The organism is Flavobacterium soli DSM 19725, from assembly GCF_000422705.1.
Taxonomy (GTDB): domain Bacteria; phylum Bacteroidota; class Bacteroidia; order Flavobacteriales; family Flavobacteriaceae; genus Flavobacterium; species Flavobacterium soli.
Genome location: NZ_KE383907.1, coordinates 300670 through 358340 on the forward strand (window position 1 = coordinate 300670; position 57671 = coordinate 358340).

Annotated in this window: 51 protein-coding genes (2 of these 51 only partly in view); 15 read left to right on the plus strand and 36 right to left on the minus strand. The window is 38.2% G+C overall.

Annotated elements, in window-relative coordinates; genetic code table 11:
• From G508_RS0116920 to G508_RS0116945, 5 genes are all read right to left on the minus strand, one after another.
• Positions 1-153 carry the beginning of an exonuclease domain-containing protein gene (locus G508_RS0116920; RefSeq protein WP_026706419.1) on the minus strand. It extends 1209 nt beyond the left edge of the window, so the window shows 153 of its 1362 coding nt (coding positions 1-153); its start codon is at positions 151-153; the stop codon falls past the left edge of the window.
• Between the two features lie 73 nt (positions 154-226).
• Complete coding sequence (locus tag G508_RS0116925) at positions 227-880, minus strand: YggS family pyridoxal phosphate-dependent enzyme (RefSeq protein WP_026706420.1); 654 nt, start codon at positions 878-880, stop codon at positions 227-229.
• Between the two features lie 107 nt (positions 881-987).
• Complete coding sequence (locus G508_RS0116930; RefSeq protein ID WP_026706421.1) at positions 988-2205, minus strand: DUF1015 domain-containing protein; 1218 nt, start codon at positions 2203-2205, stop codon at positions 988-990.
• A gap of 324 nt (positions 2206-2529) precedes the next feature.
• Positions 2530-3417 (minus strand): 3-hydroxybutyryl-CoA dehydrogenase, encoded by an 888-nt coding sequence (locus G508_RS0116940; protein WP_026706422.1) that lies wholly within the window; start codon positions 3415-3417, stop codon positions 2530-2532.
• A gap of 21 nt (positions 3418-3438) precedes the next feature.
• Entirely contained in the window at positions 3439-4404 is a 966-nt protein-coding gene (locus G508_RS0116945; RefSeq protein WP_026706423.1) for a Gfo/Idh/MocA family protein, read from the minus strand.
• 184 nt (positions 4405-4588) lie between these two features.
• Between G508_RS0116945 and G508_RS0116950 the strand changes: the two genes are divergently transcribed.
• From G508_RS0116950 to G508_RS0116960, 3 genes are read left to right on the plus strand one after another with little or no spacing between them, the layout of a single operon-like run.
• Complete coding sequence (locus tag G508_RS0116950) at positions 4589-5230, plus strand: protein-L-isoaspartate(D-aspartate) O-methyltransferase (RefSeq protein WP_026706424.1); 642 nt, start codon at positions 4589-4591, stop codon at positions 5228-5230.
• A gap of 42 nt (positions 5231-5272) precedes the next feature.
• Positions 5273-9022 carry a transglutaminase domain-containing protein gene (locus G508_RS0116955; RefSeq protein ID WP_157486085.1) on the plus strand — a complete coding sequence of 1250 codons (3750 nt, stop codon included), beginning with the start codon at positions 5273-5275 and terminating at the stop codon, positions 9020-9022.
• 28 nt (positions 9023-9050) lie between these two features.
• Positions 9051-10301: a T9SS type A sorting domain-containing protein gene (locus G508_RS0116960; RefSeq protein ID WP_245569887.1), complete on the plus strand. Its 1251-nt coding sequence runs from the start codon at positions 9051-9053 to the stop codon at positions 10299-10301.
• On the opposite strand, the gene G508_RS0116965 is transcribed toward G508_RS0116960, so the two are convergent.
• Complete coding sequence (locus G508_RS0116965; protein WP_026706427.1) at positions 10298-10795, minus strand: metallophosphoesterase family protein; 498 nt, start codon at positions 10793-10795, stop codon at positions 10298-10300. The two genes, G508_RS0116960 and G508_RS0116965, sit on opposite strands and share 4 nt — an antisense overlap.
• Positions 10796-11218: 423 nt before the next feature.
• Here G508_RS0116965 and G508_RS0116970 point away from each other — a divergent pair, with 423 nt between their 5' ends.
• From G508_RS0116970 to G508_RS0116990, 6 genes are all read left to right on the plus strand, one after another.
• Entirely contained in the window at positions 11219-12058 is an 840-nt protein-coding gene (locus tag G508_RS0116970) for an RteC domain-containing protein (protein ID WP_026706428.1), read from the plus strand.
• A 262-nt stretch (positions 12059-12320) separates the two neighbouring features.
• Positions 12321-12674, plus strand: a complete 354-nt coding sequence (locus G508_RS0116975; RefSeq protein ID WP_026706429.1) for a helix-turn-helix domain-containing protein — start codon at positions 12321-12323, stop codon at positions 12672-12674.
• A gap of 23 nt (positions 12675-12697) precedes the next feature.
• Positions 12698-12991: a helix-turn-helix domain-containing protein gene (locus G508_RS19890; RefSeq protein ID WP_084626014.1), complete on the plus strand. Its 294-nt coding sequence runs from the start codon at positions 12698-12700 to the stop codon at positions 12989-12991.
• 97 nt (positions 12992-13088) lie between these two features.
• Positions 13089-14549 (plus strand): DUF3945 domain-containing protein, encoded by a 1461-nt coding sequence (locus tag G508_RS0116980; RefSeq protein WP_026706430.1) that lies wholly within the window; start codon positions 13089-13091, stop codon positions 14547-14549.
• 6 nt (positions 14550-14555) lie between these two features.
• Positions 14556-16640: a type IA DNA topoisomerase gene (locus G508_RS0116985; protein WP_026706431.1), complete on the plus strand. Its 2085-nt coding sequence runs from the start codon at positions 14556-14558 to the stop codon at positions 16638-16640.
• Complete coding sequence (locus G508_RS0116990) at positions 16640-17518, plus strand: ORF6N domain-containing protein (protein ID WP_026706432.1); 879 nt, start codon at positions 16640-16642, stop codon at positions 17516-17518. The genes G508_RS0116985 and G508_RS0116990 overlap by 1 nt, the downstream gene beginning before the upstream one ends.
• A gap of 44 nt (positions 17519-17562) precedes the next feature.
• Here the strand turns inward: G508_RS0116990 and G508_RS0116995 are convergent, their stop codons facing one another.
• The 8 genes from G508_RS0116995 to G508_RS0117035 all read right to left on the minus strand — a co-directional run bounded on the left by G508_RS0116995 (position 17563) and on the right by G508_RS0117035 (position 26495).
• A complete protein-coding gene (locus G508_RS0116995; protein ID WP_026706433.1) occupies positions 17563-19833 on the minus strand; it encodes a multicopper oxidase family protein in 2271 nt (756 codons plus the stop codon).
• Between the two features lie 22 nt (positions 19834-19855).
• Positions 19856-20305, minus strand: coding sequence for a heme-binding domain-containing protein (locus G508_RS0117000; protein ID WP_026706434.1), 450 nt, complete (start codon positions 20303-20305; stop codon positions 19856-19858).
• A 1-nt stretch (position 20306) separates the two neighbouring features.
• Positions 20307-20969 carry a DUF3347 domain-containing protein gene (locus G508_RS0117005; protein ID WP_026706435.1) on the minus strand — a complete coding sequence of 221 codons (663 nt, stop codon included), beginning with the start codon at positions 20967-20969 and terminating at the stop codon, positions 20307-20309.
• A 39-nt stretch (positions 20970-21008) separates the two neighbouring features.
• Positions 21009-21530, minus strand: coding sequence for a DUF305 domain-containing protein (locus G508_RS0117010; protein WP_026706436.1), 522 nt, complete (start codon positions 21528-21530; stop codon positions 21009-21011).
• Between the two features lie 11 nt (positions 21531-21541).
• Positions 21542-22426, minus strand: a complete 885-nt coding sequence (locus G508_RS0117015; protein WP_026706437.1) for a DUF3347 domain-containing protein — start codon at positions 22424-22426, stop codon at positions 21542-21544.
• Between the two features lie 680 nt (positions 22427-23106).
• Positions 23107-23331, minus strand: a complete 225-nt coding sequence (locus G508_RS0117025; protein WP_026706439.1) for a heavy-metal-associated domain-containing protein — start codon at positions 23329-23331, stop codon at positions 23107-23109.
• Between the two features lie 101 nt (positions 23332-23432).
• Entirely contained in the window at positions 23433-25847 is a 2415-nt protein-coding gene (locus G508_RS0117030) for a heavy metal translocating P-type ATPase (protein WP_026706440.1), read from the minus strand.
• Between the two features lie 84 nt (positions 25848-25931).
• Positions 25932-26495: a helix-turn-helix domain-containing protein gene (locus G508_RS0117035; RefSeq protein ID WP_026706441.1), complete on the minus strand. Its 564-nt coding sequence runs from the start codon at positions 26493-26495 to the stop codon at positions 25932-25934.
• A gap of 164 nt (positions 26496-26659) precedes the next feature.
• Between G508_RS0117035 and G508_RS0117040 the strand changes: the two genes are divergently transcribed.
• Positions 26660-27097 (plus strand): DUF1896 domain-containing protein, encoded by a 438-nt coding sequence (locus G508_RS0117040; RefSeq protein WP_026706442.1) that lies wholly within the window; start codon positions 26660-26662, stop codon positions 27095-27097.
• Positions 27084-32465, plus strand: coding sequence for an N-6 DNA methylase (locus G508_RS0117045; protein WP_026706443.1), 5382 nt, complete (start codon positions 27084-27086; stop codon positions 32463-32465). The genes G508_RS0117040 and G508_RS0117045 overlap by 14 nt, the downstream gene beginning before the upstream one ends.
• Positions 32466-32477: 12 nt before the next feature.
• Here G508_RS0117045 and G508_RS0117050 read toward each other — a convergent pair whose 3' ends face one another.
• The 12 genes from G508_RS0117050 to G508_RS0117100 form a co-directional block, all read right to left on the minus strand.
• Positions 32478-33305: an RteC domain-containing protein gene (locus G508_RS0117050; RefSeq protein WP_026706444.1), complete on the minus strand. Its 828-nt coding sequence runs from the start codon at positions 33303-33305 to the stop codon at positions 32478-32480.
• Between the two features lie 69 nt (positions 33306-33374).
• The gene (locus tag G508_RS0117055; protein ID WP_245569888.1) at positions 33375-33932 is read right to left on the minus strand and encodes a class I SAM-dependent methyltransferase; all 558 of its coding nucleotides are present in this window, start codon (positions 33930-33932) and stop codon (positions 33375-33377) included.
• Positions 33933-33980: 48 nt separating this feature from the next.
• Positions 33981-34694, minus strand: a complete 714-nt coding sequence (locus tag G508_RS0117060; protein ID WP_245569889.1) for a class I SAM-dependent methyltransferase — start codon at positions 34692-34694, stop codon at positions 33981-33983.
• A 25-nt stretch (positions 34695-34719) separates the two neighbouring features.
• Positions 34720-36033, minus strand: a complete 1314-nt coding sequence (locus tag G508_RS19240; protein WP_035695045.1) for an APC family permease — start codon at positions 36031-36033, stop codon at positions 34720-34722.
• On the minus strand, positions 36034-36945 hold the full coding sequence (locus G508_RS0117070; RefSeq protein ID WP_026706447.1) for an NAD(P)/FAD-dependent oxidoreductase: 912 nt from the start codon (positions 36943-36945) through the stop codon (positions 36034-36036).
• A 124-nt stretch (positions 36946-37069) separates the two neighbouring features.
• Positions 37070-38680: an MFS transporter gene (locus G508_RS0117075; protein WP_026706448.1), complete on the minus strand. Its 1611-nt coding sequence runs from the start codon at positions 38678-38680 to the stop codon at positions 37070-37072.
• A gap of 16 nt (positions 38681-38696) precedes the next feature.
• A complete protein-coding gene (locus G508_RS0117080; RefSeq protein WP_026706449.1) occupies positions 38697-41858 on the minus strand; it encodes an efflux RND transporter permease subunit in 3162 nt (1053 codons plus the stop codon).
• A 16-nt stretch (positions 41859-41874) separates the two neighbouring features.
• On the minus strand, positions 41875-42963 hold the full coding sequence (locus G508_RS0117085; protein ID WP_026706450.1) for an efflux RND transporter periplasmic adaptor subunit: 1089 nt from the start codon (positions 42961-42963) through the stop codon (positions 41875-41877).
• Between the two features lie 9 nt (positions 42964-42972).
• The gene (locus G508_RS0117090; protein ID WP_084626015.1) at positions 42973-44313 is read right to left on the minus strand and encodes a TolC family protein; all 1341 of its coding nucleotides are present in this window, start codon (positions 44311-44313) and stop codon (positions 42973-42975) included.
• A 68-nt stretch (positions 44314-44381) separates the two neighbouring features.
• Positions 44382-44840: a GbsR/MarR family transcriptional regulator gene (locus tag G508_RS0117095; protein WP_026706452.1), complete on the minus strand. Its 459-nt coding sequence runs from the start codon at positions 44838-44840 to the stop codon at positions 44382-44384.
• Between the two features lie 233 nt (positions 44841-45073).
• Positions 45074-45316 carry a DUF2798 domain-containing protein gene (locus tag G508_RS20635; protein WP_084626016.1) on the minus strand — a complete coding sequence of 81 codons (243 nt, stop codon included), beginning with the start codon at positions 45314-45316 and terminating at the stop codon, positions 45074-45076.
• Between the two features lie 2 nt (positions 45317-45318).
• Positions 45319-46086, minus strand: a complete 768-nt coding sequence (locus G508_RS0117100; protein ID WP_035695047.1) for a nuclear transport factor 2 family protein — start codon at positions 46084-46086, stop codon at positions 45319-45321.
• 151 nt (positions 46087-46237) lie between these two features.
• Here G508_RS0117100 and G508_RS19245 point away from each other — a divergent pair, with 151 nt between their 5' ends.
• A complete protein-coding gene (locus G508_RS19245) occupies positions 46238-46624 on the plus strand; it encodes a winged helix-turn-helix transcriptional regulator (RefSeq protein ID WP_051197718.1) in 387 nt (128 codons plus the stop codon).
• A gap of 15 nt (positions 46625-46639) precedes the next feature.
• Here the strand turns inward: G508_RS19245 and mobC are convergent, their stop codons facing one another.
• The 7 genes from mobC to G508_RS0117140 all read right to left on the minus strand — a co-directional run bounded on the left by mobC (position 46640) and on the right by G508_RS0117140 (position 52107).
• Complete coding sequence (gene mobC / locus G508_RS0117110; protein WP_026706454.1) at positions 46640-48643, minus strand: conjugal transfer protein MobC; 2004 nt, start codon at positions 48641-48643, stop codon at positions 46640-46642.
• A 197-nt stretch (positions 48644-48840) separates the two neighbouring features.
• Positions 48841-49047: a GDCCVxC domain-containing (seleno)protein gene (locus G508_RS20450; RefSeq protein ID WP_002996045.1), complete on the minus strand. Its 207-nt coding sequence runs from the start codon at positions 49045-49047 to the stop codon at positions 48841-48843.
• 6 nt (positions 49048-49053) lie between these two features.
• Entirely contained in the window at positions 49054-49647 is a 594-nt protein-coding gene (merTP, locus tag G508_RS0117120) for a mercuric transport protein MerTP (protein ID WP_002978464.1), read from the minus strand.
• On the minus strand, positions 49644-50018 hold the full coding sequence (locus tag G508_RS0117125) for an ArsR/SmtB family transcription factor (protein ID WP_002978466.1): 375 nt from the start codon (positions 50016-50018) through the stop codon (positions 49644-49646). The genes merTP and G508_RS0117125 overlap by 4 nt, the downstream gene beginning before the upstream one ends.
• Positions 50019-50146: 128 nt before the next feature.
• Positions 50147-51427 carry a conjugal transfer protein MobB gene (mobB, locus tag G508_RS0117130; protein ID WP_026706456.1) on the minus strand — a complete coding sequence of 427 codons (1281 nt, stop codon included), beginning with the start codon at positions 51425-51427 and terminating at the stop codon, positions 50147-50149.
• Positions 51428-51429: 2 nt separating this feature from the next.
• Complete coding sequence (gene mobA, locus G508_RS0117135; RefSeq protein ID WP_026706457.1) at positions 51430-51867, minus strand: conjugal transfer protein MobA; 438 nt, start codon at positions 51865-51867, stop codon at positions 51430-51432.
• A gap of 18 nt (positions 51868-51885) precedes the next feature.
• Positions 51886-52107 carry a hypothetical protein gene (locus G508_RS0117140; RefSeq protein WP_157486087.1) on the minus strand — a complete coding sequence of 74 codons (222 nt, stop codon included), beginning with the start codon at positions 52105-52107 and terminating at the stop codon, positions 51886-51888.
• Between the two features lie 476 nt (positions 52108-52583).
• On the opposite strand from G508_RS0117140, the gene G508_RS0117145 reads away from it, so the two are divergent.
• From G508_RS0117145 to G508_RS0117155, 3 genes are read left to right on the plus strand one after another with little or no spacing between them, the layout of a single operon-like run.
• Positions 52584-53351 carry a ParA family protein gene (locus tag G508_RS0117145; protein WP_026706459.1) on the plus strand — a complete coding sequence of 256 codons (768 nt, stop codon included), beginning with the start codon at positions 52584-52586 and terminating at the stop codon, positions 53349-53351.
• A gap of 12 nt (positions 53352-53363) precedes the next feature.
• Positions 53364-53768: a DUF3408 domain-containing protein gene (locus G508_RS0117150; protein ID WP_026706460.1), complete on the plus strand. Its 405-nt coding sequence runs from the start codon at positions 53364-53366 to the stop codon at positions 53766-53768.
• 2 nt (positions 53769-53770) lie between these two features.
• Positions 53771-54406 (plus strand): hypothetical protein, encoded by a 636-nt coding sequence (locus tag G508_RS0117155; RefSeq protein WP_026706461.1) that lies wholly within the window; start codon positions 53771-53773, stop codon positions 54404-54406.
• Between the two features lie 60 nt (positions 54407-54466).
• On the opposite strand, the gene G508_RS0117160 is transcribed toward G508_RS0117155, so the two are convergent.
• The 3 genes from G508_RS0117160 to G508_RS0117170 all read right to left on the minus strand — a co-directional run.
• Positions 54467-55261: a cation transporter gene (locus tag G508_RS0117160; protein WP_026706462.1), complete on the minus strand. Its 795-nt coding sequence runs from the start codon at positions 55259-55261 to the stop codon at positions 54467-54469.
• A gap of 3 nt (positions 55262-55264) precedes the next feature.
• Positions 55265-57436: a TonB-dependent receptor gene (locus G508_RS0117165; RefSeq protein WP_026706463.1), complete on the minus strand. Its 2172-nt coding sequence runs from the start codon at positions 57434-57436 to the stop codon at positions 55265-55267.
• Between the two features lie 85 nt (positions 57437-57521).
• Positions 57522-57671, minus strand: the 3' portion of a protein-coding gene (locus tag G508_RS0117170) for a hypothetical protein (protein WP_026706464.1). Its footprint extends 162 nt past the window's final position; only the last 150 of its 312 coding nucleotides appear in the window; its start codon lies beyond the right edge, outside the window; the stop codon is at positions 57522-57524.

The window sequence follows — 57671 nt, forward strand, 5'->3', positions numbered from 1 at the left end:
CACCACAAAAGGCTGAATTGGCTTTTCAGGATTGACCAAACTGATAAATTGATCGACGATTTCGTGTCCGTCGAATTTATAGATGGCAATTTCCGTTATTCCTTCTTCATTGAATTGGCCTCCAGTGGTTTCTATGTCGAGTATGCAGTAAATAGTTTAAAAGTTTAAGGTTTATAAGTTTAAAAGGGAAGAAGAAGTCTTGTCTCTTTACTCTTTTTTCTATGCTCTATTTTCTTCCTCCAAATATACTACTTCCAATCCGAACCATTGTACTTCCGCAATCAATTGCAAGTTGATAATCGCCAGACATTCCCATTGAAAGGGTGGTTAATTGGGAGTTTTTAGTTTTTAGTTTGTCGAAAATAGTTTTTAAATGTAAAAATTCTTTCTTGATTTGGTCTTGGTTTTCGGTGAAAGTTGCCATTCCCATCAAGCCTTTTATATTTATGTTTTCAAATTTGTCATTCTGAACTTGTTTCAGAATCTCAATTAATTCAGCTTCATCTAAACCGAATTTTGTTTCTTCTTCAGCAATATGAATTTGCAAAAGACAGTCGATGATTCTGTTGTTTTTTGAAGCTTGCTTGTTGATTTCTTCCAATAATTTCAAGGAATCAACGCCGTGAATTAAACTGACAAATGGTGCCATAAATTTGACTTTGTTCGTTTGAACGTGACCAATCATGTGCCATTCGATGTCTTTTGGCATTTGCTCAAATTTATCTGCCATTTCTTGGATTTTGTTTTCTCCAAAAATGCGTTGTCCGGCTTCGTAAGCTTCCATCAAATCGGAAACGGGTTTTGTTTTTGAAACGGCAACTAGGGTTACTGTTTCAGGAAGCGATGATTTTATTTCGAGTAAATTATTTTTTATTGACATAACATTTTTATTTTAAAAAGAAACCATTAAGGGATTAAGAAAAATTAAGCCTTAATGAAACTTAATATCTTAATGTTTAAAAATCTTTCAATCCTTTAATCTTTCAATCAAATTTCATACACAACAAGCCCACTTCTAAACTTCGGATCGATGTAGGTGCTTTTTGGAGGCATAATCAAATTGTTATCCGCCAGTTCTTTTATTTCTGCAATATCGGTTGGGAAAAGCATAAAGCCAATTTCGAATTCGCCTTCGTCAACTACTTCTTTAATGGTGATGATGGATTGTTTTCCAGGAATATAATCGATTCTTTCGTCATTTCTTAAATCTTCAATTCCTAGTATTGGATGTAATACTTTTTCGTATAAGATTTGAGCATCAAGCCGTTCTAATACCGATGTAAAACTGTGTTCGTCTTTCAAAGTTAACGAATAAAATTCGCCATCGAGATACATTCCGAATTCGAACTTTTTGGCGGGTTTCCAAAGTTCCTGTTCTTTGTTTTTAAGCCAGAAACTTTCGGATAATTTATCTAGAAATTCTTCTTTTGAATGTCCGTTCAAATCTCTGATAATTCTGTTGTATTCGTATATTTTTACGTTGCTTTCGGCAATTAGGAAACTCATAAAATAATTTAGGTTTTTGTTCCCGGAAGCTTTGTCTTCTTCGTATAATAATTCTGCCGAAGCGGAACGGTGGTGTCCATCGGCAATATATAAATCTCCAATTTCAACAAATTTTTCCTGAAGCCAAGCGATTTCGTTTTTGTCTTCAATTTTCCAGAGAATATGTTTTTCTCTTTTGGTTGTAGAGAATTCGTATAAAGAATCGGTTTGTTTTTTATTTGATATCCAAGTGGTTAATTCTGGATTGTCGGGATAGGTTATCAAAACGGGTTCGGTATTGAAACCAGTTCTGTGGAGGTAATCCTTGAACAATTCAACGCGATATTGCAACGTATCTTCGTGTCGCTTGATGACATTGTTTTGATAATCTTCGATGGAAGTTCCAGCGATTATTCCGGTGAAAGTCTGGTTTTTGGTTTGGATTTCGTAGATAAAAAAAACGGGATTTTCTTCTTTGATTAAAACTACTTCTTCTTTAAAGTCATTGTATTTCTGGGCAACTAATTTAAATCGCTTTTCCAATCCAATTTTTTGTTGGTTGACATAAGCCGGATTCAAAACGTGAAGAAATGAAAATGGATTGAAATCCAACTGTGAAGCGAGTTCTGCAGGAGAATATTCGTCATAGGAACGCGAAGTAACCAAACTGACTTTGTCGCGGGTTGGTCGGACGGCTTTGAAAGGGATTATTTTTGCCAAAATCTTTTTTTGTTTAAGGTTTCAAGTTCCTAACAGTCCCGAAGCTTCGGGATAAAACCTGTTAGGTTTATTTTGGGTTTTTATTTATACCTAACAGGTTTTGAAAACCTGTTAGGATATTGACAAAGATTGGGAAACTAGCGTTTAAAAAGTGCCTAAAGTTTTCATTTAGCCCCGATTGGAGCAAATATCCTTTTTTGTTTTTCCTTTAAAAATAAAAAAGATATTGTGGAAAGCGGGAATATGGTTTAATTTATTCCTGATGCTTTGCTTCAAAAAAAATAATTATACCTACAAGGTTTTGGAAACCTTGCAGGAGTTATTTTAAGAAAACTGTTTCGCTACTTTTTCAGCCTTTTTACTTTCCGAATAATCATAGAATCCTTCGCCTGATTTCACGCCTAATTTTCCGGCACGAACCATATTCACTAAAAGCGGACAAGGTGCATATTTTGGGTTTTTGAAACCTTCATACATCACATTTAGAATCGCAAGGCAAACGTCAAGGCCAATAAAATCAGCCAATTGCAAAGGGCCCATTGGATGTGCCATTCCGAGTTTCATTACGGTATCAATTTCATAAACACCTGCAACTCCGTTATATAACGTTTCGATGGATTCGTTGATCATCGGCATTAAAATTCTGTTGGCTACGAAACCTGGATAATCGTTTACTTCAACTGGTGTTTTTCCTAGTTTTTCGGATAATTCCATGATGATTTTGGTCACTTCATCAGAGGTGTTATAACCACGAATGATTTCAACCAGTTTCATGATTGGCACCGGATTCATAAAATGCATTCCGATAACTCGTTCAGGATGAGCGACAACGGCTCCAATTTGGGTGATGGAAATCGAAGAAGTGTTGGTTGCTAAAATTGTATTGTGTGAACAAGCGTCGTTTAATTGCTTGAAGATATTCAGCTTTAATTCTACGTTTTCGGTTGCAGCTTCCACGACCAAATCAACGCCAACAACGCCATCTTTTATATCAGTATAGGTGATGATATTGCTGATGGTTTTCATTTTGTCATCTTCGGTAATGGTTCCTTTTGCAACCATTCTGTCCAAATTTCCCACGATTGTGGCCATTCCTTTGTCTAAAGATTTTTCTGAAAGGTCGATTAGTTTTACGGTAAATCCGCTTTGTGCAAAAGTGTGGGCGATTCCGTTGCCCATTGTTCCGGCTCCGATTACGGCTATGTTTTTCATTTTTATTTATTAAAAGATTTTTTATTTTTTAAAACAGTCAATAATCTGATATGCAACTCTCAAAGCATCAGTTCCGTCTTCTAAAGTCACGATTGGGGTTGTGTTGTTATTGATGGCATCGGCGAAAGTTTCCAATTCATCCAAAATGGCGTTGTTGTTCTCAACATCTGGATTATCAAAATAGATTTGCTTTTTTACACCTTCGGCATTTTGCAAAATCATATCAAAATCACCTGGAACTTCTGGTGCATCTTTCATTTTCACGACTTCGCATTTTTTTTCTAGGAAATCTACCGATATGTAAGCGTCTTTTTGGAAGAAGCGTGATTTACGCATGTTTTTTAAGGAAATTCGACTTGAAGTTAAATTCGCAACACAGCCGTTTTCGAACTCGATTCGGGCATTAGCAATATCCGGAGTGTCAGAAATTACCGAAACACCGCTTGCGTGAATGTTTTTTACTTTCGATTTTACAACGCTTAAAATAGCATCAATATCATGAATCATCAAATCTAAAACCACGGGAACATCTGTGCCACGAGGATTGAATTCTGCCAGACGATGTGTTTCAATAAACATCGGATTGATAATGTCATTCTTAACGGATTTGAAAGCTGGATTGAATCGTTCGACGTGTCCAACTTGACCTTTTACGTTGTATTCTTTTGCTAAAGCAATAATTTCTTCAGCTTCTTCAACGGTATTAGAAATGGGTTTTTCCAGGAAAACATGTTTACCGGATTTAATCGCAACTTTTGCACATTTGTAATGCGAAAGTGTTGGGGTTACAATATCTACCACATCAACAGCATGTATCAATTTGGCAATGGTATCGAATTTTGTATAACCGAATTCTTTGGCTACTTTTTCGGCATTTTCTTGATTTGGATCATAGAAGCCTACTAATTCATATTTTTCAGACTGCTGTAATAAACGCAAATGAATTTTTCCTAAGTGACCGGCACCTAATACTCCAACTTTTAGCATATAAATGTATTTTCCACAAAAATAGTATTAATTGTTTAAAGTCGAAAGTCTTAAAGTCATAAAGTCGAAAGTCAAAAAACCGAATTGCAAAAAGATTTTTTGAGAATGTTTAAACTTTCGACTTTCGACTTTTGACTTTCGACTTTTCTTTGCCTATTTTTACCGAAATTAAATCCTCCAAATTTTGAAAGATACAGCCAAGCATCAAGGACTTCGCAATCAATTAGTAGCCGTTCTAGAACAGAAGGGAATTACGGATAAAAACGTCTTAGAAGCGATAAAAAAAATCCCAAGACACTTGTTTTTGAATTCTAGTTTTGAAGATTATGCCTATCAGGATAAGGCCTTTCCAATTGGTGCTGGACAAACCATATCCCAACCTTATACTGTTGCCTTTCAATCACAATTATTGGAAGTTCAAAAAGATCATAAAATCTTGGAAATAGGTACGGGTTCTGGCTATCAAACCGCGGTTTTATGCACTATGGGAGCCAAAGTGTATAGTGTGGAACGACAAAATGAATTGTTTAAAACGACTTCTTTGCTTTTGCCAAAGCTAAACATCAGACCAAAACATTTATCGTTTGGGGATGGTTATAAAGGTCTTCCGAATTATGCTCCTTTTGATAGTATTATTGTAACGGCTGGAGCTCCAATCATCCCAAAACCTTTGATGGCCCAATTAAAAGTAGGAGGAAGACTGGTAATTCCGCTTGGCGAAGAACACCAAATTATGACCATGCTGATCCGGAAAAATGAAACTCAATTTGAAAAGCATGAGTTTGGAGAGTTTCGATTTGTCCCTTTGTTAGAAAATAAAAATTAGAATAAGATTTTTATTATATTTAGACCCTAAATCATTGTTAACGTGAAGAAAATATTTTTACTCTGCTGTTTATTGTTTTCAGTTTTTGCAATTTCACAAAGTGCTGAAAAGAAAGTCTGGGATTTATTGTTGGCCAATAAAAAACCTGAGGCTAGAAAATTATTTGATAAGGATCTAAAATCTCAGATGGATAAGAAAATAGATTATCTGATTTTAGATGCCATGATCGATATGGAATCTGGGAAAACAGAATTTGATGACAGTTTTGTAAAAAAGTTTTCTAAATTTCCAGAGAGTAATTATTATTATAATGCATTGGTGAAAGCTCCATTTGTAATGGACGATATGCAAACACTTGGTTTTAATGATTATAGCTACAAGAAGATCGATTTTATGGCGAAGGAGCCTTATCTTCAAAATAATTCGAGGATTATCTATACCAAAGCTGTTGCAGATAGAAACCGAAAAAATTTGCAAGGCTTTAAGGAGAAAATAAACGAATTAAATGTTGTCACGGATTGGCAGTTTTGTGGCGTTTTTGAAAATCTAAATGATAGTGGTTTGGATATTGAATACGAACCAGAAGTTTATCCTAAGAATGACAAACTTTTTGATGCAAATAGCAACGGAAAACTAGGTTGGTATATTCCGGCGATTCCACATCATGAAGGCTATCAGATGTATGAAAATGAGTCCGAATATGGAAACGGAATCATGTATGCCCAAACTTTTGTTGATAATCCAGAACAAAGGGAAGTCTATTTTAGTTTTGGTTCTGGATCGTCTATAAAATTATTTTTGAATGATATAGAACTGTATGCTAATAATGATATAAATCAATCTGACCTAGAGGCATTTAAATTAAAAGTTGTATTGCCAAAAGGAACGAATCGATTGCTGGTAAAATCTTCTGTTACTGATGGGAATGATTATTTTATTTTATCGATTACCGATTTAGAAGGAAAAAAGATTGATAATTTGACGTATCAAAAAACTTATAAGCCTTATCAAAAATCTACTTTGGAGGAACTAAATCCTGTTGAAGTTAAAAACGTTCAGGAAGAATATATCACACAAAAGATAGTAGAAAATCCAGATAATGTTTTATATAAAATCTTGCTGTATGAAACTTATATGCACAATAAAAAACTGGAATTGGCCGAAGATATCATTGAAGCGTTGGACCTGAAATATCCTAATTCTTCTTTGATAAAACTTAAATTGGCTAATTATCATGCCTTGAAAGGTGATGGAGCAAAGAGCCAAGAAATTCTCAAAAATATGGAGTTGCAAGACCCAAATTACTACTACAATGTCTTGTCTAAAATTGAGGATGACGATTGGATGCAAGCCGCAAGTATCGAGCAACTCGAAAAACTAAGGGATACGGCCAAAGAATATCCAACGAAAACCATCTACAACTTGTTCGATTTTATGATTACGGCACGAAACGGAAATGTTCAGGGCATGATTACAATCATTGACACGATGATAGCCAATTCCAACAATAGCGAATTCTACATTACAAGTTTTGCTCCAATATATGACTCGCTCGAAAAAGACAAAGGAAAGACGATTTCATTGCTTGAAAATTTATTCAAGACATCAGATAACTATAGAGCCTATTCGCTTTTACTCAACTATTATAAAGCTGCCAATAGAAAAGATGAGGTGAGACAAATGATTTTGGATCAAAAAAATAAATATCCACACTTGATCGATTTAGGTGCAGCTTATATTGATCTTTTGATAGAAGAAAAAAAATATGAGGAAGCTTTGGTCGAAATTGACCGTTGTTTGGGGCAATTTCCATATTCTTTTAACTTGATGCAAACTAAGGGTATGGTCTACAATAATATGTCGGATGTGAAACAAGCCGAAAAATATTTCAGACAATCGCTCTCTCATTATTCTTCTAATTCGAGCTTGAGAAAAACCTTGTATGACATTACAAAAGTGCAAGACGAAATTGATTTGGTGAAAACCAAAGACGTTTATAAATTCATTAAAGAAAAAAGAAATTCCAAACTTAAAAGCGATTATGGTGTAAATATTCTTCTTGACGAATACATTATCAACGTATTGCCAGAAGGTGGAAGGAAATCTAAAGTAACAATGGTTTATGAAATTACTGCCGAAAATGGAATCGAGGAATTGAAAGAATATGGTTTGAATACCTACGGAATTTCACTTCTAAAATCGGAAATTGTAAAATCAGATGGATCAATTGCACCAGCAGAAAATGGTGGAAATCAACTGGTTTTTACCAATTTAAAAGTGGGTGATGTGATTTATATCGATTATGAATCGTATGATAATGCTACAGGAAGATTTTACAGAGATTTTAATTTTTCCTATGCTTTCAATGGAACTTACCCAGTTTTAGAAGCAAATTTTGGAATCATTTATCCAAATGAAGTTACTTTTGATGTTGATTACAGTAATGGCAATGTTCCTGTAACAACTAAAAAAGTAGCTAACAAGAATTATAAATCTTGGAAAAAAATGAATACTCCAGCTTTGCCTTTGCTAGACAGTTATTCGGCGGAATATGGAGATTTGAGAAATGTAGTTCGTGTTGGAACTATAAAGTCATGGAAAGAAATAGCCAATTGGTATGCTGATTTAGTGAAGAAAACGCTCAAATCTGATAAAATTACGACCAATACTTTTAACGGTATTTTTCCAAACGGAACTGCAAATCTTTCACAGGAAGAAAAGGCAAGAAGTATCTACAAATATATAGAAGACAATATTACTTACAGTTCACTTGATTTTAGACAAAGTGGATATGTACCACAAAAACCAGCCCGAACCATTACTACAAAAATGGGTGATTGCAAGGATGTATCCACGCTTTTTGTAGCATTGGCAGATTTGGCTGGATTGAAATCTAATTTGGTATTGGTTTTAACTTCGGATAACGGACTCAATAATATAAAACTTCCGAGTGTAAATTTCAACCACTGTATTGTGAAAGTTGAAATAGACGGAAAAGAACATTTTGTAGAATTGACGGATAAATATTTACCTTTCAATGCAATGCCAATGACGTTGGTTGATGCAAGCGCTTTGGTTGTTTCCTTCGATAAAGCCGAAAATGAAAAAGCCAAACTTATCAATATTCCGGTAGATAATGCTATAAAAAACAGTAGCTCTAGCAAAGTAGAAGTGTTGATTAGTGATAATGGGAAAGAATATAAAGTGACTTCGAAAGTGAAAGGTTTTATAAAGGCCTATTATAACGAGTTGTTTTCGAATTCAATTACCGAAGATATCCGTAAAAAAGAATTAGAGGAAGATTATAATTCACGACTTTCGTCCAATATTTTATTCCAATCTGCAAAAGTAATTACCAATGATTTGTATGCAGATGAAATGGTTTTTCAATCAGAATTTTCAATTCCAGAAAGATTGCAAAGTGTTGGTTCTTTGAAAATTGCAAGTATTCCGTTTTTGGATAAAGTATATACAAGAAACATCATTGAAGAGAATACTCGAAACTACGATATTTCCTATACCAAATATGAAAACTGTAAAGAATATAATTCTGAAATTATCCTGAATATTCCCGAAGGCAAAAAGTTTTCTGAAATTCCTGAAACCAAATTATTGAATTACAAAGACCATAACTATTCAATTTCATTCGAGTTGGTAACGCCAAATTCTTTGAGAATTAATAGAAAAGTGACACTTCCGTGGAAAAACATCAGCAAGGAAGAATATTTGGATTTCAAGAAGTATGTAGAAGATGTTATTGAAATTGAAAAACAAATCGTAGGATTCAAGTAATAACGTTATGAAGAAAAAGTTGCTTTTTTTGCTCTTTCCAATAGTTGCTTTTTCACAAGGCTATACCAGTTATTTTACAGGAAACACTAACAATATTACCACAACACCAGAGTTTGGAGTTTGCTTGATGGGTGGAGCAACTGAGCATGATAATGCTATGATTTGGCTTCTTGAAAAAGCCAATGGAGGAGATGTTGTTGTTTTGAGAAGCTCAGGAAGTGACGGCTATAATGATTATTTTTACTCAGATTTGGGAGTGAATGTAAATTCTGTAGAAACCTTAGTTATTACTTCGGTTGCAGGAGCTACAAGTCCTTATGTTCTAAATAAAGTGGCAAATGCCGAAATGATTTGGTTTGCCGGTGGCGATCAATGGAATTATGTTTCCTATTTCAAAAACAATGCACTCGAAGATTTGCTGAACGACCATATCAATGTGAAAAATGCTCCAATTGGAGGCACAAGTGCTGGAATGGCAATTCTCGGAAGTCATTATTTTTCGGCTCAAAACGGCTCCATAACTTCAGCTCAAGCCTTGTCCAATCCGTTTCATAGTAATCTGACCATTGGAGAAAATGATTTTTTAGAAATTCCTTTTCTAGAAAACACCATAACCGATTCACATTATGACAGTCCTGATCGACGTGGTAGGCATACCGCATTTTTAGCCAGAATGACCCAAACCATCAACGGAAGAAGCTTGGGAATTGCCTCCAACGAATATGTAGCCGTATGTTTTGGTGATGACGGAAAAGCATTTGTTTTTGGCGATTATCCCGCCTATGATGAGTTTGCCTACTTCCTGCAAACCAATTGTGACGAAGTTTTTCCCGAAACCATGCAAAACGCAACACCTTTAACATGGAATAATAACGGTCAAGCCGTAAAAGTCTACAAAGTTCCAGGAACAATGAACGGAACTCATTATTTTAATCTGGACGATTGGCAAACTGGAAGCGGAGGAACTTGGGAAGATTGGTCAGTTAACAACGGAACATTTGCAACAGCCTCAGGCGTTATAAACAATTGTGCACTTAGCGTGAATGATTTTGCAACCACTGAGTTTACTATAACTCCGGTTCCATTTCAAGAGGAAATTAATCTTCAAAATTCAGGAAAAACGGAATTTGTAATCTATGATATTCAAGGAAGAACCGTCATTCAAGATTCTTTTTCAGATGCAATAAAAATTGATACAGCCCATTTGCAAAGCGGAATTTACATTTTGAAAGTAACATCAAACGGAAAAACTTCAAGTCAGAAGATCATCAAGAACTAAACCCTCTTTTCGATTTCAATAATTTCCAAATCCTTGATGGCTTCACCGTCAATCACAAAACGCAGCATCGTTCTCACATCGTGAAAACCACTTTTTCCAGCAGCTCCGGGATTCATGTGTAGTAAATTCAATTTCTTGTCGAACATCACTTTCAGTATATGCGAATGTCCACAAATGAAGAGTTTTGGCGGATTCAATGTGATTTCATTCCGAATCGCCTGATTGTATTTTCCGGGATAACCGCCAATATGCGTGATCAAAACATCGACACCTTCACACATAAAACGGTTGTTCAGCGGAAACTCCATCCTCGCTTTATCATCGTCAATATTTCCATAAACAGCACGAAGCGGTTTTAGTTTTTTGATGGTGTCCGTCACTGCCAAATCGCCAATATCACCTGCATGCCACACCTCGTCCGCTTGATTTACATATTTTAAAATCGTGTCGTCAATGTGGCTATGAGTATCAGAAAGAAGCAGTATTTTTTTCAAGGTATTTTTTTTAAGGAGCTGTTTCCTGCTTTCCACTTCAATCTTTTTATTTTTTTAAAGAAAAACATTAGAAAACTCTAAGCGAGTTAATACAGAATAGATTACGTTAAGGAGGTTTGTTATAGGTAACGATTTAGTAATGGTGCTCATTGCACTCACTTTCAGTGGTTTTCTCCTTGTAACTCAGCGCAAATTTACAAAATATGAATAACATCTTTTTGTGCTAAGCAGATTTTTTTGCTTTTTAAATTTGATATAAAACAAATCGCATTCAGTATTATATAAAGAAAAGTAAACCTGAATAAGAAAAAAAATCTTACCCAACTTGGGTGTAACTTGGGAAAAAGAGCGATTGATAATCCTAATCTTTGTAAAGAGCAATTCTTCAATTGCAATTAGTATTCTAACAAAAACTATATTGCCATGAAATACTCTTTACATAAAATCATTGACGATGTAAGTCAATACGAAAGCAAGATTGTGAATGAGGCATCTGGGTCTTTGGACGAGGCACTCAAAATGATTAGCTATTTACAAGAAGTCCTTACCTCATTAAAAGCATCAGTCGTCAAAGAAGGTTTCGAGAGCGAATGGGAAGAAATCAATTTTTTCAGGAACGTCAAACCTGGCATTCTTGGTAAACTGATTTATTATAACAAGGTTTATCGTATTGAATGTGCCTGCCCTCTTGGTAGCGGGAAAATATACAGGAACTATTTTTCCAACCAAATAAAAGAACTCAAGCAGGAATTTGAAGAGCATATTTTTAATTCCGAATTTTACAGATACTATCGGTCGGGAAGAAATGACCGAGACCAAACCTTTTTCAGATTGGGCAATATTAATCTCTATGATGGGTTGAACAGCTTTGTTTTTGAAATCGACCATCACTTTTCCACTTATTATGATTATAAAGTTGCACGCATCATAGCCAACGATCTGCTCCAAAATTATTTGCATCTTAAAATAGATTCAATCGAGGACTGTAACTTTAAGGATGAAGAAGCCACTAAAGACATTTTTTGGACGAGTAGTAAAAATGCCCTTGTAGAACTCATATATGCGATGTATGCTTCAGGAGCTGTGTCACATGGAAAAGTGGGGATAAGAAAACTAAGCATGATAGCGCAGATAGTTTTTAGTGTTTCGTTGGGTGATCTTCATCATGCGTTTCACCGTATGAAAACAAGAGCAGGTTCCCGGACAGCATTTTTAGATCATCTCAAAATTTCCCTCGAAGAATACATGGATAAAGATCTTTAGCCATTTTATACAGCTTACATTCAAACAAGTTAAAAGCAGTACCAAAACGTACTGCTTTTTCTTTTACCCATATGTGCCAATTGGCAAATGTTAGCAAAACTCCTTTCTAAAACCCCTCTAATGCCTTGAAAGCACTATAAAACAAGGACTTTTCCTAATTGTGAAAATTTAAAAAAAAACAGCCAAACCAATTGGTAAGGCTTGGCAGACAAACCCTGCCAAACTTCTCAATTTTGCATAAGTGACATTAAAGAGTTGTGCAATGAAAATTATAACAATTGAAGAAGAGGCATGGAAACAGTTGAACAATCGCATCAACGCCATTGCCGATTATCTAAAAAAAGAGGAAGAAAATAGTTTCGATGAGCTATGGTTGAATAACCATGAGGTATGCCAATATCTGCATATCAGCGAGAAAACCCTATGGCGAATGCGTACCAAGGGTGAGATAGCTTATTCAAAGTTTTATGGACAATATTTCTATACTATAGGGGCTATCAAGGATATGCTTAATGCCAATGCTGTACAAACCAGTGAAGAGTATGTAAAAGAGCTAATGGCAAAAGGCAAAAGTTATATCGAAAAAGGCAGAAAATTGAAGACTGGCAAACAATAATCCGAGAATTAAAACAGATCCATATGAATATAGACAGAATTGAATTTATAGCGTGGATGGAACGTATTTTAGAACGTCTTGATCTATTAAAAGAGCATATAGATGAAAGCAAGAGAAGCCGTAACAGTATAGACGGTGAAGAATTATTGGATAATCAGGATTTGCTACAGATGTTGAAAATAAGTAACCGCTCATTACAACGGTATCGCTCCATCGGTAAGCTACCTTACTATACAATTAGTGGAAAACTCTATTACAAACTATCCGATGTACACCAGTTTATCAGCGAAAGTTTCAATCCTCCCCCAAATAAATAACGCCAAACAGTGACAAATGCTGCCTTTAACTGCCAATTGCCCTAAACCAATGAACGCTTCTTATACATTCGGCAATGAATAATAAATATTTGATAGTATGAGTGAAGAAACAACAACACAAAAAATGCCCGAACAATTTTCAGACATACTTCTAGTATTGGATAAAGAGAAAAAGAAAATTCAGGCTGTAAAGAGTATTGATGATAACGGGAATATGGAAACCGTTGATCCTACGAAAAAAAATCAGAACCAGTTTATGCGGGTGGACAAACATGGAGACTTCTTTTCCAACTTCTTCTCCAATTTTTTTAGCCAGCTAAAGAACCCTAGCAATTTTTCATTCTTCAAGGTACCTGCACCTCTTGCGGTTGAGAAAGCACAGGAAATGCAGCAACAAATAAACAATCCAACTCCCGAGGGAGAAAAAGTGATGAAAGATCAAGAATTAAAACCAGAGTTAAACCTCGATAAAAAACAAGAAAATCAAGACAATATGGAAACATCACAGACAACACCAGAAACAAGCGAATACCGCTACAAACCGGAACAGATAGATTGGGAAACGATGAACAATCTTGGGTTGAGTAAAGAAAAACTTGAAAAAATGAACCTTCTTGACCCGCTGCTAAAAGGCTACAAGACCAATGAACTGGTTCCTGTGAGCCTGAACCTCGGGACAGCCGTTACCCGTATGGATGCTCGTTTGTCGCTACAGCCGAATGATAAGGGACAAATCGTGGTTGCCATTCACGGTATCCGTAAAGAACCCAACCTCAACTTTGAATTTTTCGGACATAAATTCAATCAAGATGACAAGGACAACTTGCTAAATACTGGAAATATGGGGCGTGTAGTCAACCTGACAAATCCGAAAACAGGAGAAACCATTCCGTCTATCATTAGTGTGGACAGACTGACAAATGAATTGGTTGCCCTAAAAACAGATTTCATTAAGATACCTGACGAAATAAAAGGAGTAAAACTTGATGATACCCAAAAGCAAACTTTAATGGAGGGTAAACCGCTTCAATTAGAGGGTATGATTTCTAAAAAAGGAACAGAATTTTCGGCAACGGTACAGTTCAATGCAGACAAACGCTATGTAGAGTTCCTGTTTGACAGAAGGGGCAACAATCAGCTGTCGCAAAATAACCAACAAAAAAGTCAGCAAAATCAGTCGCAGGAAGCACCAAGGACTTTTAGAGGTAAAGAATTGGATGATGAACAATACAATAAGTTCATAGCAGGTCAGACTGTTTATGTAGATGGGCTGATAGATAAAAAAGGTCAGAAATACCAAGGGTATATCACACTGAACAAAGAAACTGGTAAAACTGGTTTTTCCTTCCAAAACCCTGACAAGCTCAAAGAACAGGCAAAACCTACGGAAGCCCACAAAACTCAAACCGCTGTCAATTCGGAGGGTAAAACCAATGAAGCGACCAAAAAGATTAAAGAACCTCTACAGAAAGGACAGCAAGCTCCGAAAAATAAAAAGCAACAGGAGGAACAAGAGAAACCCGAAACACCTGCCAAATCAAAAGGCAGAAAAATGTAATAAAGTATGAAGACAATTATTGCAGAAAAACCAAGCGTAGCAAGGGAAATAGCCGGACTTGTAGGTGCAACCGATAAAAAGGATGGCTATCTCACAGGCAACGGCTATTTTGTTACCTGGGCATTAGGACATTTAGTAGGCTTGGCAATGCCGGAAGATTACGGCATTTCGGGATTTGATAAAGCGGTTTTACCTATACTGCCTAACCCTTTTTTATTAACAGTTCGTAAAGTGAAAAAAGACAAAGTTTACACTGCCGATGCTGGTGCATTAAAGCAACTGAAAGTAATCAAAGAACTATTCAATAAAAGCGATAGCATTATTGTAGCAACAGATGCAGGCCGTGAGGGCGAATTGATATTTCGCTATATCTACGAATACCTCAAATGCAACAAGCCATTTGAACGTCTATGGATCAGCTCGCTTACCGAAAAAGCCATTAAGCAGGGTTTTGATAAATTAAAAGATGGGTCAGAATTTGACGGCCTGTGTAAGGCAGCACAAGGAAGAAGTCGTGCCGATTGGCTCGTCGGTATTAATGCTACCCAGGCGTTAAGCATTGCCGCAGGAAATGGCATCTATTCGCTTGGGAGAGTTCAAACACCTACGCTGGCTTTGATATGTAAGCGTTATCTCGAAAACAGGGATTTTAAAGTGAAGAAGTATTGGCAAATACAATTGCAACACAACAAAGAATTTATTGATTTCAATAGTCTTTCCAAAACCAAATGGGATGACCAAAAGTTGGCAGGAGATACGTTGAAATCTATTGAAAGAGTTAAGAGCGTTACCGTTACTTCTGTGGAGAGTAAAAGTATTACAGAGCAACCTCCTTTATTGTTCGACCTTACGGGATTACAAAAGGAAGCCAATAAAAAACTCAATCTTTCTGCTGAAGAAACCCTCAATGTTGCCCAAGGTTTGTACGAAAAGAAATTCATTACTTATCCACGCACCGGAAGCAAGTACATTCCTGAAGATGTGTGGGCAGAAATCCCCAACCTCGTAAGGGCTTTGCAGGACAGCGAAACCTGCAAGCAAGCCGTAGGGAAATTGAAATGGGGACGGTTCAATAAACGTATTGTAAACGATTTGCGTGTTACCGACCACCACGGATTATTGATTACTGATAAAATCCCATCAGCCCTGAACGCAAAGGAAAACTCCGTTTATGATATGATTGCCTTTCGATTGCTCGAAGCCCTTTCACAAGCCTGCATCAAAGAGATAACCGATGTAGGTTTACAAGCGTTGCATTATGATTTTACAGTAAAGGGTTGTAAGGTTATCGAAGCAGGCTGGCGTTCCATCAAAGGCAGTTTCTCCGATGATGATACCGAACCTGTACAGGATTTGCCCGAAATAAAAAAAGGCGATGAACTTAAAATAAAAGAAGCCTCCGTTTTGGAAAAGAAAACGAAACCGCCTGTATTATATACCGAAGCAGGGCTTTTGTCGGCTATGGAAAGTGCAGGAAAGGAAATCGAAAATGAAGACGAACGGAAAGCCTTGCAAAATATCGGTATTGGCACTCCGGCTACAAGAGCCGCAATAATTGAAACCTTGTTTACCCGCAATTATATCCAACGGGAAAAGAAATCCTTAATCCCTACCGAAAAAGGATTGCAGGTGTACGAATTGGTCAAAGACCGTAAAATTGCGGATGTGGCAATGACCGCCGAATGGGAATTGGCTTTGCAAAAAATCGAAAATAACGAAACAGATGCAGAGGCATTTCAAAAAGAAATGGAAACTTACGCCTCATCTATTACCAATGAATTGTTACAAGCTTCCATTGCCCAAAACAACCTGCCTAAATTGGTTTGCCCGAAATGCAAAAGCCAGCAACTCATTATCCGTGATAAAATAGTGAAGTGTCCTGATGAAGTTTGTAATTGGGTACAGTTCCGCAATGTGTGTGGCGTACAAATCGGCTTAGCCGATATTGAAAACCTTGTCAATAAAAAGAAAACTTCACTTATCAAAGGAATGAAAAGCAAAGCCGGAAAGAAATTCGATGCTTATATCGTGTTGAATGAGGATTGCAAAACCTCTTTTGAGTTTGCCAAAAATAAAAGCTACAAAAAGTAATGGAAAATAAGCCTACCATTAGCACAAAGGAAATCAGAAATCTGATTTATTCCATACGTGGAAGGCAAGTGATGCTGGATAGCGACCTCGCTTCCTTATATCAAGTGGAAACAAAAAACCTCAACAAAGCCGTAAAAAGAAATATTGAAAGGTTTCCCGTTTCTTTTTGCTTTCAACTGACCGAAGAGGAAGTTGAAAACTTGAGGTTCCAAATTGGAACCTCAAGTTTAAGCTACGGTGGAAGACGGTATTTGCCCTATGTTTTTACTGAACAAGGGGTCGCAATGGCTTCTGCCATACTCCGCTCAGATATAGCGGTTAAAGTCAGTGTTGAAATTATGGAAGCCTTTGTAGAAATGCGAAAAATGCTCATCAGCAATGCTTCGCTGTTCCATCGTTTGGACAATATAGAACTGAAACAATTACAAGCCGACCAAAAATTTGAGGAAATATTTAAGGCTCTTGAAAGCGACAAGCTCCACGCCGAAAAAGGTATTTTCTACAATGGGCAGGTATTTGATGCCTATACCTTTGTTTCCGATATTATCCGAAGTGCCAAAAGCTCCATTACCCTGCTTGATAATTATGTGGACGATACGGTGCTGACCTTATTGGGAAAACGCAATACCAATGTAACCGCTACTATCTACACAAAAAGCATCAGCAATCAGTTACGGTTAGACCTGCAACGCTACAATAGTCAATATCCGTCTATCGAAGTAGAGATTTTCTCCGATGCACACGACCGATTTTTGATTATTGACAGTACGGAACTGTACCATATCGGAGCATCACTGAAAGACCTGGGCAAAAAATGGTTTGCCTTTTCGAGAATGGATATTGAAATCGGTAGGATGCTTCAAATTTTAAACAAGTGAAAATAAAACCCCTCTGAAATTTCGGAGGGGTTAGTTTATAAGGTCTAATAAGTCAACGCAAGCCCTACACCAAAACCCATATCGCTATCGTAGTGAGTACGAATACCAATGTTTTTATTGATAATATACTTAAGCTCTCCCATATATTCCATATCAGTATTGACCATAAAGCCCGCTCTCAATCTTTTTGAAATCGGAATATCCTCACGCATCAACGACAATCGTACAATTCCATCGTGATAAACTTCTGCCTGAAAATTAACGAGCATTGGCAAGGTGTACATAAACCCTAAGCTAAAGGCTCTTCGTGTGTCTTTTTCATTCTTTTGTCCGAATAAATTGGTTTCGTGTTCGTCCATTCCCATTTTACGGTAACGCCAGTCAAAACCTATAAAGGGCATAAGCCACTGCATTTTTCCGATGTATCTTCCTAAATGTGTTTCTACTTCATAGCCGTGCATATCGTTGTAGCCTAAACGCCATTCTGTACCCAAAGACCATCTTGCATTTTGAAACATTGCTTCGCCATCGTTACCATTGGTTGCAAAATCATTCTGTGCCATAAAGTGCGGCATATTGCTTTCTCGCTGTAATTTATTGTAGGCTTGCTTTTTATTGGGCAAATACGGATTTTGATAATCGTCAACAGCAAATACCCTGTTCATCCCCGACATCATATGGTAAAGTATATGACAATGGAAAAACCAATCTCCCTCTTCATTTGCTAAAAATTCGATGGTATCTGTTTCCATTGGCATTATATCCAAAACATTTTTAAGTGGTGATTTTTCGCCTTTACCGTTGATTACCCTGAAATCAAAACCGTGCAGGTGCATCGGGTGGCGCATCATCGAATTATTGTAAATGGTGATGCGTAAAATTTCTCCTTTTTTTACAGGTATTTTATCGGTTTCAGAAAGTATTTTATTATCCATACTCCATACATATCGGTTCATATTTCCTGTAAGGGTAAACTTCAATTCTTTGACCGGAGCATCTTTAGGGAGTTCCGTATTGTAAGGAGATTGTAACATTGCATAATTCAGCGTTTTTATTTCTCCCAAAGCATTTGCATTGTAACGGTTGGGTTCATTATCCATATTCATATTGTGCTGGCTATGGTCTTCTTTAGGTTTAGCCTCTCCAGTAATTTCGGGATACATTACCACATTCATATCCATTTGGTTCAGGCTCATTTTCATACCCATATCGTCCAAATCTCCATTCATCTTCATCATATCGTTCATCATCTTCATCCCCTCAAAATATTTCAATCTTGGGAGTGGCGATATTAACTGTTTGATACCATTGCCTACAAAATAGCTTGCCGATTGTGTTCTGTCTTCGGTTGTGGCTAAAAACTCGTAGGCAACTCCATCGTCAGGAATTGTTACCACAATATCATAAGTTTCGGAAACCGCAATGATTAATCTATCTACCTCTACTGGCTCTACATCATTACCATCATTGGCTACTACTGTAATTTTACCGCCTGCATATCGTAACCAAAAATAGGATGATGCTCCGCCGTTTGATACTCTTAATCTTACTTTATCTCCTGCTTTTAGTGTTTTGCCATCAACTGTTTTTAAATCGGTAGTATGATTTCCGTTGATTAATATTTTGTCATAATACACATCGCTTACGTCCATTGCCAACATACGTTTCCATTCGTTGGTCAATTTGGTTTTGAAATTTCCCTCTCTGATGGCTTCCGCATAGGACTGTGTAGCGTTCTTTTTTATCGCTGCCCAATCATTGGCGTTGTGCAACATACGGTTAATGTTATCGGGATTTAGGTTTGTCCATTCGCTTAAAATGATGGGTACGGTAGGTAAATCATCAATTCCTTTTCTAAAGGTTTTATCGTCATCACGCTTTTTCATCACAAAACTGCCATACATTCCAATCTGCTCCTGCAAACCTGAATGGGAATGATACCAATGCGTTCCGTGTTGGATAATCGGAAAACGATAGGTGTATGTTGCTCCTGCTTCAATAGGCTTTTGCGTAAGCCAGGGCACACCATCTTCTTTGTTGGGTAAAAACACGCCGTGCCAATGCAGCGATGTACTTTCTTTTAACTGGTTATGCACTACAATCTCCGCTGTATCGCCCTCTGTAAATGTGAGCGTTGGCATCGGTATCTGACCGTTTACCGCAATAGCCCTTTTTTCTTTTCCTGCGTAGTTTACAAGCGTATCTTTTACATACAGCTCATATCTCACTACTTTTTGTGCAAAAACGGATTGCGAACACAGCAGTATAAATACCGCTTGCAGCAACCTCATTTTACTATTTATGGGTATATTCATTTTGATATTTTATTAATGAAACTCATTCCTGTTCTTTTAGCCAGTCGGTTAATGTTTTGATTTGCTCGTCATTCAGTTTTGCATCAGTATGCATCAATGTATATGAGGACAGGGGCATTTGCTTCGTTTCTATTTGTTCTTTGATTGAGTTTAATAATCTTTCTTGTTTCCTGTTTGAGTATGTACCCCATTCATTGAAATTCAAATCTTCTTTTGCGTTTTTGATGTGGTTTTCTACCAATGCTCTTGCGGGCTGTACGTAATCGTACCAAACGTATTTGGTATTGTTGCTATGGCAATCGTAGCAAGAGGTTTGAAACATCGCTTTTATCTGAACAGGCATTTTATAGAATTGGGTAAAATCGGTTGTGTAAACCTGCCCTTTATCTACATTAAGGGCAGGCTGGTAAAATTGAATTGCAATAAAAATAAACAGCACTATTGCCAATATTATCTTTAGTACTTTCTTCATTTTAAAATTCTTTTTTTACAGAACCGCAGGTAAGCATCTGACTGCCGTAATATGGATTTTTTATTGCTTTAGCTTCGCTAATCCAAACAGCACCTTTGCCATCATTGTACATCGGGCAATAGTCCTGATATAATTTTTGGGTTGTTCCGAACAGTGCAATAAGGTCGGAAACGTCTTTGCTTAGCGATGCTAAATGTTCTCTTTGGTGTGCTATCTTTCCGGCATTGTCGCCAATATGCTCTGCGTTTTCCTGTGCATCTTCTGCTATCTCCATATATTGTTTATGTTTATTCGCCGGGATAGCTTTCATATCTACATTTTTTAAGGTAGTATATAATTGCTTTCCTGCGTTAGCAGCAGCTTTGTCGTTATCTGATACAAGTGCATTTTTTAAAGCCAAATAATCCTTAACAATAGGTGCAATAGAGAAGTTTTGCGCTACCTCTTTTACTTCTTGTTGTTCAATTTTTTTTGCTGTGGTATCTATTGATGCCATTGTACTATCCGTATCATTTTGTGTTGATGATGGCAAGTTTTGAGTTCCGGATATTGTTGTACTGTCATTGGCTTGCTGGTCGCTATTTTTGTTAGAAGACTGATTGCAAGAAACTGTAATTGCTGCAACCGTTGCCAGTGCGATGATGGAGAAAAATATATTTTTCATTTTAATGCTATTTAATGTTGTTAAAGAAATTTTTGCGGGTTACTTATTTTCAAATTCTTTCAGCTTTCGCTTCATAAATTCGATTTCCTTTGCCTGTGTTTCGAGTATGTTTTTTTGCAACTCTATCAGTTCGGGGTCGGTTAGCTTTGCTTTTTCAGACATCAGCACTGCTGCTGCGTGGTGCGGTATCATTCCTTTTACAAATTGTTTGTCGCCCACATTTATTTGCTCCCTAATGCCAAACCAAGAGAAAATGCCAATTGCAAGGGAAAATGTAATGATTGCCCAGTTGATTTTTTTGTTTTGATACATTCCTTTCATTATCCATAATTCAATGACCAACATTGCCGAAACCATCAGCAGGGTCATATATAAATTATTGATGTTCGGGATAAGATTATCCAATCTGTCTATCATAGCATACATTAGGAAGTACATTGCTGCGAACATTGCAACAGCCATTATAGCAAACCGTTTGTACATTGCTGAAGAATGTTTGCCGTTATGCCCGTCATTTGCCCCGTGGTGGTGCATATCGAGTTTGTTTTCTATATTTTCCATAACAGAATATTTTATTTATTATTAATTGTTTCCTGTACACTGCCACAGGTTAGCATTTGAGAACCGTAATATGGATTTTTAACGGCTTCTTCCTTGCTTAACCAATTTGCACCTTTCCCGTTATTGTACATTGGGCAATGCTGATAATAAACAGGTGTTTCCTGTTTTGATACCTTAGCCAATTCATACATATTCTTAGAAAGCAAAGCGAAAGTTTCCCTTTGTTTGGCAACATCTTTGGAAGCAGCAATCTGTTCGGCATTTGCCGTCAGGTCTTTCATTACTTTCATCCAAGCTGTATGTTCTTCAGTAGAAAGTTTTGCCATTTCTACCGCTTTGATGGCTTTTACCAATTCGGCAGCTTTTGCAGATGAAGTACCTGCATCAGTTTTTACCAAAGCATCTTTCACGGAAAAATAATTGTCGAACACAGCTTTCAGTTGTGGTGCATTTTGGGCATCGGCAGTATTTGTTGCAGCCATTTCGTTGTGGTTATGGTTGGCGTGTTCGTTTTTCATATCCATACCCGCATCATTGGATTTTGCGGCTGGCTTTAATTCTCTGCTGTACTGGCAACATCCCGGCAATTTTGCATATACATCATCAGGTGCTAAGAATTTTTCGCTGTCGTACCCTGCCAAAGCTATACGTTTCAATATTTCGTCCTGATTGGTCTTATCGCTATCATAAGTGAGCGTAGCCATTTTAGTGTCTTTATTCCATTCTACACTGGCTACCTTATTCACGTTTCCTGCTTTTTCGATAGTGGCTTTACACATACCGCAATTGCCATAAACTTTTACGGTTTCTGTTTTCGCATTCTTGATTTGTGCGAAACTGTTTACTGACGATAGTAATACAACGATTACCATCACTATTTTTGATAATGATTTCATTTTGAAAATTTTTAATTTAGTAAGATAAACAAAGATTGTGCGAAAACTAAATAGCTTTCGACAAGACATATTTGTGGCTATCAAGCCACCGTTTTAGCTTATTTTAGGCGGTTGCCAAATGGAAGAGTAGCCCGAAGAATAGTAGGCTTGTTTGAACCCGAATTTTTGCTTTTTAGTTTCGGCAAAAGGGGTTGTTACTTTTAAATCTATTGGTATTTGTAAACTAACAGAAGATGAAGAAGTACTACATCCACAAGAGCCCTGTTTACAATTGCCGTCGCAGTCGTGACCATCCTTACATTTTTTACAAGACTTGTCCTTGCAACTGTCTTTATGGTGAGATTTTTCAGATTTTTCTTTTGAGCAACTTTTTTGTTCTGTCTTAGCTGTTTTTTTTGCACAAGCATAGCTTATGCTTGGCATTAGGAAAAAGCCCAAACACAATAAGATGACAAAGCTGATATGTTTACTCAAATTTTTCAACACTACAAAATTATGAAATTATTTCTTTTAATTGCTATCTTTTGCATTTCATAAACTTCAAATATAGAATTTCAGATAAAAATGTTTAAATGACATATTTCTATTGTCATTTTTATGCTCCTTGAGTAAATACCTATTTAATTATCTGTTGTAATTGTTATACACTATCTAATCAAACAGGTATTTATAGGTTAAAATTATTTTTTGATTAGTGGTTCTATTGTAAAGCCTGCTTTCTTAACCGTATCTATAATTTCCTGTTCGGTCATTCCTTCCGATTTCACGGTCAATACTTTGTCTTTATTTGTTGTGTCCACTTCCCAATGACAGATGCCATCAGCATTATCCAAATGTGGTTTTACTGATGCTACGCAACCACCACAATTAATATTTGTTTTGAATTGAAGATTTTTATTTTCCATTTTTTTACTGTTTTAGAATGTTATTTATTGATACAAATTTCGGTACGATGCCATTCTGTATTATTGTGGAATTTCTTATTTGATTTGTGAGATTTACTGTTTTACTTTTTCCACTTCAACCGCAAGCTGTTAGTTACTACACTCACGCTACTCAATGCCATTGCTGCACCTGCAATCATCGGGTTTAATAGGAAACCGTTTATCGGATAGAGAATACCTGCCGCAATGGGAATACCTATTAAATTATAGATAAATGCCCAAAACAGATTTTGCTTAATGGTGGCTACGGTTTGTTTTGACAATTTTATTGCCTGCGGTATTTTAGTCAGGTCTGATGAAATGATGGTCATTTTGGCGACGTCCATTGCAATGTCCGAACCTTTGCCCATTGCTATACTCACATCGGCTGTTGCCAAAGCGGTACTGTCATTAATACCGTCCCCAACCATTGCCACTACTTTACCTTTACTTTGTAATTCTTTTACAAAATCTGCTTTGTGCTGTGGCAATACTTCTGCTTTGTAATGCTTAATGCCTGTTTGCTCCGCAATGGCTTTGGCTGTAGCTTCGTTGTCGCCTGTCAGCATATACAGGTCAATGCCCATTTCCTGCATTTGGCGGATGGCTTCTACCGATGTTTCTTTAATCTTGTCTGATATGGCTAATACGGAAAGTGCCTGTTTGCTGTCGGCAAACCAAATAACAGTTTTTGATTGTTTGCCCCATTCATTGGCTTGCTTTTGTAATTGTTCCGCAATAGTAATGTTATTTTCTGCCAACAGTTTTTTATTGCCTACAAAATATGTTTCGTTATTATGGTCGGCTTTTGCTCCTTTACCTGTGATACTGTCAAATTGTGTTAAGGTTATGATTGCTGCTCCGTCCAAGTGTTTTACTACTGCTTCTGCCAATGGGTGTTCGGATTGCTTTTCAATGCTTAATAAAATGTCTTTGGACGCATCATCATTATTCAGCCATTGAACGCCTGTTACCTCTGGTCTACCCTCTGTAATTGTTCCTGTTTTATCTAAAATAATGGCATCAACTTTTTTGGCTAATTCTAAACTTTCGGCATCTTTTATCAAAATACCTTTTTCAGCACCTTTGCCAACGCCAACCATTATAGCCGTAGGTGTAGCCAATCCCAAAGCACAGGGACAAGCAATAACCAATACCGTAACGGCTGCCAATAGCCCCTGAACAATCCCGTTATCGCCTCCTAAAACAAACCATAGGATAAATGCGAGAATGGCAATCCCTATCACAACCGGAACAAAGATACCCGCAATCTTATCCACCAATTTTTGTACAGGTGCTTTGCTTCCTTGTGCGTCCTGCACCATTTTGATGATATGGGCAAGCATTGTTTCTTTTCCCACTTTAACCGCTTTGAACTGGAAACTTCCTTTTTGGTTAATAGTTCCTGCAAATACTTTTTCGTTTTCTTTTTTCAGTACAGGTACAGGCTCGCCACTCAACATACTTTCATCCACGTAAGAACTGCCCGAAGTAACCATACCATCAACGGCAATTTTCTCGCCCGGCTTTACAAGGATAACGTCGCCTGCGTTTACATCCTCAATAGCGGTCTGTTTTTCCGTTCCGTCCGTTTGTATCACAATAACGGTTTTAGGTTGTAAGCCCATTAGTTTTTTTATTGCTGAAGAGGTATTGCCTTTGGCTTTTTCTTCCAGTAATTTTCCTAACAGAATAAATGCGACAATTACGGCTGCTGCTTCAAAATATACGTGGGCGTGTAATCCTCTTTGATGCCAAAAGTCGGCAAACAACATATTGAATACACTGAACAGGTAGGCGATACCTGTACTCAATGCTACCAATGTATCCATATTGGCTGAACGATGTTTTGTCTGCTTCCAGGCATTGATAAAAAAATCCCTGCCCAACCACAATACAACAGGTGTAGAAAATGCCCACATAATTTGATTGGCATAAGGTATATCCATAAAGAACATTGCTATCACTACAACAGGCAATGACAGGGTAATAGCCCATACGGTTTTGGTCTTTAGCTTTTGGAACTTTTCAGCGTGGATAGTTTCTAATGTTTCCTGCTGCTTATTTTCTTCCTCAATCAACAAATCGTACCCAATTGACTGTACCGCCTTTTGCAATTTTGAAGCATCGGTCATATTAGGCAGGTATTCAACGGTAAGGTTTCCCGTAGCAAAGTTTACGGAGGCATTTATAACGCCCTCCTGATGCTTTACAATGCTTTCGGCACTGCTCGCACAAGAGGCACAGGTCATACCTATTACTGGAAATGTATTTTTTATGGTGGAAACACCATAACCTAAGTCTTTGATAGCTTTAACCGCTTCGCCTATTGCTTCGCTATTATCTACCGTGATAGCTGCCCTGCGGTTATTCAGCTCTACTTTGTGGGTTGCGATACCTTTAACCTGTGCTAATCCTTTTTCAACGATTAATGCACAATGTTCACTTTCTACATCTTCCAAAGGAAGATAAATGGTTTCTTTATTATTCGTTGCCATAATTGCTTGCTTTAATTAACAATACAAAATTGGCTATTATATTAATGGACGCTATTGTGAAATTTTGGGAATGATTTGTAAGATTTACAATTTATCCAACGGCTTTCTTTTACCTTCTTTTATTTGTTTGAAATAGCTCGGTGTCAGTCCTGTTACTTTTTTGAACTGGTTGCTTAAATAGGCTACACTCGAATAGTTCAGACGAAAGGCAATTTCACTCAAAGACAGTTCATCATATACCAACAGCTCTTTTACTTTTTCTACTTTTTGGGCAATAAAGTATTTTTCAATAGTAATACCCTCCACCTCCGAAAAGAGATTGGATAGGTAATTATAATCGTGGTGCAATTGACTACTTAATACATCTGAAAGATTGGATTTGGTGTCATTGTCCTGATGATGCACAAGGTCAATAATTATATTTTTTATCTTTTCAATGATGCGGCTTTTTTTATCGTCAATGAGTTCAAAGCCCAATGGAATTAAAACCTTATCTAAATTATTTTTTTCTTCTGGTGTAATCTCTTTATCCAATGTTACCTCTCCAAGTTTGATTTTTTTTACAGTCAAACCTAATTTATCCAATTCATTTTGCACCACCATAATACAGCGGTTGCAAACCATATTTTTAATAAAGAGTGTATTCATATATACCTTTTTACGACCTTAACAAAGGTACAAATTAATCTTTGGCATTATATCTTTTAACGCCAAATCCTGCCTCTCAACGCCAAATCCTGCCACATCTTCAAAGGCACTTATCTACTGCTATAATTTTAGGCTTCAAGTAAAATTCTAAACAAAATTATAGTATGGATACACAGCAAAAAGACCTATCGTATTTCAGGTTACGATTACAAGAATTATTAAATACCAGCTTCCCCGAAAAAGCAAACGACCAAAAATTTGTTGAGCAACGTTCTTCGTGGGCTGCCAATGCCTACGAGGGGGCTTTTAGTTCGGGAAACGCTATTGAGCAATGCAACGAAATAGCCAATTACATACTTTTTGAGGGCTTGCATTTCTCCAAATTCGATACCGTGTTTCAGGTGGTATGCAATGAGTTTGATACCATAATGGCAGATGAGGAACTGCGACCGTTCTCCCTTAAAATGTTTCCTGTTTGCGAGCCTGTTTTCTCCGGCTATGAACTAACCGATGATTTCGCTTATAACACAGAGTACGACCTGCTCTATACCGAAATAACCGGAACCATCGCAATCTGGATAGAGGAAAATGGGCTTCAATAAACGCCAACATCTCCAACTGAATATTGATGCCTTACGAATTGCTTTTAAACTGGAAAAGGAGAAACGACAAGCCACCGTAGGCGAAAGACTGCTAATGATGCAATACAGCGGATTTGGTGGTCTAAAATTCGTACTGAACCCTATAGTAAATGAAATAGACATCAATCATTGGAAGAAAACGGAACACGACCTTTTCCCGATTACGCAGGAACTCCACCAACTACTCAAAGAAAATTCCGAAGACGAAAAGCAATACCGCAAATATGTAGATAGTATGAAAAGTTCTGTATTGACGGCTTTTTATACACCGCCACAGGTCATTGATGCTATTTCCGCAAGCTTGCGTGACAGTGGTCTGGACATTGATAAATTCCTTGAACCATCCGCAGGTATCGGTTCATTCATACAATCCTTTTCGGAAAATCAATTGGCAAATGTTACCGCTTATGAAAAGGATTTGCTCACAGGCAATATTTTAAAACAGCTTTATCCCGAAAGCAATATCCGTGTGAGCGGTTTTGAGGAAATTCCCGAAAAGGAACAGAACAGCTATGATGTGATTGCCAGCAACATCCCGTTCGGCGATACATCCGTATTTGATCTTTCTTATTCCAGAAGTAAAGACACAGCCAAAGTACAAGCTACACGAAGCATTCACAATTACTTCTTTCTGAAAGGTACTGATATGCTCCGTGAGGGTGGACTATTAGTGTACATTACCTCGCAGGGCATTCTCAATAGCCAAAAGAACGAACCCATACGCAGGGCATTGATGCAGGATAATAATTTGGTTTCGGTTATCCGCTTACCTAACAACCTGTTTACAGATTATGCAGGTACAGAGGTCGGCAGTGACCTGATTATCCTGCAAAAGAATATGGCAAAACGAGGTCTGACCAAAACCGAAGAACTCTTTTGCCAAAGCAAGCAAACGCAGTACAATACGCCTGGCAATGCACTTTTTCAGGATAGCACAAGGATTGTGCATACCGAACAGAAATTAGATACCGACCCATACGGAAAACCTGCATTAATTTTTACACACAAAGGCGGGGTTACAGGAATTGCCAAAGACCTCAAACAAATGCTTACGGATGATTTTGAAAAGCATTTGGATTTGAATTTATATAAAGGAGAGCGTAACGATGAACCTGTTATACAAATTCTCTTAACACCGCAACCGCCAGTTGTAGAACCTATATTAATCAGTCAGGAACGACAGTCATTAGATACACCTACAATTATTCAGCAAAGTCAACAGGAATTAAAGCAATTAAGCATTTTCGATCTGTTTGAAAATATAGATGAACCGGTAGCGGTTCTTGATCCACCCAAAAGAACGAAGCAAGCCAAAAGGCAAAGCACTAAAGCAAACCGCCGTGCAATAGGTCGCCAGACCGATCTGTTCAATGGGATGCAGCAACCTTATACACCTCCGATTACCGATAGAACTGCCAACGTAAGCACATCTACCAATGGCAAAAAACAGGAAGCCATCGGCGACCTGTTTTCGGGTATCAACGTGAATGGCCAAGCTGATAAGCCAGCCGTTCCCGACACCATTCCTGAACCTGCTCCGTATGGTGGAGAATTAAAATCATTCCACCGAAACGATTGCCTTGTATTGGATAATGGTTGGGTCGGTCATCTGCAAAATGTAGATACATCAAATGGTGCAGCCGTATTCCACCCATTGCAATTACCACCCTCACAAAAAGTAAGAGCCGAAGCCTACATTGCTGTACGTGATGTTTACCAAGATCTTTACAATAAGGAGGCGAAGCTTCAGACCGAACACAAAGAAGAAAGAGAAAATCTTAATCAATTATACGATGCCTTTGTCAAAAGGCACGGAAACCTCAACAGTGCCGATAATATCAAGCTCATCAAAACGGATAGTTCCGGAAAGGAAATACCTTATCTGGAACGTGTGGTTGGTGGCGTGGTACACAAGGCCGATATATTCAGTCGCCCTGTAAGTTTTTCTACCTTAACCATAACAACGGACAATCCCGAAGAAGCATTAGCGGCCTCGCTCAATAAGTACGGAAACGTGGATTTGGATTATATGTCCGAAATCAGCAGTATGACTGATGACGCTTTGAAAGAAGCCTTACACGGTCGTATTTATTACAATCCTCTACAAAAGGAATACGAGATATCCGAACGCTGGATTGCAGGTAACGTAGTGGAAAAAGCCCAAGAAGTCAAAGCATATATCGAAAATGATCCTGATGATGCACAGGCTAAAGCAAGCCTTACCGTTTTGGAAGAAGCCCGACCAAGACGTATTGAGTTTGAAGAATTGGATTTTAACCTCGGCGAGCGTTGGATACCCACTGGTATTTATGGCCGGTTTGCTTCACATCTTTTTGATACGGACGTGAACATTCATTACTCGGAGAGTTCTGATGATTTTTCTGTAAGCTGTAAACAAAAGAATGTTCATATATGGGATAAATACGCCGTAAAAGCTGAAAGCCGGACGTTTGACGGGATTGCTCTGCTCAAACACGCCCTTGTCAATACTACACCTGATATTACCAAAAAAGTGATGGTTGGCGATCAAGAAGTCAAGGTACGGGATATGGAAGCCATACAAATGGCGAATACTAAGATTGATGAAATCCGAACCGCTTTTACAGAATGGCTTCATGCCCAAAATGATGAATTTAAGACAAGACTTACCGACAAATACAACGACACGTTTAATTGCTTTGTCCGTCCGAATTACGACGGAACTCATCAGGACTTTCCCGGTTTAGACCGCAAAGCACTCGGAATTGAAGATTTGTATTCCAGCCAAAAGGACACGGTTTGGATGATTAAGCTGAACAATGGTGCTATCTGCGACCACGAAGTAGGTGCAGGAAAAACATTGGTAATGTGTACGGCAGCCCAGGAAATGAAGCGTTTAGGGTTGGCTCATAAACCTATGATTATCGGGCTAAAAAGCAATGTTCACGAAATTGCCGAAGCTTACCGTACCGCTTATCCACACGCAAAAATATTGTTTCCAGGCAAAGAAGATTTTACACCCCAAAAACGCCAACGTATTTTTGGCGACATTAAAAACAACGATTGGGATTGTGTTATTCTCACACATGATCAATTTGGAATGATCCCACAATCTCCCGAAATTCAGAAGGAAATCTTAGAAATTGAGTTGGACAGCGTGGAGCGTAACCTTGATGCCCTGCAATCGCAAGGCAAGGAAGTGACCAGAGGAATGCTTGCCGGTGTAATCAAGCGAAAAGAAAACCTCGAAGTCAAACTCAAAACCCTGCAACACGATATTGAAAATCGTAAAGATGATGTGGTCGATTTTAAGATGATGGGTATAGACCATCTGTTTGTGGATGAAAGCCATCAATTCAAAAACCTGATGTTCAATACAAGGCATTCCAGAGTTGCAGGATTAGGTAATGTTGACGGCAGTCAAAAAGCAATCAACCTGCTATTTGCCATTCGTACCATTCAGGAACGCACAAATGCAGATATGGGGGCAACTTTTCTTTCGGGAACTACCATCAGTAATTCATTAACCGAACTGTACTTACTATTCAAATACCTCAGACCAAGAGCAATGGAAAAACAAGGCATTCACTCCTTTGATGCTTGGGCAGCTATTTACGCAAGGAAAACGACCGATTATGAATTTTCGGTTGCCAACAATATTGTTGCAAAAGAACGTTTCCGCTATTTTATCAAAGTGCCGGAACTAGCACAGTTCTATTCCGAAATCACGGATTATCGTACCGCAAAGGATATTGGTATCGACCGACCTAATAAGAACGAAGTATTGTATAATATACCGCCTACACCCGATCAAGAAGAGTTTATTCAAAAATTGATGGAATTTGCCAAATCGGGAAATGCTACGTTATTGGGAAGAGCACCATTATCTCCATCTGAAGAAAAAGCAAAGATGCTTATTGCGACGGACTATGCCCGTAAGATGTCTTTGGATATGCGAATGGTAAACGGTGCTTATGATGACCACCCCGACAACAAAGCTTCGCATTGTGCAGCCAACATTGCTAAATATTACAACCAATACAACTCACAAAAAGGAACTCAGTTTGTTTTCTCCGATTTGGGAACCTACAAGCAGAGCGAATGGAATGTTTACTCCGAAATCAAACGCAAGCTCGTGGAAGACCACGGCATCCCTGCAAACGAAGTCCGCTTTATACAGGAAGCCAAAAATGATAAGCAACGCAAAGAGCTTATTAAAGGAATGAATGAAGGTAAAATCCGCATACTTTTCGGTTCTACAAGTATGTTGGGTACTGGTGTGAATGCGCAAAAAAGAGCCGTTGCCGTTCATCATCTCGATACGCCGTGGCGACCAAGCGACCTTGCCCAAAGGGACGGCAGAGCTGTTCGTAAAGGCAATGAGATCGCCAAGTTTTTTGCAGAAAATAAAGTAGATGTAATCATTTATGCCGTAGAAAAATCATTGGACAGCTATAAGTTTAATCTGTTATACAATAAGCAACTATTTATAGACCAATTAAAAACCAACAACCTTGGCAAGCGAACTATTGATGAGGGTAGCATGGACGAAAAATCAGGAATGAACTTTTCGGAATATGTGGCTATCCTATCAGGAAATACAGATCTACTGGATAAAGCCAAACTGGAAAAGCAGATTGCCGGATTGGAAAGCGAAAAGCAAGCTTTCAATCGTTCTAAATTCAGTGCCAGGTATAAGCTGGAAGACTATTCGGCAGAACTTGACAAAGCCAAATCCCGCTTTGACCGTATGAGCCTTGATTGGAATAATCTGCAAGAGCGTATCCAAAAACGTTCGGACGGCACAATCGCAAATCCTATGCAATTAGATGGCTTACCGGCCAATGCGGACATCAAACAAATCGGTGCAAAGCTCAACCAACTTGCGGACAAAGCACGTACAGGTGGGGATTATGAAGAAATCGGAAGCCTTTACGGTTTTCAACTTTTAGTAAAAACAGAAATGTCGCAGAAAGAGGGCGTGGATATTCGGGTAAACCGATTTTTGATACAGGGCGAGGGAAATATTAAATACACCTACAATAACGGTATTATAGCCAAAGATGAAAAATTGGCATCAATGAATTTTCTCAACGCATTGGAAAAACTACCGGCTTATATTGATCAAGAACAAAAGAAAATTGCTGAAATACAAAAAGATCTGCCTATTCTTCAGGAAGTAGTGAACGGAAATTGGAGTAAGGAAATCCGCTTGAGCGAACTCAAAACGGAGTTGGCTTCTGTAGAACGAAAAATACAATTGTCAATCACTCCCGAACCTTCAGAGGATGCACCAACGCCATTTATTGATAAAGCCACAAATAAAGAGCGATCGTCTATACGATTGTGATTTTGAAAATAGTTACCTCTCATCTTGTTCATCCATCTTTTTTAGAAGACTTTCATGCATGGTATCCAAAAATTTCGTCCGATTAAGTTTCCTGTTTTTCAATTCTAGATAAGTACGGTAGAAATCACCGAGATCGATATTGCAGAAACTTTCAAAGCTTTTTGCAATTAATTTTATATCAGCATTGCCATTCTCAAACACACCCTGTGCGTGGAGAGCATAAATAAGTTCAATTAAAGCAGTTTTACTGGCTGTCCAGTTTAACATTGAACCCTCGTTTTTTCTTTGCTTGCTTGTACTATTGAGTTGATCCTCAATATAGACCTGTATCAGGTCATTGGCAATTATTTTAGCGACTTTGTAGTCATGAGAGGTAGAGAAACTATGATCGGCTTCAAAATAGAAAGTATCCAAACATAGTTTGATATCGTGACTGCTTCTTACAAAATATTTATGATCCAGGTAAGTACTATTGGTTCTGTAATATTTGTAAAAATCACGGTTGTTATCAAAAAACCTTTTTAGTTTATAAAGTTCGACCTTCAGATATTTTCGAATGTTCTTCCTATTACCAAAAGGCTTTTTTGTTTCAATTTTATAGATTGCATTGTAATAAATCAATTTAGATAATATGGAAGGCTTGAGATGCTTAAAAAAATAGATTTCTTCATTAACATCTTTAAACCCCTTTTCAGCTATAAACAGCTTCATTTGAGCAACATGTTTCAGAATCAACTTTATTATTGATTCTGATAGCACAATTGTATCATCAATTTCAGAAACTAAATTATGAATATCATCTTCTAACCGATTTAATATGTCTTTGTAAAACTTCACCATAATCCAATTTATTGAGTTCAATGATGTACTCGAATGATAGCCCGTAAATGACACAATGCACATATTTATCTACTTAATACATTGTATCAGATAGAAGGGATAGTTCTCCACAACCGTCTCGATGTGATGAAGTCCATAATTACCAAATTCCTGCTGGATGGACTCTAGGTCATAGAAAAACATATTTACTCCACCAAACTGTTCGTATCGGTCAGTACTTATCAGTGTACCTTGTCCATAGGTGGAAGCATCCTTAGTGATCGCAGAGAAAATCATTAACCCTCCAGTAGCAAGTTGGTTGTAGCAGTCCGAAATCAATTTTTTTCGTTCATTTTCGTCCAGCAAATGGATTAACGCATGGCAGAATATGCCATCGTATATAGCTTGGTCAACCGGCATATCCGTTACCGACCCATGATGGATTTTCAACGTTTTTCCAAAATTCTTTTCTGCAAGGTGGATAGCGGTTTCGGAAATCTCAATGCCTGTTACAGTCATTCCCTTGTTGAGGAAAGGTGTAGCATTCCTACCATAACCAATACCGGGAATTAATATTTCTTTCAAGCCATTTTTTGCAAATAGTTCGGCGGATAAAACGGCAGTTTGTGTGGGGACGGATCCCCACATTTCCTGCTTACTCTTAAATGCTTCTTCCCAAAATTCAATCATAAAATTTTATTTAGCTTTGATGATATACTGATACGGCAATAGGTTTACTTCAACTTCAAAAGACGTAAAACCTGCCTTTTTCAGTTCAAATACGATTTCATCCACAGATGCCCTCATGGTCATAGCCGGTGCCTGTACTTTCTCAGTGAATACTGCTTTGAAAAAATCAACAATTACCAGTTCACCATTTTTATTTAAACCTTTTTTCACTTTAGAAAAGTACTCGGTTCTGTTATCTATATGATGGTAAGTGTTGGCAATAAAAACAATGTCCGCTTCATTATCTTTAAGTAACGGACTGTCATAAGGAATCTTCCGAAGCTCTATGTTCTTTATGCTTTCTTTAGTAATCCTCTCTTTAAGATAATCCTGAAAGGCATCGCTTACATCTGCAGCAATAACATGTGCTCCTTTAGCAGCAAACTTTACAGAGAAATAGCCAGTAGCTGCACCAATATCCATTATTTTTTTACCCTTAAGATCTCCCATATATTGCAATACTTTTTGGGGATGCTGCATGGAATCTCTTTCGGCCGATTCGAAGTTTTTAGCCATTTTAGCTACTGCTTCCTTATCTGCGAAAGCATGCTCTGAGTGAGAGTGTTTCTTCTCGTTATGATGCTTTTGATCTGTATGCTGTGCATTGCTGTTACAAGATAACATAAGCATCGCTACTAATAATCCGCCAGTGATTTGGCTACTCATTTTTTTTCTGTTCATTTTATTTAATTTATGTGTTTAACAATTAAGATTCAAAAGAGGGGTCAGGCTTCAGGCGGTTGCTCCAGTAATAGGTTGCTAAACCAAGAATCAGATTTAGTAATCCAATCATAGTCTCCATCGGATGATGAATAATCGTGTAACCAATCATCCATAGGGATCCTGATAAGAAGATTATTTGAAAAAAAGGAAAAAAGGGACTGCGATAAGTTTCGTTACTCTTCTTGCGATTTTTACGCCGTATTATAAATACAGCAAGCACCACCAGCATAGTGGACATACTCAGTAAAACGCCACAGTATATCATAATTTGTTCGAATGTACCCGTTACAATTAAAATAACACTTAGTATGAACTGCAACCACAAGGCTCTTTTCGGCACCTGGTTTTTTTCTACTTTGAAGTATTGCCATAGCCTATGCTCACCCGCCATGCTCGCCGTAACCCGAGGTCCTACCCAGACCATAGCACTTATGCTTGACACCAGTAAAAAAGATATGATAATACCGAACAGTTTTCCGACATCTGTACCGAACATTTTTTTTGCAGCAATTTCTCCGACTTCCAACTTTCCGACTAATTCGGCAGCAGGAATATGTTTTAGAAAAACAAACTGTAGCAAGGTATATAGTATGGTTACTGCCAAAGTACCTCCTATGAGTGCAACTGGCAAAGATCTTCTGGGATTTTCAAACTCTTCGGAGATGTAGGCAGCCGCATTCCAACCAGAGTAAGAATAGCTCACATAAATTAATGCGATGGCGAAAGCTCCTGATTGTATTTCAGAGAAGTACTGCTGGTTGATCTCATAGCTCACTTCAGACTGTTCCGCTACTACTATGCCTGAAAGAATTATTACGGCCATTATCAGTACTTTAAACAATGTGGAAAGTATCTGGAATTTGGAACTGGTTTTCAGGTTTTTCGTGTGAATGAAAGTAATAACGGCAATAACGGAGATGGCAATCCATTTGATATTATAATCCCCGAAACTAAAATATTCTGTAAATGCAATCGCTGCAAGAGCAATGGGTGCCGCAAAACCCACGGTAAGTGATACCCAACCAGATAGATACCCAGCTATAGGATGATACATCTCAGAAAGAAAAGCGTATTCTCCGCCTGATTTGCGTATATAAGTGCCTACTTCTGCATAGCTGAAAGCCCCGGCTAATGCTAATATGCCCCCCAGTATCCATAGTGTGAGTATAGATGCGGGATGCCCCATATCTTTCAATTGAAATCCCAGGCTGGTAAATGCACCTGTGCCTATCATGTTGGCCATTACGATAGCAACACCAGCAAGAGTGGATATTTTATACGCTAATTTCTTTTGCATCTATAAAAAGTATTCGTCGGTTAGTTCTTTATTTACCATAGCACCTGTCATATTTCCCGCAGAAACGGCATTTGCTACAGACCTCATCATGGCTGTATTGTCGCCACATGCATATACTCCCTCAACCGTTGTTTTATAAAAATCATCAACCTTTATGTGACCGAACGCTGTAAGTTCACAACCCAATGCCACCGGAACTTCACAGTGCTGTTCGAAAGGAACTGCGGCATAGACCGCCTCAAAATGCTGGATACCTCGATCTTTAAAAACGACAGATTTTATATACCCATTTTCGTGAACTATCTCGACTATCTCATTTTCAACAATCGAAATCTTATGCTTATCCAATGTTTTAATTTGATCAGTAGAGAAATCAGGCTTGCCGTTTGTAAGAATGGTTAGGTCATCAGTAAGATTATTAATCATAGACGATAAATGATAAGCCCGATCACCATTTGCTAATAGTCCGGTTTTCATGTTACGAACCTCGTATCCATGGCAATACGGGCAATGGATCACGGAAATGCCCCAGCATTCAGCAAAACCTTTAATGTTTGGCATGATATCTCTAATGCCTGTGGCAAATACCAGTTTCTTCGCTGTAAACCGCTCTTTTTTATCTGTCACAACTTCGAAACCATTATCCATTTCTATTCCACTGACCACAAGTCCTTCATGAAATAGTACAGTTTTGTAATTCAATACCTGGGCTTTACCCTTTGCTGTAATGTTGCCGGGTTTTTCACCATCCTGCGTAATGAAATTATGAGAATGTGGTGTTTGTCTATTACAAGGTAATCCGCTATCAATGATTAAAACGTTTCTCAACGAACGTCCCAAAGACATAGCTGCCGACAATCCGGCATAACTTCCTCCTATAATAATGACATCAAAGTTTGTGTGCTTTTTCATTTTATTATTGTTTGTAAATGAAGTGAGCGGAAAAAATAGCATTCCGGCAATTGACAATCCACCTAGCGAAATAAATTCGGCTCTCGTTAACAGCCTCAAATCTTTTCCAGAATTATTTTTAATGCTATCCATCTATCTGATTTTCCATTTGGTTATTGGATGTACTTTCAGAATTAATCACAACTGAAGCATTCTTATTACCGATTGTTTGTGGCCCTTTAAACAGGATATACAGAAAGAGGGCTGTCATGATGAAAGCTCCAATCCACATCGCTTGTTGCCAGCCTGTAACAAAAGATTCTCTTGCAAAATGGATTAGCATTTCTTTCTGACCTCCAGCATTTGGTGCAATTGCCAGAGCATGTGCCAGTCCTTCTTTAGAAGTCGCAATAATATCCTGAGAAAACCCTTTTAATTTTGCTTCTATAGAAGTACTGTAGCCTGCGGTTACCAGCGGTCCAAGCAAGGCTACTCCTAAAGCTGTCCCCAATTCTCTGGTAATATCATTCAAGGCAGAAGCAACTCCTTGTCGGTCAGTTGGCAGTGAAGCGGTAATGGCTTCTGTGGAAGGAGTCATCGAAAATCCCATACCTAAACCCATGACCATTAAGCCGGGCAGTACAGACAGGTATCCTGTTTCAGCAGACACAAAAGCAGCCATCAGCATGGCACCGAATGCACCGAATGCAATCCCCAAAGCCATGGTGTATTTGCTGCCAATTCTTAATGCCAGCTTTGGAGCCATACCTGAGCTAAGCATCATCAAAACTGCCATCGGCATCATTCCTAATGTAGAACGCAGACCTGACCAGCCCAATACGCCCTGAAAAAATGGGAACAGTACTATGAATATACCTGCCTGCACACCAAATACAGTTAAAAGCGAGATAGAACCACTTGAAAGGCTTCGTTCACGGAACAGTCTGATATCCAGCAAGGGGGCTTTGTGCCGTAGTTCCCATAATATAAAACCAATTGTACCGCTTATACCGACGAACAAGCTCACCAACACTAAGGGTTCATTCCAACCCAATGCAGGTGCTTCATGCAACGCATAAATAACACCTACGGTAGCCAACACGGAGAGTAATGAACCTACGATATCAAATGGATGGCTGGTTTTCTCCGTTGAATTAGGAACAAAACGAATGGTCATCATTATGGATACTGCGGCAAGTACTACTGGCAACAGGAATAACCACCTCCAGCTCGCAACATCTACCAATAGTGCAGAAAGATACATTCCTAAAATACCGCCACCTCCGGCAACACCTGTCCAAATCCCTATTGCTTTGGATCGTTCTTCTTTCGGGAAAGTGGAAGTAATTACAGCTAATGTCACGGGCATAATCAACGCAGCTCCTATACCGGTAAGCAATCGGGCAATCAACATCATAGCTGCACTTGTTGCTATACCTGACAGTGCACTAGCCGTTCCGAAGATGATAAGTCCGGTAAGTAACATTTTCTTTCTTCCTTTCCTGTCACCAAGAGCACCAAGAGGTAATAATAGAGCAGCCAGTGTCAGGGTATAAATATTAATCATCCATAAAACCGTGTTTTGGGATGCACCAAATTCAATCGCCAGCATCGGTTGTGCTACGTTCAATCCGCTTACGGAGGCAATGACCGCCATTAATGCTATGCATACGGTTATTAATATTTTCTTTAAATGGGGTGGTGTTGTTTCTACCTCTGTTTCCAGTGTGCTATTTGTTGTTTTATTCGTGTTCATTTTCTATGCTTATTTTTTACTTAATATCTTCAACCATTTCAACTAATGGCTGATCCAGATTCACTGCTTTGATTAACGGTTTTACATCTTTGCGTTTTACTTCACCTTTTATCAAATCGACAAGGAGATAAATGGACGGTACAACAAACAAAGTGAGTATCATTGAACTGGTCAAACCACCAATCAACACCCAGGCTAAACCATTCTTCCATTCCGCTCCGGCACCAGATGATAAGGCAATGGGAAGCATTCCGAAAATCATGGCAAGCGTGGTCATTAATATGGGACGGAGTCTGGCTTTTCCGCTTAGGATCAGTGCTTCAATGGTGTTCTTTCCATTTGCTTTTAACTGATTAGCAAAATCCACGATCAGTATCCCATTTTTGGCAACCAACCCTATCAGCATAATCATGCCCAATAGAGAAAAGAAATTGAGGGTATGCATGGTTAAGGCCAGTGCCAATAATGCACCTATAATGGCTACAGGAATGGAAAAGAATACGACGAAAGGATATACAAAAGAGTTATAGAGCATTACCATAATCAGGTACACTAGCAGTATGGAAGCTACTAATGCCAGCAAGAGGTTGGAAAATGTTTCCTTCATATATTTCATCTCGCCTTCGGCATCAATGTTTATATCTTTGTCAAACTTGGCTTTTTGTATGAATTGATCCAGTTCAGTGCTGATAACGCTTGGTGTAACCCCCAGTACTTGTGATGTAATCGTAACAGAAGGCATTCTGTCTTTCCTATCCAATTGTTTGGAAGCTATTCCATAATTAAAATCAGCGAACTGCTCCAATTTCACGGATTGTCCCATCGAGTTGACAAATGAAAGATTACGGAGGCTTTCCTCATTCTTCCTGTCGAATTTGTCATAGGCAATTTCAACGTCATATTCCTTCTGCTTGTCACTAAACTTCACATCCGTATTTCCACTGAAAGCAATGTTCATTGACATTCCCACGACATCCATACTCAGACCCAAATCCGCCATTTTATCCCTGTCAATTGCTACCTGCAATTCAGGCGTTCCTTTCTCAACAGATAATTTTACATCCGATGTTCCTTTAATTGTTTTCAACTTATCAGCAATAGCTACGGCTGCTGTATAAATCTTATCAGGATCATTACCGGACACGACCAATGAAATAGGGGCATCGTTTGAGGTTCCCATCATATTCATAATGGCAGAGTTTACCTTTACACCGGGCAGCAACTTTTCCAGTTCCAATTTGGTGTAGTGTGCAAACAAGTCGGATGATTGAGTTCTTTCCTCTTTGGATACAAGCTTGATATTGATCTCCGCTTTGTTCTGCGTATTCCTGCTACTGCCCATAGAGCCGGAGCTGGTACCGATACTTGAATATACTTTTGCCACCTCAGGTTTATCAAACAGCAATCTTTCTACTTTCTTAACGGTTTCATCCGTATTTTGAAGTGTTACGCTTTGAGGCAGTTCAAGGTTAATCAGTACTTCACCTTTGTCGCCGTTACTGGCGAATTCCCCTCCAATAAATCCAGCACCTACCAGCATGAAAGAAGCGATGATCAGTGCAAAAGACCCTCCCAATACCCATCGCTTCTTAGCCAAAGCTTTAGCAAGCATACGACCATAGAAATTTGTTAGCCGGGTAAGCCAATTTTCAAATACCGTTAATACCTTTCCAAATACTGAATTCGTGTTGAGGTGTTCAACTTTTGCCCAGCGCGAAGCCAATAAAGGCGTGAGTGTGAAAGAAACGAATAAACTCATCAATGTTGCGATGACAATCACCATTGAATATTGTCCCAGCATATTGGATATGATCCCGCCTACCATAGTGAGCGGTAGAAAAACGATTACATCTACCAGCGTAATAGCGACAGCGGTAAAACCTATTTCCTGCCTGCCGTCTATAGAGGCTCTGACCTTGTCTTTACCTTTTTCAAGGTGGCGGTAAATGTTTTCCAGTACCACTATGCTGTCGTCAACCAATATTCCGATAACAAGGGAAATAGCCATCAGGGTTAAAAGATTAATGGTATAGCCCAGCAGGTTCATCGCAATAAACACCGACAAAAGTGATGCAGGTATAGAGATCATAACAATCAGGGAATTACGAAGGCTATGAAGGAACAGCAACATCACAGCGGCTACAATTACAATGGCTAAAAAGAAATCGAACATTACCAGATCGGCCGCTTCTATAGTAAATTCGGAACTATCGTTAGCAATGTTGAATTTTAATTCCTGCTTTGCGTAAGTGCTTTCTATTTCGCTTAATGTTTCCTTGACGGCTCTTGCCACTTCTACAGAATTGGCATCCCTCTGTTTAATTAATTGAAGGCCTATTGAGTTTTTTCCATCTATCCGATTAAATGTAGTAATGTCTTTTACACCATCCTGAACAGCGGCAATGTCAGAAAGCCTTATTTTGGAACCGGTAGTGGGATCGTTTTTAATGATCAGATTTTTGATATCATCAATCGACTGGTATTTTCCTTTGAGCTTAATGTTGGTTTCTGACTGATTATTGGTCAGCTTTCCTGTTGGAAATTCGAGGTTGGCATTGTTGATAGCCTGATTTACCTGAAGTAAAGAAACCCCGTATTGATCGGCTCTGCTCCGGTTAATATTCACTTTTATAACCCGCTCTTCACCACCTACCAGTTCCACTCTGGCTGTCCCTTTAATTTTGGTAATAGCCGGCTTTATCTCATCTTTTATCAATGCATACAGGTCTGTCGGGTTCATTCTTGCTGTCAAGCCGAATCGCATGATAGGCATATCTGTCATTGAAAATTTGCCTATAGCCGGTGGTTTGGCACTTGCAGGCAAATCTTTGACCACTTCATTTACCTTTCTTTGTGCATCCTGCATGGCTTGTTCCACATCTGCATCAACTTTCAACTGTACAGTTATGGAGGACATGCCATCTAGTGAAGTAGATTTGATGGCATCAATATTATCGATACCTGAAACCGCATCTTCTATTTTTTTGGTGATGCCGGTTTCTACTTCACTGGGCGAAGCTCCCGGATACGCTGTTGTGATGCTGAACATTGACATTGACATATCCGGGGTAAGCTCGTAATTCAGCCTTGAATAGCTTATTATGCCCAAAAATGTCAGTGCTATGAAAATGACCATGATGAATGACGGTCGTTTTATGGATAGTTCTGTTATTGACATGGAAAATCTGATTTTGTTATTTAATTACCTGCACTTTCGAGCCGTCATTGATATTGAGTTGTCCCGTTTCAATTACTTTGTCTGTTGTCGAGAGACCTTCGAGCACCACTACATTTTCTCCCTGCACTTGGCCTGTTGTAATCTTTTTTAATACCGCAACATCGCCTTCCAACACATAAACCTGTGGGGCTTGTAGGCTACCAACAACGGTTTTTACAGGTATCATCAGCACATTATCCGTATAGTCATTGTTGATGATGGCTTTACCGCTCATACCAGGTTTCAAAGGATTTTTGGAGTTATTGGGTATTTGTACTTCTACCAGAAAATTTCTGTTGGCATCTGCCTGTGCAGCAATGTAAACCACTCGTCCTGTCACTTCATAATCAGGATATAAATCGGGCACTACCTGAATTGTTTTTCCAATTGAAAGCCTGATTACATCCTTGTCCAACAACTGCAATTGTAGTTTAAGTGAAGAATTGTCCACGATATCTGCCAGCTCTGTTCCAGTGCTAATGTAACTGCCTGTTTGCACGTGAGATTTATTAACGGTACCGGAAAAAGGGGCTATTATAGTAGTAGATTTTCTAATAGCATTGATGGTATTTAGCTTTGATTCCGCAGACTTAACAGCCAGCTTTTGCTCATCTACCTCTCGAATACTAATTGCATTGGCTTTTAGCATATTTTCCATTTTCAACAGATCAGCCTTTGCCTTTTGCAATGTCTCCAGTGCTAACTGTCTATCTATTGCGTTCTGCTGCCGCTCTATATGCTCTGACTCGTTAAATACCGACACGATGGTTTGTCCCTTCGAAATATGTGCTCCATCCTTTAATGCGGTGGTGACTATCCTGCCGGAAATATCAGCCGTCAAAGTCATTGCATTTACGGGTATAAAAAAACCATTGGAAGTATAGGTTCCGGTTAAGCTTTTATATTGAGGGTTAGTAACCGTTACAGGAAATACCAATGTCTTAGTAGCACCGATTTCGGCCTTTGCATCCAGCTTTTGCTTGTTATGACTGAGTGTAAATAAAACAACCAACAATAATCCTGTAATTATTAAAATCGGAACGATGTATTTTTTTATCCTTTTCATTCTTGAATATTATTTTAAAATAGATTGTATATTTCCTGATATCTTTAGAAATTCTAATTCTGCTGACTGAACTTCTAAGACGGCTTTTAGATAGGCTGTCTGTGACTCCTTCACCTGGGTATTGGCATCCAATAAATCTTTCAATGAAGTGTAGCCGTTTTGAAACTGGATATAGGAAAGCGCATATACTTCTTCAGCAAGGGTTTTACTCTCTTTTGTGGTTGCTAAATTTGCGGTATTGATCGTTAGCCTCTCCCTTGCATTCTTTACTTCTTTGTTTACCGTATTTTGTTGGATCGTTATATCCAGTTCATTTTGCTTATGCTCCAATTGCAGCTGTCTGACTTTTGATAATTTATAGTTTCCGTCAAAGATGGGTATGGATAGGTTTAAGCTTGCTAGAGAGTTGGGATACCAGTTTGTAGTGCTTCTGAAAATATTCGCCTCATTTTGTTGTGCCAATGTTCCATATTTAAAATTGAATGAGAGCTTAGGTAAATAAGAATGCTTCATTTGCTTTAAGGCCAACGTTGTTAATTTATCCTGTTCCTGAAGCAATTGAATGTCCAGAGAATTTATGCTGATGTCTTCGCCAAGAAGATGAGATAGTGTGGAATGGTCTATTTCTGTTTCAATACTGATTTTTTCTTCTAAAGGAAATGTCATTGTGTACTTTAGTATGGTCATGCTTTGCTCGTATTCAAGCTGTGCATTTTGAAGCCTGGTTTGCAGATTACTCCGTTCAAATTGTAATCGCTTTAAATCTATCGAGTTGGCAAAGCCATTGTCAACCTGCGACTGTACACTCACCAAAAGGGAATCTATTTGCAATATGTTATTATGGATGTCTGCCTGTTGCAGAAATGCAACCTGTGAAACGGTGTAGGCATTTGAAATATCATACATAATTTGCTCAACGGTTTTTTGCTTGTCTAGCATACCTATTCTGGAATGCTGTCTTGCTATTTTCTGACCGGTAATTTTCTCAAAATCGATCAGCGTTTGCGATAGCTCAACATTTGCTGATGCATTGTATTTTGTTCCAAACTGAACAGCTTGATCCTGACCGGGCTGCCCCAAAAATTCACCGGGGATAATCTGCGTAATTAGTTTCAGGTTGTTGGTGTAGGCTGCATCAGCCTTTACTTGTGGCAGGTATCCGGACAATTCTTCCCTGAATTTTTGATTGTACTTCTCCAATTCAAAATCAGACTTCTGAATGGAAAGATGATGACTAACACCATATTCTACCGCTTGCTTTAACGTAAAACTTACAGGTTGCTGTGCCCAGATGAAATGTGGGATTGTCAATAATAACAGCAGACAGTATCTTAAAACCTTATTATTCATTTTGTTTATTATATTCAATATTTATTAATCAGTTCAGTTTTTTATGAACTTTTAAGGCAAAAAAAAGGTTATTTCCTATTTTCCCATTTTTTGATGGCAATCATCAATTCCTTATAAACGAAGTCTAAAAATTCGGTTACTTCTTTAAGGTCATTATTAAACTGTGGGGTCTTGGTAGTTCTGGCTTTCAGTATTTCTTTCAGTATAACATTCAGGTCATCGAATTTCTCGAAATTCTCCTTGGTCATCTGTGTCCAGTTGTTCATCTTACAACGGAAATAGCGTTTTTTATCGCCAAGCTTGGTAATGTATTCTATATGGTGTGTCATCATCAACCTGTTCAATGCATTGCTGGTTCCACCTTTACTTAAATGCAGGGTTTCCATAATTTCATCAAAGGTCAATTCTACTTTGTCGGCAACCAGAAAAAGTCCCCAAACCCTACACTCGGCAGGCGGCAATCCATACTTTTCATTCAGTACGCCAAATTGCTCAATCAGTTCTTTTTGTTTCTCGGTTAAAACCATAATTGTAAATGCTCTTCTACTAATTCTGAAGCAAAGATAATAAGGTTTTTTGAGTTCAGCAAATTATGAACCAACTTTTCCTTGAAAAATTTGGGAAAGTGTGGTTCGGAATCGTTACACACTTGTAATAATATTAAGGCAGGTTAATGAATGAGCTAACATTTCACTAACCTGCCATAAAGTTCTTGAGGTTTATTTTGCAAGCCTAAACAATAAAATCAAATCACCTTATATCAGTTTTTAGTTGATCGATTTTTTAAAATGAAACCAGTTAACTTATTCGCTAATGGAATTAGTAATAAAACAGCTAAGTAAGCTACAGGTAATCCTGCAAACCATGATATAATAAAATTGGTAATGAAGTTATCCGAATAAGTATGCTTCAGAAAATGTGATGTGGATGACATAATGAATGTTGTCGGAAATACTACAAAAAAAGTACTGATATATTTGGAATATTTATGATCGTTTTTCATTACTAAAATTTTCCATTGGTGTTTTTTCTTTTATCAAGTTCAGGAATCGCTTCAATCACGTCCCAATGTTCCACTATTTTATCTTCTTCTATTCGATAAAGATCATAAAAGGCTGAATGCTCACCGCCAAAATATCCTTCGCTCAGTACCAGAACAAAGTTGCCTTCTCCTAAAACTTTATGTATTTGAGCATATTTTTGCGGTTTATCTTCCTTTTCCCATTGTGACAGCATATCCATAAACTCTTTTACTCCATCGCCCATATGAGGATTATGTTGTATTAGTCTATCGCCATCAAAATATTTTGAAATATCCCTCAGGTTCCCGTCGATTAATATGTTTTGAACAAAATCTTGTGCTAATTTTTTATTTGAATCTGTTTTATGGTGGTCGATGGCCTTAGTTTTTCCATCCGTCATTGTCCTGCCACTTTTATTTAATTTTCTTGGGTTGATTTGAAGATTATCCCAGTGTTCAACGCTTACACCATTTTCAAAACGATGTATGTCAAATGCCGCGGTATAGTCAAATAAAAAATAATCGACATGAACAAAACCGTAATCACCATCCTGAAATTGACGAACCACATTTGTATATACTTTATGCATCGGCATTTGGTCATGTAAAGCTAAAATTGCCTGTAAGCCTGTTTCAACATTTGGATTGTGCTGTTTATAAGAAGTTGGATGGATAAGTCCGGTTTCTTCTAATGTTGCTGTTTCAATGCTATTCTGGATAGTAGCAGCCTTATCTTTGTTTGATAATTCCATAATTTTTATTTTTATAAATTTACAGAGGCAAAGCTACGTTGATAGAATGTCAGGTAAAATATGGGGCAAAATATTGACATGGTGAAAATTTTATCCCTATTGTCATACAGAATTAAAGTAATAATTTTAAGGATTTAAATAATATTGGCACATGTACGAGAAGAAGATACCAAAGGATTTTAGCTGCGGAATGGGTATTACGATGGAAATAATTGGAGGAAAATGGAAACCTTGCCTGATAAATTCAATTCATAAAGGTTTTTGCAGGCCTAGCGAACTGGCGAAACAGCACCCTGATGCCAGCAAAAGAGTACTGAACCTACAATTAAAAGAATTGGAAGAACATGGCGTGGTTTCAAAAATTATATATCCCGAATTGCCTCCAAAAGTAGAATATTTTTTAACTGATTTAGGGAAATCCCTTTTGCCACTTATTGGTGCAATGGAACAATGGGGTAGTGATTTCATGGATGAATTTTATCAAAGGCAGGCAAATAAATATGCAAAGCAGGAAGAGGGAAGTTCAGCCGTGTTGTAATTCCAGCTAAGAGCTTTATTTATCTTCTTTCACTAAATGCTGTAAATCCGGATCATTCTTGATACGCTCTATTTCACTTACAACAATATTCAGAATGTCGGATTTTATTCGTTTGTAATTGCTGTCGATTTCCTTTTTCATTTTATCCTCACCCTGCTCATTTACAAAAGATAAGATTTGCGGTATTTGCTCATAGGCTTTACTTTCTGCTGCTACCTTTTCATTGTCCACTACAATTTCAGCATGGAAGATTTTCTGGTCGATACGCTCATCAAAGTTATCCGATACAGAACCGACGAACATACCTTGTGTCAAAGTTGAAATTTTCGAAGCAGGTATTAAGCTATCGAGCTGTGTGGATATAGAAGTAGATTTATCATTTCGGTTAATCGTCATACTTTGGCGTTTCTGCAATACTTTCCCAAAGCGTTCCGAAAGGCTCTTTGCCGTTTCGCCAACTACCTGCCCGGAGAAAATATTACCAACGGTATTTTGAATTACCTTACTTTCCTTGTCGCCATAATCCCTTGTTAATTGCGAAAAATCCTGAAAGCCCAAACATACAGCCACCTTATTACTTCTCGCTGTTGCGATAAGATTATCCAGTCCCCTAAAATAAATTGTGGGCAGCTCATCTATGATTACTGAACTCTTTAATTGCCCTTTTTTGTTGATGAGCTTAACAATACGGGAATTGTACAAACCCAATGCTGCGGAGTAGATATTTTGGCGGTCGGGATTATTACCCACGCACAAAATTTTAGGCTCTTTTGGGTTATTGATGTCGAGCGTAAAGTCATCGCCAGTCATAACCCAATACAACTGCGGGCTAATCATTCTTGACAAAGGGATTTTTGCCGATGCAATCTGTCCCTGCAATTGGTCTTGTGCGCCACCTTGCCAGGCATCCATAAACGGAGAAAGATAGTTTTCCAAATCGGAATATGAGGTCAGAATGGTAAATACGTCCGAATACTTTTTATTCAGCAATTCAATGGCGTGCGGGAATGTACAATACTTACCATCCTCATAGATTTTCAGATACCAAATAATGGCAGCCAATAGGATAATTGGGCTTTCCACGAAAAAATCCCCTTGCTTCTGTATCCAGCTTCGATTGAGGTTCAGCATTATGGTGTAAGCCGCTTCGTAAGCGTCGGAAATGTCTGTCATAAAATCGGGATTGAGTGGATTGCACCTATGGCTCTTGCGTGGGTCATCGAAATTTATCACATAGAATTTTGGTTGAACTTTGTACTTATCCCGATGCTTCAATAAATGATTGTAGGCAATGGTGGAAAGGTCGTCAAATTTAAAATCATATATATACATACTAAAGCCTTTCTCAATCTGCTGCTTGATGTAGTTGTTTACGATGGCATAAGATTTACCGGAACCCGGAGTACCCAACACGATTGATGCCCTGAAAGGATTTACAATGTTTATCCAACCGTTGTTCCATTTGCCTTTGTAGTAAAATTTGGTGGGCAGGTTAACGGAATATTCATTTTCCATCAGCTTTGTTTCCTGTTGAAAGCTCTCGTTCTCGTTGTTGAAAACATCGTCCATTAAGTTGGTACGAAGCAAGCGGCTCATCCATACGCCCGCCATCAGCAAAGCAATATAACCTAACGAGATAGTAAGGATATACAGAAATGTTCCTATTACCGGAGATAGCTTTAACAACGGCGTGTTCAGAAAGAACAGCACAAAACCAACGCCCAAAGCCACGTAGATTTTAGCCCAGGTTATCTTCTCATTCTTTACGCCTTTCGTTCCCAAACAACTCAAAGCAAGCAAAACCAAAGCGAACGCCTTGGTATAAAGGGTATGTGAAAACAAGCCCGCCGTCCGGTCGAAATTGCCTAATATCTTGTTGATTATTTCCAACGTCCAACCACGTTCTAAAAAGAACCCGTAGCAGAACCAATAAAGGTGCATCAGCACCAAAAGAATACTGACTGCCCGCATAAAAGCCATTATTTTGGCTAAACCTCTTAAATCGTCTTCTCCCTGCATTCTTTTTTAGTTTTAATGTTCGGGCGTGAATTTAAAGGCTCTACACAGCGGCTATAAGAATGTGGCAGTCAATGGCGGTGCGTGGCAGTGTTTGGCGAAGTGATAAGAGTTGTAGCTTCTATGATCCTTTTGTATCGTAACATTTATGAAGCATCCAAATAAAAAATACTTTTAGTTGCTCTTCTGTTTTCTGTCCGTCAGCAACATTTTTTGTCCTGCTGAATTGGTGGACAAGGAACACTTCCGTAACTACAATAAACACAACAGTCTCCTTGTTTTGGTTTAAGAACTTGTTTGCATTTTTCACATTCGTAGAAATATTGGCAAGCGTCTGTCGGCATTGTTTCTTCTTTCTTGTGTCCGCAGTTGGGGCAAGTAATTGTTGATTGCAATATGATTTCCATTTGGTTTTATTTTTTGTCGGTTACAGAATATCCTGTTGAGTTAATTGCTTTTTCGACCTCAGAAATATTCGTTTTTGAGTTGTCAAATTCCACGATTGCGTTTCCTTTTTCGTATGAGGCGTTTGAACTTATTATTCCTGTCAATTTATTTACTTCGTGATTTACGTGTTCGCCACAACTTGCACAAGTCATTCCGCTAATCGTAAATTCTACTTTTTGAATATTGGATTTGTCCACCGCTATAATTTGCTTTTCTGTCTTTGGGTAGAAAATGCTTGAGTAGTATGGAAAGGCAAGCATTACGATTGCAAATGCTGTTACAATTCCTAAAAACATTTTTGACTGAATGAATTTTGGTTTTTCTTCTGTCTCACAATTGCAATCTATCTGCTTTTTGGGTTTCAACTTTTGATACCAAGCAAAACCAAGAACCAAAATTGTCAACCCGATAAAATAGGGTCGAAAAGGTTCAAGCCAAGAAAAAGTGGAAGCAAGACCGCTTGTTCCTGCAATAAGAGCCAATACTGGTGTGATGCAACAAAGAGAAGCTGCAATTGTAGTCAAAAGTCCTGCACCAATTAATTTTTTGTCAGTTTTCATATTGTTTCTAATATTTTGTTTTCGTCAAGTATTTTGAAAAATGGTTTCAGCATTTTTTCATACTCTTTAGTCAGTGAGTGAAAAATAGTTTGAGCTTCTCGTTCGGTTTCAATAAGTTTTCTGTCTTTGAGTTTCCGCAAGTGTTGTGAAACCGCTGAAATTGTCATACCAAGAATATCACTTATATCACAAACACAAAGTCGTTTTTCTTCATAAAGTAGAAAGAGTATTTTCAGTCTTACATTGTTTCCCGCTAATTCAAGTCCGTTCGATAAATAGTCAAAAGAACCGTTGAGTTCTGAAACTCGGTCTTTACAGCGGTTTATTTGTTTAATGTCTGCTTGTTGTCGTATGCAAGAATTATTGTCCATAGCACAAAGATAGTCAATTTGTTTATTTAAGCAATTACTTAAATACAACTCAAATTCTTTCAGAATTATAAAGTGACAGCTCAATAAATCTTTTTAAAAACAGATTTTTAATTCCAAAATCTGACCTCTTACAGTCTTCTTTTTTTTTTCTTCTTCATTTTGTTAGCAAAATCCTGTTCCTCGTAATCATCGCCCTGTGCTTCGGGTAACAAACCGCCAAATGCCTCAATCAAACCGTCTTCGTGTTTTTCAGTAGTATTCAGGAAGTCGAACAAATGGTGTGGTTCTTCCGCAGGAAGATCTGCATCATTTGATGTGGATGTTTTTGGTGGTTGTACGGCAGGTTCTTTAATCTCCAGTTTGATATTATTGTTCCAATAATCATTAAAGGCATTGGCAGAAAGTTTCTTGCTCAAACGTGAACCGTTCCAAACCGTTTTAGAATTGTGGTCTATAAAAGTCATTCCGTAAATACGCCCTGTGTCATTTCTACGAACCACAACGTTAATGCCCTGTTCGCCTAACTGTTTTTTAAAAGCCTGTTCATCACTTGTGGTTTGCAGGGCAATAGTTACAACAGCTTTAATGGTTGGTTTTGTCGGGTGGTCTTTTAAATCCTCTTTGCATTTTGCAAAATGCAATTCCAAAGCCGGAAGCCCTGCATTTTTACCAAACAACGAAGCCTTGAACGGAAGCCCGGCTCTTTCGCCTTTTTCATTTAAAGGAATGTACAGTAAACCCTGCCGTAGTTGTCCCTGCAATTCGCCCTGCACTTTTTCGGTAGTAACATTGAACAGGGAAAGCAAAGCATTGTATTCGCCCAAAGTCTGAAATTTATAATAATTCGGCAGGTGGCGGACTACTGAAGCAATTTGACTTTTTACATCGCCTGCTTTGTAATCTACCGGACGGAAAACCTTATCATTCTGAGTGCGCTCTTTGTCTGTTGCAGGTATCAGCCCGTGTTGCCTTTCCAGTTCTCGGCATACATTCATTGACCGCATTTTCTCGAATTTGTCCGAAATCTTTTTGCCCTGCTCGTCCACGCAAACCGATACAATGTGTATATGGCTGCGGTCAATATCGGTATGCTTAAACACTACGAAAGGTTGTTCGCCGTAACCCATTTCCCGCATATACTGCTCCGCCATTTGCCGAAACCTGTCATCGCTAACCTTATCTTTCGGGTCGGGATTAAGCGAAATATGCAACGTATGTTTCTCGGTATTACGGTTGGCTATCAAATAAGGGGCAAAAGATTGTGCTAATTGTGCAACAGTATATGCTCCGTTTGACCTTTCGATTATCTTATTTGTGAACAGAATTTTTCCATTTTCATTCTCCACTTTCAGATTGTTATATGCCAATGCTCCGTACAAATTTTCGCTTCTGCCGATTTTCGCTATCATTTCTAAGACTGTTTTTTTAGATGTTTTGCTTCAAATTCTTCAGTTATCTGAATGATTTTTTGGCATAGCATCGCCATTTCAGCCGTCTGTTTTTCCAATTTGTAAAGGAACGCTGCGGCTTTTTTCTCGGAAAAATTCTTGTACAGCAGCTTTACAATCTGGTTATAGTTTACACCAACGGAGCGAAACTGACTGTGAAACGAGGTTAATCTCATATAAAAATCAACCGTTCCCTTGTCAATTTTAACCGATTTCATTTCTTTACTGAACAGCAGAGAAATGATAAACTTTGCTTTATTGGGCATTCCCGATGTTTCAAAAAGCGATAAAAGTTTGGCATTTTCTTCATCAGTAAGACGAAAGACGTGGCGGTGGATACTTGGGTCGGTTTTTGCCTTCCGTCCGCCTTTATTTTGTTTTCTGTTATTATTCTCATTCATCACTAATCCATTTTAAATTCACACAAAACCTCGACTTCGGAGTGGTTTTTCAAGCTCCCAGTAGGGCAAGTTGTTTTGAGGCACTAACTCGGTTTCGAGTGCCTCAAAACACAACTTGCCGTGTTCTGTTGAACACAAAAATCCGTCCGCCAAAAAAGGCGGAACCGGATTAAATGTAACAGGGAAAAACGGCTCGATGCCGTTCCCGTTACCCTCCGATTTGTCAAAAGTGTTTTGCATAAATCCATTAATAAAAATCATTGTACAAAGTAAAGCCCTGTTTACGAAAGCATTGTATTGTATAACAGTGCCAAACACTGCCTTTGAACGCCAAACACTGCCACACCGCAATCAGAGGGCAAATCAATCGCTTTATTTGCCGTATAATTTTAGTGCAGGTAGTAAAAAATGTATCTAAACAAAGAAGAAAATAAGGTTTGTAAACAGGCAGTTTGGAATAAAAGCATAAGGTTTTAAAAGCATAAAACAATAAAAGTGTAAAAGCATAAAAGCATAAAAGCGGTAAAGCAATTTACCTGTTGCAAGGTTTGCCACTTGCCAAAGAATGTACCTAACAAGGCAAAAATGAAAGCAGATACCTGTGCAGGAAAGTACCCAAAAGGGAATGCAGGAATATAGGAATGAGGTAATAATCAGATAAACCAATATTCAATCCTGCAAAACAAATAAAGTGTGTAACAATAAATTTTTAAATAATGGAAACAACAAAGAAAACTTTAAAAATCAGCTTCTCCACCCAAAAAGGCGGTGTGGGAAAATCTACAATGACCACTTTGCTGGCAAGTGTACTTCACTACCGTTTGGGTTTTAATGTGCTGGTGATGGACTGCGACTTTCCGCAACACAGCCTGACCAATATGCGTGAACGGGATAAGAGAACCATAATGCAGAACGGCTACCATAAAAAAGCGGCAATGAAGCAGTTTCAAGCCATCAACAAAAAAGCATACCCGATTATTAAATGCAAAGCTGAAACAGCTTTGGAGAAAGCATCGGAATACAGAAGCCAGTCGGTGGTTGTACCGGATGTTATTTTCTTCGACCTGCCGGGAACTGCCAATACCAAAGGCGTACTGACTACCTTAAAAAAAATGGACTTTATCTTTTCGCCCATTACTGCCGACCGTTTGGTAGTGGAAAGTACATTGGGCTTTACCAAAGCCTTTCTCGGACTTCCCCAAACGGACGAGGGAAATCCCGAACAAGAGATGTGGCTATTTTGGAACCAAGTGGACGGGAGGGAAAGAACAGGATTGTATGATGCTTATCAAAATGTCATCAAAGAACTCAACCTGCCTATAATGGAAACAAGAATAATGGATAGCAAGCGTTTCCGAAAGGAAACAGACGACACAGGCAGTTATGTGTTCCGGTCAAGTTTGCTGCCTGCCGAACCACAGTTAATGAAAGCAACCAAAATGGATTTGTTTGTCGAGGAATTTTTAAAAATCACTCATCTATAAAAGCATTAAACTATGAGTTCAGATAACAAAAACAACGATTTTGAAAAGCCCAATGTTGATGAGGAATACCTTATGAACGTCATAAGCGGCGATGAGCCTGTTGCTCCACCGACCATTAACAAAAAGCAGGACGTACCAAAAGAAAACAAGCCCAGGGAAAAAGCCCGTAACAGTTTATCAAAGAAAGCGGACTATGAGGAAACGTTTTTGGTCAATCGGTTTCCGTCCGGTCGTAACGGCAAGGTCGTTTACATACGCCCTGAATACCACGAAAGATTGCTGCGTATTGTACAATTAACAAGGGAGGAAAGAACAACGCTCTACTCATACATTGACAATATTCTTGACCACCACTTCAAGGAGTTCGGGGAAGATATTACAGATTATTTCAACGACCATTTTAAACCCATTTTGTAGCTATGGAAATAGTAATTGTGATATGCCTGCTGATAGTCATTGTCCTGCTTTTACAAGATAAGATTGTCATTCATAAAAGGTCAAAACAAGAACCTCCGCAGAAGAAAGTCAATCCGAACCTGCCCGATATTATGGGGCAACCCAAACCTGTAGAACGCCTTTCCCTGCCAAACACTGCCAATGAACGCCAAATTGAGGAACCGGAGATAAACCCTGCTAATTTAGACATTGAATACGACGAAAATGAAAACGTAAGTGCTCAAATTCCGCAGGAAGAGCTGGACGAAGTTTTCAGTAATATGCCTGATTTGGAGGAAGAGGAAGAAGATTGGAACAGGTACGGAATATCCGGTGGCGATGACGGTTTTGCCCAAGGGGTTACCTTTGAAGAACTAAGCTCCGTGGGGATGTTGCTCCAAAAAGAAGAATTGGAACCAGCCCAAAAGGAAACAGCGATAGCGATAGTTCAAAAAATACAGGGAACTGAGTTATTCAACCTATTGGAAAATTCCATGGAAGATGCTTCCCGAAAAATAGCCGAGCTTTTGGATAGCACCCTTTCATCTGAAACGGAAGCCGGTTCTTCCAATTTGCGGAAAAGTGATTTGAGTGATTTTGACATTGGGGAGTTTGTGTAAAAAAATAGAAGATTTTAAATGAGCCTGAAATTTAGTTTTTCAGGCTCAATTTTTTCTCACTCATTTCGCCAACTTCAATATTCTGTATGCCCCCCTTGCCACAACTAAGAATACAATAGCTCCGATAATCAAATCGGGATAGCTTGAATTGAGCCAATGAACCAAAAGCCCTGCAACGATAACACCCGAATTGATAATAACATCGTTTGATGTAAAAATCATAGTTGCCTGTATGTGGGCTTCTTTGCTTTTGTTCTTTTGCAACAGGTAAAGACAAAATATATTTGCCATTAGTGCCAAAACAGAAACGATAATCATAGTTTGAAAATCGGGCATTTTTTCAAAGCCTAAAAAACGCCTGATAACTTCAACAAAACCAATAACAGCCAATAGGATTTGAAAGTACCCTGCAAATTTGGCGATGTTGTTTTTCCTTGCTATTGTTCCACCCACAGCGAATAAAGCCAAAGCATAAACGATACTGTCCGCAAGCATATCCAAACTATCAGCTACCAAACCCATTGAATTGGAAAAAATGCCAAACACCATTTCCAATCCAAAGAAAACGAAATTAATAATCAGTACAGTCCAAAGTAGTTTCCGTTGGTTATTATTTGTATCTGTTTCAAAAATTGCATTGCTTTCTTCAGTTGAAATCAATGTAGTATTCAGGTTTAGTGTTCCCAAAGCCGTTAAAATCGGGTCGGGATTTCCATTGTGATAAACGTTCAGCTTTCTGTTTGGAATATCAAACTCTAATGATTTTACCGTATCAAAGTTTTGCAGTTTCATACGGATTAACTGCTCCTCACTTGGGCAATCCATTTTTGTAATATTGAATATTGTTTTGTTCATCTTTTAAAGTTTAAATTTTATTCCTCCGTTAATTACAAATCCGTCCAATGGTGCATAAATATCTTTAAAAACAGGGTTGGTTATAGTACCTGTATAAATGTTATCAAAACGTGTCTGTCTTGTATCAAGGAAGTTTTCAAAGTTGATATATAAAGAAAATCTTTCCCAAATCTTTTCAGCCATAAAGCCACATGTCCAATAATCGTTTCCTATTGTTCCGTCATTGAGCTTTTGCGGACTGAAATAATAGGCTTCTAAACCAATCTTCCATTTATCCTCAATTTCATACATCAGTACAGAGTTAATACGGTGTTTTGGGGTTAATGGATTTTCGGTAGTTGTTCCGTTTTCAATCAATCGGGTATCGGTAAAGGTGTAGCCCAGAAACAGCTTCAAATCATCATATCCTATTTTTACGTTGGTTTCTGTTCCTTTAGTATGTATGTAGCCCGATGAATTGATGAACTGATAAAGATTAGCAGATGGATTTTGAAGCAACAAAGGATTATCCAGATAAGTATAAAAAAACAATTGGTTTATGCTGAATGTCCAATCATCGCCTATATTAGTACGGTAGTTGATGTCTGCATTTGCTCCGTAGCTCCTTTCTAATTTATTGGTTTTATCGTTAATAGGCATTACGTTTTGATATTGTATGCGTTCGCTTTCTTCGGTAAAAATGGTTGGTGTTTTGTAGCCAAATCCGCCCCCGACACGTGAAGTCAATCCATTTGCAATCTTAAACAATGCCGATACTCTTGGCAAAAAAACAGCTCCATAATCAATCACATAATCCGTCCTTAAACCTGCTTCCAATTGAAGCCAATCGGTAGCCTTAAAAGAATTTTGAACGAAAGCCCCGAATGTGGTATGAGTATAATCCCTCAACGGAAATGCAGTAATCTGTTTTTCTTTAAAATTATCAGTCCAAATATTAACGCCTGTTACCCATTCCGATTTTTCTTTGCTGTGCGTATAGCTTGCTTCCGTAAAAGTAGCGGTCTGCGTTCCCTCAAATTCGTAATTCGGAATAGCCGTATTGCGGTTAAAATAACTTACGCTGTTTTTGAATTGTACAAAACTGTTTTCGTTTACAGTATGGTCAAAAACAAATTGAGTGGAATAACGCTGTGTTTTGTTTTCTTCAAAATATTGATGGGTGTTATCTCCTTTGCCTTTGATGTAGAGCATATCGCCACCCAAACGGTTTTCAATGGTGGTATTGATACCAAAGTTCATTTTTGTTTTATCATTGAAGTAAACAAATAATTTAGGGTTCAGTACATACCTTTCAAATTGGGGAATGGCAGAAAGCCCGATTTGTGCAGGGTCGTAAGCTCCGTTGCGATTGTGCGAAGCAAATATTGTCGTTCCGATTTTCTTAAACTTCTGTCCGTAAAAACCGTTGATGTCTAAACCTCTGCCCGATGTTCCGTTTAAATGAAAGCGTAAATCCCTTTCTTCCGTTGGTGTTTTGGAAATCAGATTGACCAGACCTGCTATTGCTCCACCACCATACAGCGTGGAAGTTGAACCTTTGATAACTTCCACCTGCTTTAAGTCAAGGGGTGGGATTTGCAACAAACCTAACCCACTTGAAGCACCCGAATAAATCGGGAAACCGTCTTTTAAGATTTGCGTATATCGTCCGTCAAGCCCTTGAATACGAATACTTGCGTTGGCACTTGTGGGCGATGTGGTTTGTACATGAATACCTGTACTCTCACTCAAAAGCATACGAATATCCCCTGCTTTCATATTGCCTTTTTCGTCCAATTCTTCACCTCCGATAAATTCAATTCTTGTAGGGATATTTTGGATAGTTCTTGTACTTCTTGTTGATGAAATAACGATTTCTTCCAAATCTTCCGATTGTTCAGAAAGTAGGATTTCAATCGGGGTTGTATCTTTTAACGGAAAATTAAAGCTGTCGGTACGTTGGGCAAAACCAACATAACTAAATTGAATTTCCTGCAAACCGTTTGGAATACCTGTTAATATGATTTGTCCGTTTTCATCTGAAGTTGTTGCGATTGTAGTTCCCGTAACCTGTGCGGTTACGCCCATTAAAAGCTCTTTTTTTTCACTGTCTTTAATTACAGCTTTGAACGTATTTTGTGCATATACACAAAGGTTTAGTGCCATAAAAAATGACACAATAAGTATTTTTTTCATTGTAAAAATGATGCTTAATATGAATAAATGGATTATAGCGGTGCTAAGCACCGCAGGAAATAAACTGTGCTGAAAGCACTAGATATTAAACAAGCTGTGGGGGATGCCAAACGGAAAAGGGAAAATCAGAAACAGGCGGTGTTGGCATTGTTCCTAATTTTCTTTGCGGTTCTTTTACTGAATGTGTAACCGAAAAATGAAAAGTAATTAAAACAAATCCCGTACAGGTATTACA

Excerpts from the sequence above, each read along its gene's own strand:
- G508_RS0116940 (WP_026706422.1), bottom strand. The coding sequence starts at position 3,417 with ATGAAAAACATAGCCGTAATCGGAGCCGGAACAATGGGCAACGGAATC.
- G508_RS0117165 (WP_026706463.1), bottom strand. The coding sequence starts at position 57,436 with ATGAAAAAAATACTTATTGTGTCATTTTTTATGGCACTAAACCTTTGT.
- G508_RS0117010 (WP_026706436.1), bottom strand. The coding sequence starts at position 21,530 with ATGGAAAATATAGAAAACAAACTCGATATGCACCACCACGGGGCAAAT.
- mobA (WP_026706457.1), bottom strand. The coding sequence starts at position 51,867 with ATGAATGAGAATAATAACAGAAAACAAAATAAAGGCGGACGGAAGGCA.
- G508_RS0117070 (WP_026706447.1), bottom strand. The coding sequence starts at position 36,945 with ATGAAAAAGCACACAAACTTTGATGTCATTATTATAGGAGGAAGTTAT.
- G508_RS0116990 (WP_026706432.1), top strand. The coding sequence starts at position 16,640 with ATGGAAAATAAGCCTACCATTAGCACAAAGGAAATCAGAAATCTGATT.
- G508_RS0117160 (WP_026706462.1), bottom strand. The coding sequence starts at position 55,261 with ATGAACAAAACAATATTCAATATTACAAAAATGGATTGCCCAAGTGAG.
- G508_RS0117075 (WP_026706448.1), bottom strand. The coding sequence starts at position 38,680 with ATGAACACGAATAAAACAACAAATAGCACACTGGAAACAGAGGTAGAA.
- G508_RS0117055 (WP_245569888.1), bottom strand. The coding sequence starts at position 33,932 with ATGTGGGGATCCGTCCCCACACAAACTGCCGTTTTATCCGCCGAACTA.
- mobC (WP_026706454.1), bottom strand. The coding sequence starts at position 48,643 with ATGCAGGGAGAAGACGATTTAAGAGGTTTAGCCAAAATAATGGCTTTT.
- G508_RS0117030 (WP_026706440.1), bottom strand. The coding sequence starts at position 25,847 with ATGGCAACGAATAATAAAGAAACCATTTATCTTCCTTTGGAAGATGTA.
- G508_RS0117100 (WP_035695047.1), bottom strand. The coding sequence starts at position 46,086 with ATGGAATTATCAAACAAAGATAAGGCTGCTACTATCCAGAATAGCATT.
- G508_RS0117025 (WP_026706439.1), bottom strand. The coding sequence starts at position 23,331 with ATGGAAAATAAAAATCTTCAATTCAAAACAAATATTAATTGTGGTGGT.
- G508_RS0116985 (WP_026706431.1), top strand. The coding sequence starts at position 14,556 with ATGAAGACAATTATTGCAGAAAAACCAAGCGTAGCAAGGGAAATAGCC.
- G508_RS0117000 (WP_026706434.1), bottom strand. The coding sequence starts at position 20,305 with ATGAAGAAAGTACTAAAGATAATATTGGCAATAGTGCTGTTTATTTTT.
- G508_RS0117145 (WP_026706459.1), top strand. The coding sequence starts at position 52,584 with ATGGAAACAACAAAGAAAACTTTAAAAATCAGCTTCTCCACCCAAAAA.
- G508_RS0117155 (WP_026706461.1), top strand. The coding sequence starts at position 53,771 with ATGGAAATAGTAATTGTGATATGCCTGCTGATAGTCATTGTCCTGCTT.
- G508_RS0116925 (WP_026706420.1), bottom strand. The coding sequence starts at position 880 with ATGTCAATAAAAAATAATTTACTCGAAATAAAATCATCGCTTCCTGAA.
- G508_RS0117045 (WP_026706443.1), top strand. The coding sequence starts at position 27,084 with ATGGGCTTCAATAAACGCCAACATCTCCAACTGAATATTGATGCCTTA.
- G508_RS0117095 (WP_026706452.1), bottom strand. The coding sequence starts at position 44,840 with ATGGTTTTAACCGAGAAACAAAAAGAACTGATTGAGCAATTTGGCGTA.
- G508_RS0117090 (WP_084626015.1), bottom strand. The coding sequence starts at position 44,313 with ATGAATAATAAGGTTTTAAGATACTGTCTGCTGTTATTATTGACAATC.
- G508_RS20450 (WP_002996045.1), bottom strand. The coding sequence starts at position 49,047 with ATGGAAATCATATTGCAATCAACAATTACTTGCCCCAACTGCGGACAC.
- G508_RS0117150 (WP_026706460.1), top strand. The coding sequence starts at position 53,364 with ATGAGTTCAGATAACAAAAACAACGATTTTGAAAAGCCCAATGTTGAT.
- G508_RS19890 (WP_084626014.1), top strand. The coding sequence starts at position 12,698 with ATGAATATAGACAGAATTGAATTTATAGCGTGGATGGAACGTATTTTA.
- G508_RS0117035 (WP_026706441.1), bottom strand. The coding sequence starts at position 26,495 with ATGAATACACTCTTTATTAAAAATATGGTTTGCAACCGCTGTATTATG.
- G508_RS19240 (WP_035695045.1), bottom strand. The coding sequence starts at position 36,033 with ATGCAAAAGAAATTAGCGTATAAAATATCCACTCTTGCTGGTGTTGCT.
- G508_RS0117015 (WP_026706437.1), bottom strand. The coding sequence starts at position 22,426 with ATGAAATCATTATCAAAAATAGTGATGGTAATCGTTGTATTACTATCG.
- G508_RS0117085 (WP_026706450.1), bottom strand. The coding sequence starts at position 42,963 with ATGAAAAGGATAAAAAAATACATCGTTCCGATTTTAATAATTACAGGA.
- G508_RS20635 (WP_084626016.1), bottom strand. The coding sequence starts at position 45,316 with ATGAAAAACGATCATAAATATTCCAAATATATCAGTACTTTTTTTGTA.
- G508_RS0117060 (WP_245569889.1), bottom strand. The coding sequence starts at position 34,694 with ATGAACAGAAAAAAAATGAGTAGCCAAATCACTGGCGGATTATTAGTA.
- G508_RS0116980 (WP_026706430.1), top strand. The coding sequence starts at position 13,089 with ATGAGTGAAGAAACAACAACACAAAAAATGCCCGAACAATTTTCAGAC.
- mobB (WP_026706456.1), bottom strand. The coding sequence starts at position 51,427 with ATGATAGCGAAAATCGGCAGAAGCGAAAATTTGTACGGAGCATTGGCA.
- G508_RS19245 (WP_051197718.1), top strand. The coding sequence starts at position 46,238 with ATGTACGAGAAGAAGATACCAAAGGATTTTAGCTGCGGAATGGGTATT.
- G508_RS0117005 (WP_026706435.1), bottom strand. The coding sequence starts at position 20,969 with ATGAAAAATATATTTTTCTCCATCATCGCACTGGCAACGGTTGCAGCA.
- G508_RS0116975 (WP_026706429.1), top strand. The coding sequence starts at position 12,321 with ATGAAAATTATAACAATTGAAGAAGAGGCATGGAAACAGTTGAACAAT.
- G508_RS0117040 (WP_026706442.1), top strand. The coding sequence starts at position 26,660 with ATGGATACACAGCAAAAAGACCTATCGTATTTCAGGTTACGATTACAA.
- G508_RS0116995 (WP_026706433.1), bottom strand. The coding sequence starts at position 19,833 with ATGAATATACCCATAAATAGTAAAATGAGGTTGCTGCAAGCGGTATTT.
- G508_RS0117125 (WP_002978466.1), bottom strand. The coding sequence starts at position 50,018 with ATGGACAATAATTCTTGCATACGACAACAAGCAGACATTAAACAAATA.
- G508_RS0116945 (WP_026706423.1), bottom strand. The coding sequence starts at position 4,404 with ATGCTAAAAGTTGGAGTATTAGGTGCCGGTCACTTAGGAAAAATTCAT.
- G508_RS0117140 (WP_157486087.1), bottom strand. The coding sequence starts at position 52,107 with ATGCAAAACACTTTTGACAAATCGGAGGGTAACGGGAACGGCATCGAG.
- G508_RS0117080 (WP_026706449.1), bottom strand. The coding sequence starts at position 41,858 with ATGTCAATAACAGAACTATCCATAAAACGACCGTCATTCATCATGGTC.
- G508_RS0116970 (WP_026706428.1), top strand. The coding sequence starts at position 11,219 with ATGAAATACTCTTTACATAAAATCATTGACGATGTAAGTCAATACGAA.
- merTP (WP_002978464.1), bottom strand. The coding sequence starts at position 49,647 with ATGAAAACTGACAAAAAATTAATTGGTGCAGGACTTTTGACTACAATT.
- G508_RS0117050 (WP_026706444.1), bottom strand. The coding sequence starts at position 33,305 with ATGGTGAAGTTTTACAAAGACATATTAAATCGGTTAGAAGATGATATT.